Annotated in this window: 44 protein-coding genes and 2 pseudogenes (1 of these 46 only partly in view); 15 read left to right on the plus strand and 31 right to left on the minus strand. The window is 64.4% G+C overall.

The features are described from left to right. The first annotated feature begins 408 nt into the window (after positions 1–408). Positions 409–1,116, plus strand: coding sequence for an MgtC/SapB family protein (locus LOY22_RS13165; RefSeq protein ID WP_045200921.1), 708 nt, complete (start codon positions 409–411; stop codon positions 1,114–1,116). On the opposite strand, the gene LOY22_RS13170 is transcribed toward LOY22_RS13165, so the two are convergent. Continuing rightward, positions 1,113–1,325 carry a hypothetical protein gene (locus LOY22_RS13170; RefSeq protein ID WP_093382866.1) on the minus strand — a complete coding sequence of 71 codons (213 nt, stop codon included), beginning with the start codon at positions 1,323–1,325 and terminating at the stop codon, positions 1,113–1,115. The two genes, LOY22_RS13165 and LOY22_RS13170, sit on opposite strands and share 4 nt — an antisense overlap. 191 nt (positions 1,326–1,516) lie before the next feature. Between LOY22_RS13170 and LOY22_RS13175 the strand changes: the two genes are divergently transcribed. Next, positions 1,517–2,428 carry a LysR substrate-binding domain-containing protein gene (locus tag LOY22_RS13175; protein WP_258597756.1) on the plus strand — a complete coding sequence of 304 codons (912 nt, stop codon included), beginning with the start codon at positions 1,517–1,519 and terminating at the stop codon, positions 2,426–2,428. A 90-nt stretch (positions 2,429–2,518) separates the two neighbouring features. On the opposite strand, the gene LOY22_RS13180 is transcribed toward LOY22_RS13175, so the two are convergent. The 9 genes and pseudogenes from LOY22_RS13180 to LOY22_RS13220 form a co-directional block, all read right to left on the minus strand. Beyond that, positions 2,519–3,559: an ABC transporter substrate-binding protein gene (locus LOY22_RS13180; protein ID WP_045200927.1), complete on the minus strand. Its 1,041-nt coding sequence runs from the start codon at positions 3,557–3,559 to the stop codon at positions 2,519–2,521. Between the two features lie 54 nt (positions 3,560–3,613). After that, a complete protein-coding gene (locus tag LOY22_RS13185; RefSeq protein ID WP_093382857.1) occupies positions 3,614–4,996 on the minus strand; it encodes an aspartate aminotransferase family protein in 1,383 nt (460 codons plus the stop codon). Beyond that, complete coding sequence (locus LOY22_RS13190) at positions 4,993–6,432, minus strand: APC family permease (RefSeq protein WP_045200931.1); 1,440 nt, start codon at positions 6,430–6,432, stop codon at positions 4,993–4,995. The genes LOY22_RS13185 and LOY22_RS13190 overlap by 4 nt, the downstream gene beginning before the upstream one ends. Positions 6,433–6,508: 76 nt before the next feature. Further along, on the minus strand, positions 6,509–8,002 hold the full coding sequence (locus LOY22_RS13195) for an aldehyde dehydrogenase (protein ID WP_408980943.1): 1,494 nt from the start codon (positions 8,000–8,002) through the stop codon (positions 6,509–6,511). A 16-nt stretch (positions 8,003–8,018) separates the two neighbouring features. Then, positions 8,019–9,182, minus strand: a complete 1,164-nt coding sequence (gene argE, locus LOY22_RS13200) for an acetylornithine deacetylase (RefSeq protein ID WP_258597757.1) — start codon at positions 9,180–9,182, stop codon at positions 8,019–8,021. Then, on the minus strand, positions 9,175–9,849 hold the full coding sequence (locus LOY22_RS13205) for a DUF1028 domain-containing protein (protein ID WP_258597759.1): 675 nt from the start codon (positions 9,847–9,849) through the stop codon (positions 9,175–9,177). Before LOY22_RS13205 ends, argE begins: the two co-directional genes overlap by 8 nt. Before the next feature lie 10 nt (positions 9,850–9,859). Continuing rightward, complete coding sequence (locus LOY22_RS13210) at positions 9,860–10,270, minus strand: RidA family protein (RefSeq protein WP_003201555.1); 411 nt, start codon at positions 10,268–10,270, stop codon at positions 9,860–9,862. Continuing rightward, positions 10,270–11,586: an NAD(P)/FAD-dependent oxidoreductase gene (locus LOY22_RS13215; protein ID WP_258597760.1), complete on the minus strand. Its 1,317-nt coding sequence runs from the start codon at positions 11,584–11,586 to the stop codon at positions 10,270–10,272. Before LOY22_RS13215 ends, LOY22_RS13210 begins: the two co-directional genes overlap by 1 nt. Positions 11,587–11,920: 334 nt before the next feature. Beyond that, a pseudogene (locus tag LOY22_RS13220) lies at positions 11,921–12,127 on the minus strand (transposase); the annotation flags it as partial. Between the two features lie 301 nt (positions 12,128–12,428). Between LOY22_RS13220 and LOY22_RS13225 the strand changes: the two are divergent. Next, complete coding sequence (locus tag LOY22_RS13225; protein ID WP_258597762.1) at positions 12,429–12,989, plus strand: hypothetical protein; 561 nt, start codon at positions 12,429–12,431, stop codon at positions 12,987–12,989. Here LOY22_RS13225 and LOY22_RS13230 read toward each other — a convergent pair. From LOY22_RS13230 to LOY22_RS13250, 5 genes and pseudogenes are all read right to left on the minus strand, one after another. Then, positions 12,986–13,619 (minus strand): annotated as a pseudogene (locus LOY22_RS13230) (IS5 family transposase). The gene LOY22_RS13225 and the pseudogene LOY22_RS13230 sit on opposite strands and share 4 nt — an antisense overlap. 90 nt (positions 13,620–13,709) lie before the next feature. Then, positions 13,710–14,897, minus strand: coding sequence for an HlyD family efflux transporter periplasmic adaptor subunit (locus tag LOY22_RS13235; protein WP_093382819.1), 1,188 nt, complete (start codon positions 14,895–14,897; stop codon positions 13,710–13,712). Continuing rightward, complete coding sequence (locus tag LOY22_RS13240; protein WP_258597765.1) at positions 14,887–17,058, minus strand: type I secretion system permease/ATPase; 2,172 nt, start codon at positions 17,056–17,058, stop codon at positions 14,887–14,889. The genes LOY22_RS13235 and LOY22_RS13240 overlap by 11 nt, the downstream gene beginning before the upstream one ends. Further along, positions 17,048–18,322 (minus strand): TolC family protein, encoded by a 1,275-nt coding sequence (locus LOY22_RS13245; RefSeq protein ID WP_258597767.1) that lies wholly within the window; start codon positions 18,320–18,322, stop codon positions 17,048–17,050. Before LOY22_RS13245 ends, LOY22_RS13240 begins: the two co-directional genes overlap by 11 nt. Next, a complete protein-coding gene (locus LOY22_RS13250; protein WP_408980950.1) occupies positions 18,322–26,376 on the minus strand; it encodes an Ig-like domain-containing protein in 8,055 nt (2,684 codons plus the stop codon). Before LOY22_RS13250 ends, LOY22_RS13245 begins: the two co-directional genes overlap by 1 nt. A 332-nt stretch (positions 26,377–26,708) precedes the next feature. Between LOY22_RS13250 and LOY22_RS13255 the strand changes: the two genes are divergently transcribed. Continuing rightward, a complete protein-coding gene (locus LOY22_RS13255) occupies positions 26,709–27,230 on the plus strand; it encodes a GNAT family N-acetyltransferase (protein WP_258597771.1) in 522 nt (173 codons plus the stop codon). Here LOY22_RS13255 and LOY22_RS13260 read toward each other — a convergent pair. Continuing rightward, the gene (locus tag LOY22_RS13260; RefSeq protein ID WP_093382799.1) at positions 27,215–28,186 is read right to left on the minus strand and encodes a DNA-binding protein; all 972 of its coding nucleotides are present in this window, start codon (positions 28,184–28,186) and stop codon (positions 27,215–27,217) included. The two genes, LOY22_RS13255 and LOY22_RS13260, sit on opposite strands and share 16 nt — an antisense overlap. Positions 28,187–28,364: 178 nt before the next feature. On the opposite strand from LOY22_RS13260, the gene LOY22_RS13265 reads away from it, so the two are divergent. Further along, a complete protein-coding gene (locus LOY22_RS13265; RefSeq protein WP_045202008.1) occupies positions 28,365–29,321 on the plus strand; it encodes a site-specific integrase in 957 nt (318 codons plus the stop codon). Here the strand turns inward: LOY22_RS13265 and LOY22_RS13270 are convergent. Together LOY22_RS13270 and moaB are read right to left on the minus strand one after the other, a co-directional pair. After that, complete coding sequence (locus tag LOY22_RS13270) at positions 29,312–29,785, minus strand: GNAT family N-acetyltransferase (RefSeq protein ID WP_258597773.1); 474 nt, start codon at positions 29,783–29,785, stop codon at positions 29,312–29,314. The genes LOY22_RS13265 and LOY22_RS13270 overlap by 10 nt on opposite strands. A gap of 38 nt (positions 29,786–29,823) precedes the next feature. Further along, entirely contained in the window at positions 29,824–30,363 is a 540-nt protein-coding gene (moaB, locus tag LOY22_RS13275; protein ID WP_093387543.1) for a molybdenum cofactor biosynthesis protein B, read from the minus strand. 212 nt (positions 30,364–30,575) lie between these two features. On the opposite strand from moaB, the gene LOY22_RS13280 reads away from it, so the two are divergent. Continuing rightward, positions 30,576–31,475 (plus strand): LysR family transcriptional regulator, encoded by a 900-nt coding sequence (locus tag LOY22_RS13280; protein ID WP_093382790.1) that lies wholly within the window; start codon positions 30,576–30,578, stop codon positions 31,473–31,475. Between the two features lie 3 nt (positions 31,476–31,478). On the opposite strand, the gene LOY22_RS13285 is transcribed toward LOY22_RS13280, so the two are convergent. The 3 genes from LOY22_RS13285 to ptrR all read right to left on the minus strand — a co-directional run bounded on the left by LOY22_RS13285 (position 31,479) and on the right by ptrR (position 33,902). Beyond that, positions 31,479–32,432 carry a Dyp-type peroxidase gene (locus LOY22_RS13285; RefSeq protein WP_093382787.1) on the minus strand — a complete coding sequence of 318 codons (954 nt, stop codon included), beginning with the start codon at positions 32,430–32,432 and terminating at the stop codon, positions 31,479–31,481. Positions 32,433–32,481: 49 nt separating this feature from the next. Continuing rightward, positions 32,482–32,931: a YMGG-like glycine zipper-containing protein gene (locus LOY22_RS13290; protein WP_093382783.1), complete on the minus strand. Its 450-nt coding sequence runs from the start codon at positions 32,929–32,931 to the stop codon at positions 32,482–32,484. An 83-nt stretch (positions 32,932–33,014) separates the two neighbouring features. Continuing rightward, complete coding sequence (ptrR, locus tag LOY22_RS13295) at positions 33,015–33,902, minus strand: putrescine utilization regulator PtrR (RefSeq protein ID WP_093382780.1); 888 nt, start codon at positions 33,900–33,902, stop codon at positions 33,015–33,017. 103 nt (positions 33,903–34,005) lie between these two features. On the opposite strand from ptrR, the gene LOY22_RS13300 reads away from it, so the two are divergent. Further along, positions 34,006–35,397: an aldehyde dehydrogenase family protein gene (locus LOY22_RS13300; RefSeq protein ID WP_258593440.1), complete on the plus strand. Its 1,392-nt coding sequence runs from the start codon at positions 34,006–34,008 to the stop codon at positions 35,395–35,397. Between the two features lie 12 nt (positions 35,398–35,409). Here LOY22_RS13300 and LOY22_RS13305 read toward each other — a convergent pair whose 3' ends face one another. Next, positions 35,410–36,801: a PLP-dependent aminotransferase family protein gene (locus LOY22_RS13305; protein ID WP_258593442.1), complete on the minus strand. Its 1,392-nt coding sequence runs from the start codon at positions 36,799–36,801 to the stop codon at positions 35,410–35,412. 87 nt (positions 36,802–36,888) lie between these two features. Between LOY22_RS13305 and LOY22_RS13310 the strand changes: the two genes are divergently transcribed. Together LOY22_RS13310 and LOY22_RS13315 are read left to right on the plus strand one after the other, a co-directional pair. Continuing rightward, the gene (locus tag LOY22_RS13310; RefSeq protein WP_045202028.1) at positions 36,889–37,350 is read left to right on the plus strand and encodes a GNAT family N-acetyltransferase; all 462 of its coding nucleotides are present in this window, start codon (positions 36,889–36,891) and stop codon (positions 37,348–37,350) included. Beyond that, positions 37,343–37,966, plus strand: a complete 624-nt coding sequence (locus LOY22_RS13315; RefSeq protein ID WP_093382769.1) for an FMN-dependent NADH-azoreductase — start codon at positions 37,343–37,345, stop codon at positions 37,964–37,966. Before LOY22_RS13310 ends, LOY22_RS13315 begins: the two co-directional genes overlap by 8 nt. Before the next feature lie 34 nt (positions 37,967–38,000). Here LOY22_RS13315 and LOY22_RS13320 read toward each other — a convergent pair whose 3' ends face one another. Further along, positions 38,001–39,563 carry an arylsulfatase gene (locus LOY22_RS13320; RefSeq protein ID WP_093382765.1) on the minus strand — a complete coding sequence of 521 codons (1,563 nt, stop codon included), beginning with the start codon at positions 39,561–39,563 and terminating at the stop codon, positions 38,001–38,003. 289 nt (positions 39,564–39,852) lie between these two features. Here LOY22_RS13320 and LOY22_RS13325 point away from each other — a divergent pair, with 289 nt between their 5' ends. Beyond that, positions 39,853–40,731 (plus strand): alpha/beta hydrolase, encoded by an 879-nt coding sequence (locus LOY22_RS13325; RefSeq protein WP_093382757.1) that lies wholly within the window; start codon positions 39,853–39,855, stop codon positions 40,729–40,731. 166 nt (positions 40,732–40,897) lie between these two features. Here the strand turns inward: LOY22_RS13325 and LOY22_RS13330 are convergent, their stop codons facing one another. From LOY22_RS13330 to LOY22_RS13340, 3 genes are all read right to left on the minus strand, one after another. Beyond that, a complete protein-coding gene (locus LOY22_RS13330) occupies positions 40,898–41,215 on the minus strand; it encodes a DUF2388 domain-containing protein (protein WP_258593447.1) in 318 nt (105 codons plus the stop codon). A gap of 68 nt (positions 41,216–41,283) precedes the next feature. After that, positions 41,284–42,027, minus strand: a complete 744-nt coding sequence (locus LOY22_RS13335) for a hypothetical protein (RefSeq protein ID WP_045201988.1) — start codon at positions 42,025–42,027, stop codon at positions 41,284–41,286. Between the two features lie 121 nt (positions 42,028–42,148). Beyond that, positions 42,149–44,473, minus strand: coding sequence for an FdhF/YdeP family oxidoreductase (locus tag LOY22_RS13340; RefSeq protein ID WP_258593449.1), 2,325 nt, complete (start codon positions 44,471–44,473; stop codon positions 42,149–42,151). Between the two features lie 341 nt (positions 44,474–44,814). On the opposite strand from LOY22_RS13340, the gene moaA reads away from it, so the two are divergent. Continuing rightward, positions 44,815–45,819, plus strand: coding sequence for a GTP 3',8-cyclase MoaA (gene moaA / locus LOY22_RS13345; protein WP_258593451.1), 1,005 nt, complete (start codon positions 44,815–44,817; stop codon positions 45,817–45,819). A 19-nt stretch (positions 45,820–45,838) separates the two neighbouring features. On the opposite strand, the gene LOY22_RS13350 is transcribed toward moaA, so the two are convergent. Continuing rightward, positions 45,839–46,987, minus strand: a complete 1,149-nt coding sequence (locus LOY22_RS13350; protein ID WP_258593453.1) for a glycerate kinase — start codon at positions 46,985–46,987, stop codon at positions 45,839–45,841. A gap of 110 nt (positions 46,988–47,097) precedes the next feature. Then, on the minus strand, positions 47,098–48,198 hold the full coding sequence (locus tag LOY22_RS13355) for a sugar diacid recognition domain-containing protein (protein WP_045201980.1): 1,101 nt from the start codon (positions 48,196–48,198) through the stop codon (positions 47,098–47,100). 161 nt (positions 48,199–48,359) lie between these two features. On the opposite strand from LOY22_RS13355, the gene LOY22_RS13360 reads away from it, so the two are divergent. Continuing rightward, on the plus strand, positions 48,360–49,694 hold the full coding sequence (locus tag LOY22_RS13360) for an MFS transporter (protein WP_093382740.1): 1,335 nt from the start codon (positions 48,360–48,362) through the stop codon (positions 49,692–49,694). Between the two features lie 111 nt (positions 49,695–49,805). Next, a complete protein-coding gene (locus LOY22_RS13365; protein ID WP_258593456.1) occupies positions 49,806–50,813 on the plus strand; it encodes an aldo/keto reductase in 1,008 nt (335 codons plus the stop codon). On the opposite strand, the gene LOY22_RS13370 is transcribed toward LOY22_RS13365, so the two are convergent. From LOY22_RS13370 to LOY22_RS13380, 3 genes are all read right to left on the minus strand, one after another. Then, positions 50,791–53,370: a PAS domain-containing hybrid sensor histidine kinase/response regulator gene (locus LOY22_RS13370; protein WP_249744351.1), complete on the minus strand. Its 2,580-nt coding sequence runs from the start codon at positions 53,368–53,370 to the stop codon at positions 50,791–50,793. The genes LOY22_RS13365 and LOY22_RS13370 overlap by 23 nt on opposite strands. Next, on the minus strand, positions 53,300–54,463 hold the full coding sequence (gene nosP / locus LOY22_RS13375) for a nitric oxide-sensing protein NosP (RefSeq protein ID WP_093387540.1): 1,164 nt from the start codon (positions 54,461–54,463) through the stop codon (positions 53,300–53,302). Before nosP ends, LOY22_RS13370 begins: the two co-directional genes overlap by 71 nt. A 152-nt stretch (positions 54,464–54,615) precedes the next feature. Continuing rightward, positions 54,616–55,797: a porin gene (locus LOY22_RS13380; RefSeq protein WP_045201972.1), complete on the minus strand. Its 1,182-nt coding sequence runs from the start codon at positions 55,795–55,797 to the stop codon at positions 54,616–54,618. A 339-nt stretch (positions 55,798–56,136) separates the two neighbouring features. Here LOY22_RS13380 and LOY22_RS13385 point away from each other — a divergent pair, with 339 nt between their 5' ends. Then, positions 56,137–57,207, plus strand: coding sequence for an enoyl-CoA hydratase/isomerase family protein (locus LOY22_RS13385; RefSeq protein WP_093382730.1), 1,071 nt, complete (start codon positions 56,137–56,139; stop codon positions 57,205–57,207). A gap of 16 nt (positions 57,208–57,223) precedes the next feature. Next, on the plus strand, positions 57,224–57,416 hold the 5' end (the start) of the coding sequence (locus LOY22_RS13390) for an acyl-CoA dehydrogenase family protein (RefSeq protein ID WP_258593461.1). 959 nt of this gene lie beyond the right edge of the window; only the first 193 of its 1,152 coding nucleotides appear in the window; its start codon is at positions 57,224–57,226; the stop codon falls past the right edge of the window.

Raw genomic sequence — 57,416 nt, forward strand, 5'->3', positions numbered from 1 at the left:
GGGAAAGACAACACGATGACCCACAGCGTTGCATATCTGCAACGATCCGCTGCCAATGCAACAATTGTCATGTTTTTACCCTTGACCCTGCGCTGCCCGAGGGTTAGTTTCTCGCCCGCATTTTTGCATGCCTACACAGGAGTCCTGCATTGGACAGTAGCCCTAGTCGATTGCGACAGGTCCACACGGCGCGCTAGTTCAGCAGGTTCCCCCTGTCACTGGCACGCCGAACATGGCGGTCAGTGGCGATTCGCATCCCTTGTGGATGACAAATCCTCATTCTCCTTCCCGCACACCTTGCACCTTCACCGGTGTTGAAGGCCCGTGGCCCTGCGCATTCTCTTTGTTCACGTACATCGCCCACTGGCGATGACAACGCGGCGTATTGCCGTGGATTCGAGGTTTGCTATGGATTGGAAAGTATTTCTGCTGCGCGTCACCGTCGCGCTGGTACTCGGGGCGCTGATTGGCGCCGAACGTCAACTGCGTCAGCGCCTGACCGGCCTGCGCACCAATGCCCTGGTCAGCACCGGCGCCTGCCTGTTCGTGCTGATGACCCAGGCAGTGCCGGGCATGGCCGCCACCGACGCTTCACGGGTTGCCGCCTATGTGGTCTCGGGCATCGGCTTTCTGGGCGGTGGTGTGATCATGCGCGACGGCCTCAACGTACGCGGGCTGAACACCGCTGCGACGCTCTGGTGCACCGCCGCCATTGGCGTGCTGTGCAGCCTGGGGCTGTTGCTGGAGGCGGCGCTGGGCAGCTGCGTGGTGCTCTGCGCCAATATCCTGCTGCGCGACATCGCCCAGCGTCTGAATCATCAGGACGTGCTGCCGGCCAACGAAGCCGAGCAGCGCTTCGAGGTGCGCATCACCTGCCGCGCCGAAGATGAAATCCAGGTGCGCAGCCTGATGCTGCACAGCTTCGGCAACGGCGGCCTGCGCCTGCAGTCGCTGCACAGTGAAGACCTGGCCAACCCGGCCAAGCTGGAAGTACGCGCCGAGCTGATGGGCAGCCCCGATGCGCCCACCCAGCTGGAACGCCTGGTCAGCCGGGTGAGCCTGGAGAAAGGCGTCAGCTCGGTGCGCTGGCAAGTGCACGAGCTGAGCGCCGATTAGCGGCGTTCGTCCGACAGCGGGGTCGGCTGGTCGGGTTCGGGCAGGCGATCGTCCAGGGGCTGGTCGTCGGGCACCCGCTCGACGTCCTCCGGCTGGTCGCGCCGCTGCGGGTCAGAGACATTCGGGTCGCTGAGCGGATCGTGCTCGCGTTGCGGGTTGTTCAGCGGATCTTTCCACAGGGGTTCATCGTCGGGACGTGGCTGGCTCATGGCAGTTACCTCGCAAGAGCGGCGCAAGAAATGCGCGCCGTACAGGTTCGAGGCTGTGCGCGGGTCCGCAGTGCCACCCAGGCGATCAACGGCAGGCCCGGGTAAATATGCTCAATGGCCAGCAAAATCCGCTGCAGCACCGGGCCGTCCTGGGGGTATCGTGTAGCAAAATAATCAGCCAGAGGTGCACTGTGGCGTCCTATACCTTGCGTCAACTGAAGTATTTCGTCACCACCGTTGAAAGCGGCAGCGTCGCCGAGGCGTCGCGCAAGCTGTACATCGCCCAGCCGTCGATTTCCACGGCGGTCAAGGGCCTGGAAGACAGCTTCGGCGTGCAGCTGTTCATCCGCCATCACGCCCAGGGCGTGTCGCTGACCCCGGGTGGCGCACGCTTCTACCGCAAGGCCCAGGAACTGCTGCGCATGGCCCGCGAGTTCGAGCAGAACGCCCTGGCCGACAACGACGTGGTCTGTGGCCAGATCGACATCGGCTGCTTCGAGACCGTCGCCCCGCTCTACCTGCCGCGCTTGATCGCAGGCTTTCGCCAGCGTTTTCCGGGGGTGGAGATCCGCCTGCAGGACGGCGAGCAGCAGGAATTGGTGCAAGGCCTGACCGGCGGGCGCTTCGACCTGGCGATCTTCTACGAACATGACCTGGACAGCACCATTGAAACCGAAGCCCTGACCGCGCCCCAGCGCCCCTATGCGCTAGTGCCGGCGGGCCATCGCTTTGCCGGGCAGAAGCAGGTCTCGATCAGGGACCTGGCGCTGGAACCGATGATCCTCCTCGACGTGCAGCCCAGCCGCACTTACTTCGTGAGTATTTTCGAAGAACTGCAGCTGAGCCCGAACATCGTCTTCAGCTCGCCGTCGATCGAGATGGTCCGCGGCATGGTCGGCCAGGGCTTTGGCTTTGCCCTGCTGGTGACCAAGCCCCATGGCCACAGCACCTATGATGGACAGGAAGTGGTCTGTGTGGAGATTGCCGAAGATGTCACAGGCTCCGCGCTGGTGGCCGGCTGGCTCAAGCGTGCGCAGCTGACCAAGCCTGCGCAGTTGTTTGTCGATTACTGCAAGGAGCAGTTTGCTGCCTGGCTGGCCTAACGGTTCAACAGCATCGCGGGGCAAGTCGGGTCGCCGCACCGCCGCTCCCACAGATTGGACTGCCCCTGTGGGGCTTGACCCGCGATGAATTCAGCGCGCCGCCCAGGCGTTGAAGCGCTGCTCCAGCTCCTCGCCATGGTCCACCCAGAACCCGGCATCCACCGCCCGCGCCCCGGCCAGGTTGGCCTCGGCGGTCGGCAACTGTTGCTGGACATTAGCCGGCAGCAGCTTCAGCGCCTCGCGGTGCACCGGCCCGTAGGGAATCTCCTCGGAAAACACCTTCTGGGTTTGTGGCTGGCTGGCAAAGGCAATGAAGTCCTCGGCCAGGGCCTTGTTCGGCGTGCCCTTGACCACCGCCCAGTATTCCGGGTCGTACAGGCTTTGCGGCCAGACGATACTGAGCTTCATGCCCTCTTTCTGCGCCGAGGCGATCCGGCCGTTGTAGGCCGCGCTCATGACCACGTCACCGGCAATCAGCCACTGCGCCGGTTGCGCGCCGGCTTCCCACCACTGGATATTGCCCTTGATCTGGTCCAGTTTGGCAAAGGCGCGGCTCACCCCTTGCGGCGTACCGAGCACTTCATACAGCTGCTCGGGCTTGACCCCGTCGGCGAGCAAGGCGATCTCCAGGGTGTACTTGGCACCCTTGCGCAAGCCGCGCTTGCCGGGGAAGTCGGCAACGTTCCAGAAGTCGGCCCAGGAACTCGGCGCCTTGGCCAGCTTGCCGTTGTCGTAGGCCATGACCATCGACCAGACGTAGGTGGCCACCCCGCATTCGCTCAGGGTGCCCGGGACGAACTGCGCCGGGTCGCCGAAGCGCGCCGGATCGAGACGCTCGAACAGGCCTTCGTCACAGCCGCGCAACAGCTCCGGGCTCTCGACCTCGACCACGTCCCAGCTGGTATGGCCGACATCGACCATGGCCTTGATTTTCGACAGCTCACCGTTGTACTCGCCGGCAACCACGCGTCCTGCGCCGCTGGCGTTGAAAGGTTGGAAGTAGGCCTTGTCCTGGGCCTGCTTGGTGGCGCCGCCAAAGGAGATGACGGTGAGGTTCTGCGGCGCAGCCGACACCGCGCTGCACAGCACAACCAGGGCAAAGGGAACACAGCAACGCAAGGATCTGGACATGAAGCGGTTCCTCTAATAGGCCGGCACGCCCGCGCGCGCCGGCCACTTTTGGGTTTACAGGCGACCGAATTCGCGGGCGGTACGGTCTACAGCGGTACGGGTCTTGTCGACCAGTTCATCGATGTCGGCGTGGCTGGCCACCAGGGCCGGGGCCATGATCATCCGGCCCAGGGTCGAGCGAATGATCAGGCCCTCTTCAAAGCCGAGGGTGCGGCAACGCCAGGCCATGTCGTTTTCGTTGGCAAAGCGCTTGCGGCTGGCCTTGTCTTCGGCGAACTGCAAGGCCGCAACCAGGCCTGCGCCCTGCACCTCGCCAATCAGCGGGTGGTTGCCGAACACTTCGCGCAGGCAACGCTGCAGGTAGGGGCCGGTCTCGTGCTTGACGCGGCTGACGATGCCTTCGTCGCGCAGCGCCTTGAGGTTGGCAATTGCTACCGCTGCCGCCACCGGGTGACCGGAATAGGTCAGGCCGTGGGCGAATACCCCGCCCTGCTCCACCAGCACCTCGGCCATGCGCTTGGACAGAATCAGGCCGCCCATGGGGATGTAGCCGCTGGTCAGGCCCTTGGCGATCGACAGGGTGTCGGGCTCGAAACCAAAATGCTGGTGGGCGAACCACTCGCCGGTGCGGCCAAAGCCGCCGATGACTTCATCGGCGCACAGCAGCACGTCGTACTGCCGGCAGATGCGCTGAATTTCTGGCCAGTAGCTTTCTGGCGGGAAGATCATGCCGCCGGCGCCCTGGAAGGGTTCGGCAACAAACGCGGCGACGTTGTCGGCGCCAAGTTCGAGGATCTTCTCTTCCAGTTGGCGCGCCGCGCGCAGGCCGAATTCGGCCGGGGTCAGGTCGCCCTCGTGGGCAAACCAGTACGGCTCGTCAATGTGCGCAACATCGGGGATCACCCCGCCCATGTCGTGCATGAACTTCATCCCGCCCAGCGCCGTGGCGCCCAGGGTCGAGCCGTGGTAGCCGTTCCAGCGGCCGATCATGATCTTCTTCTGCGCCTTGCCGAGGATCTGCCAGTAGCGGCGCACGGTACGGATCAGCACCTCGTTGGCTTCAGAGCCGGAGTTGGTGTAGATCGCGTGGCTGTAGTGCGCCGGCAGCAGGCTGAACAGCAGCTCCGAGAGCTCGACCACCGCCGGGTGGGTGGTGTGGAAGAACATGTTGTAGTACGGCAGTTGCTCCAGCTGCTGGCTGGCGGCTGCGGCCAGGTCCTTGCGGCCATAGCCGAGGTTGGTGCACCACAGCCCCGACATGCCGTCCAGGTAGCGCTTGCCATCGTTGTCCCACAATGCCAGGCCTTCGCCACGGACGATCACCCGCGGGCCTTCGGCGTTCAGCGCCTTCTGGTCGAGAAAGGCATGAATGTGGTGCGCGGCATCCGCTGCCTGGTAATCGCCGGTGCTACGGGCAGGTTTGACGTGAGCGGTCATTGCGAATCTCCTTGCGGGTCTTTATCGGTTTGAGTGCCCAGCACGCTTGCCAGCGGCTCGGGCTTGAACAGTGGCTTGCCCATCACGCCCTTGATCCACAGCACGGCGATGATCGAGACGATCAGCAGCACCAGGCCTGCGTAGGCAAAAATCGAAAAGGTCATGTCCGGGCTGGGCGAGACGTTCCAGATCGCAAACAGCATGCCGGCGATGCCAAACAGCTGCGGCAGCGGGTAGAACGGCGTGCGGAACGGCCGCGCCACGTGCGGGTAGCGCCGGCGCAGGGCAATGACGTTGACGTGGGTGATGATGTAGGCCAGCAGCCAGGCCAGGGCGGCCGACAACAGCAGCTGATTGATGGCATCGGCATGGTCGTGCATCAGCAGCAATGGCAGGCCGGTGACCGCGGCAATGAACAGCACCGCCACCCAGGGCGCGCCGGTGCGCTTGCCCTGGCGCTTGAACACGCCGAAGGCCTGGCCGTTGCGGGCCATGCCATAAAGCATGCGCGGGATCGCCGCCAGCGAACTGTTGAGGGTGCTGCAGGTGGCGGTGATCGCGGCGGTAACCAAAAACACTTTGCCGGCCTCCCCGAACACCGTGGTGGCGAACAGGTAATGCGGCAGGCCGTTGCTGGCCAGCTCCGCCTGCGGCACGGTGAGCAAGGCGCCCAGGCCGTACAGGCAGATGATCACGAAGATGATGGTCAGGCCGAGCATCATCGAGCCCGGGATGTTGCGCTCCGGGCGGCGGGTTTCTTCTACCAGCGGGCAGACGAACTCGGCGCCGACAAAGCCCCACACCGCCATCGCGGTCAGGGCGATCACCCCCAGGCCCAACGGGTTCCAGTGGGCGCTGTCGAACAGCGCCGGGTTGGGCGCGACGATGTCGCTGTTCATCGCGCTCAGGCCCATCACCAGCAGCACCACGGTCATCACCATCGCCAGCACGGTTTGCAGGCGGGCGAAGATGTCGATGTTGAACAGGTTGAGCACAGTGAACAGCGCCAGTACACCCAGGGCCACGGTAAGCGGTGGCATCGAGTGTGGGTAGACCTTGTCGATGATGAACTCCATCAGCAACAGCTCGGCCGACAGCGCGAACATCGCCACCACGATATAGCCGGAAAAGGTCGCGAGGATCGCCGGGAACTGGCCGATGGCGACTTCGGTGTAGCTGCTCAGGCTGCCGGCGCGGGGGATCATCAGCGCCAGTTCCGAGAACGAACAGGCGTAACTCAGGGCCAGCAGGTAAGCCAGACCCAGCGGCACGATAAAGCCCAGGCCGGCGATGCCGACGCCTTGCAGCATCAGCACCATGACGCCCTGGGACACCACCAGGCCGATGGCCACCGCCAGCAGCGCGGTAAGGCCGAGTTTCTTGCGACTTGCAGGCGGCGCCAGGGCGCCGGTTTGCACGCTTGCATTGCTGTTCATCGGGTGCTCCGAATTGTTGTTATTAGGTGTTGCCTGTGCTGGCCTCATCGCGGGTCAAGCCCGCTCCCACAGGCCATCAGCCGCGTAGCTGAATCCAGGTCGTTTTCAACTGCGTGTACTTATCGAACGAATGCAACGACAGGTCGCGGCCAAAGCCCGACTGCTTGCCGCCGCCAAAGGGCACGCAGACGTCCAGGGCATCGACGGTATTGACCGACACCGTGCCGGCATTCAGCCGCCGTGCGACGCGGTGGGCGCGGTTGAGGTCGTCGGTCCACAGCGACGCCGCCAGGCCATAGATGTGATCGTTGGCCATGGCCACCGCCTGGTCTTCGTCATCGAACACGCTGACCGCCAGCACCGGGCCGAACACTTCTTCGCGGGCCAGGGTCATGTCGGCGGTGACGCCGGTAAAAATCGTCGGCTCGATGAAGTTGCTCGAACCGTCGAAACTCAGCTGTCGACCACCACACACCAGTTGCGCGCCTTCAGCCTGGGCCTGCTCGATGTAGTGCATGATCCGCTGCGCCTGGCGGCTGTCGACAATGGCCCCGGCGCGGCTTGCCGGGTTCAGCGGGTTGCCCGGCAGCCACTGGCGCGCCTTGACGATCAGCCGCTCGATGAACGCGTCGGCGATCGAACGTTGCAGCAGCAGGCGCGAGTTGGCCGAGCAGACTTCGCCCTGGTTGAAGAAGATGCCGAACGCGGCTTTCTCGGCCGCCAGGTCCAGGTCCTGGCAATCGGCGAACACCAGGTTCGGGCTCTTGCCGCCGCATTCCAGCCACACCTGCTTGAGGTTCGACTGCGCGGCGTATTGCATGAAGTACTTGCCGACTTCGGTGGAGCCGGTAAACACCAGGGCATCGACGTCCATGTGCAGGCCCAGGGCGCGACCGGCCTCCTCGCCCAGCCCCGGCACCACGTTGAGCACGCCCTTGGGCAGGCCCGCTTCAATCGCAAGCTCTGCCAGGCGCAGCGCCGAGAACGGCGACTGCTCGGCGGGCTTGAGCACCACGCTGTTACCGGCGGCCAACGCCGGGGCGAGTTTCCAGGCGGCCATGTCCAGCGGGAAATTCCACGGCACCACCGCCCCGATCACCCCCAGCGGCACGCGGGTGATGGTCGCCAGGGCATTGCTGGCGGTCGGCGCCACCTGGTCATAGAGCTTGTCGAGGCTTTCGCCGTACCAGGCGAACACATGCGCCGCGCCGGGCACGTCGATGTTCCAGGCATCCATCACCGGCTTGCCCATGCTCAGCGAGTCGAGCAAGGCCAGTTCGGCGCGGTGCTCGAGCATCAACTGCGCCAGGCGCAATAGCACGGCCTTGCGCTCGCCGGGCGCCATCTTTGCCCAGGGGCCTTGTTCGAAGGCCTGGCGGGCGCTGCGCACGGCCAGGTCAACCTCGGCCTGGCCGCAAGCGGCGACCTTGGCCAGCAATGTGCCGGTGGCCGGGTTGATCACCTCGAATCGCGCCCCACTTGCGGCCTGACAGGCCCCGCCTTGAATAAATGCGCTGTCGATCAGGCGCTGCTGTTGCGCCAGGCTGGTCCACTGGTTGAAATCGTTCACTGCAGACTCCTTGTTGTTATCCGTTGTTGGAGAGGTATTCGGCCAGGCGATCCATCAGGCGGTCACAGGCCGCCATCTGCTCGACGCTGACAAATTCATCCGGCTTGTGACCCTGCTCCATGCTGCCCGGCCCGCACACCACCGCCGGGATTCCAGCCTCATCGAACAGGCCGCCTTCAGTGCCAAAGGCCACGGTGCTGAAGGCATCGCTGCCGCACAGTTGCGCCACCAGTTGCGCTGCGGCGCTTTGCGGTGCGGTGGCCAGGCCCGGGTAGGCCGAGATCGCTTCGAAGCGGATCGCCGTGTCAGCCTTGACCGCCTGCATGGCCGGCAGCAGGGTGTGCTGCGCGTAGGTGTGCAGCTCGTCCACCACCGCCTGCGGTTCGAACGCCGGCAAGGCACGCACCTCAAAGTCGAAGCGGCAATCGGCCGGGACGATGTTCAGCGCCGTACCGCCCTGGATCAGCCCGACCTGCACGGTGGAAAACGCCGGGTCAAAGCGTTGATCGTGATGCTGCGGCGCGGCCAGGCGCTGGCCGATCTCGCCCAGGCGAGCGATCAGCCGCGCCGCCTGCTCGATGGCGTTGACGCCATACGGCGCATAGGCCGAATGGCACGGCGCGCCGTGTACATGGCAACGCATGGCCAGCTTGCCCTTGTGGCCAAGCACCGGTTTGAGCTCGGTCGGCTCGCCAATCAGGCACAAGGCCGGTTGCGCGATGCGCTGGGGCAGCACCTCGAGCAGGCTGCGTACGCCCAGGCAGCCGACCTCCTCGTCATACGAGAACGCCAGGTGCACCGGCCGGCGCAGCGGGCTTTTAAGAAACACCGGCACCGCCGCCAGTACCGAAGCCAGGTAGCCTTTCATGTCGGCGGCGCCGCGGCCGTACAGCTTGCCGTCGCGCTCGGTGAGGCTGAACGGCTCGACTGTCCACGCCTGGCCGTCCACCGGCACCACATCGGTATGGCCCGACAGCACCACACCGCCCGCCACTGCCGGGCCAATGCTGGCCAGCAGGTTGGCCTTGGTCCGCTGCGTGTTGTAGATCAGCTCGCAGCTCACACCCAGGCCGTGCAGGTAGTCGCGGACGAACTCGATCAAGGCCAGGTTCGAATCGCGGCTGACCGTGGCAAAGCCGATCAGCCTGGCCAACAATGCACGGCTGCGCAGCTCACTCATCGCCCGGCACTCCGTAGCTTGGCGCCAGGGTCGGGTTGAGGGCGCGGGTCAGGTAGTCCTGCAACTGCGGCTCATAGGCGTTCCAGAGCTTGCCCAATTCGCCGATGGGGTTGTCCTCAGCCCAGTCGACGCGCAGGTCAACGATCGGCCAGACCAGCTCGCCGACCACCGACAGCGCCGCCGAATGCACCGCCCCGGCTTCGCCGCCGGCGTCCTGGCCGGCCTGCAGAGCGGTCAGCAAACGCGCGGCCAGGCAGCCTTCGCTGCGCTCGAAGGCCTCAACCATGCGCTCGATCACCGCGCTGTTGGCCAGCAGGTTGCCGGCGGCCACGCATTGTTCGCCGGCCACGGCATGGTTAATGCCCAGCGCATGATTGCCGCTGAACACCGCGGTGCGGCCCTGGGCATCGACCACTGCCACCTGGCGGTACTGGCTGTAGCCGTTGCGGGTCAAGGCGCGGTCCAGGGCCTGGTGCGGCGCCAGGCCTTCGTCCAGGCCATCGAGGATCTGCGGGCCGAGGGCCGGCAAGGTGATGTTCTGGCTCGACACCGCACCGACGCCTGTGCGCAGCCACGGGCAGCGAGCACCGACGGCGATGCTTGAAGAGCTGATGGCAATGCCCAGCTGGCCGGTTTCGGCGCAGCGGCCAACGATGGAGAAGGTCATGGCACGCTCCTTATTCGGGGATGACCGCGATCACGTCGATTTCCATCAGCCACTGCGGCTGGCCGAGGGCGCTGACCACCAGGCCGGTGGAGATCGGGAACACACCCTTGAGCCATTTACCGACTTCCTGGTACACCGGCTCGCGATAGCGCGGGTCGATCAGGTAGGTGGTGGTCTTGACGATATGGCTGAGGTCGCTGCCGGCCTCCTCCAGCAGTTGCTTGACGTTGCGCATGGCCTGCTCGGCTTGCGCCCGCGGGTCACCCAGGCCGACCAGCTGGCCATTGAAGTCGGTACCCACCTGGCCGCGCACATACACGGTGTTGCCGGCACGCACGGCCTGGCACAGGTCGTTGTCCAGGGTCTGGTTGGGGTAGGTGTCTTTGGTGTTGAACATGCGAATACGGGTATGAGTAGGCATCAACGGGCTCCCATGAGGCTGGCTGGTTGGCTGGACGCTTGCTGTTCGGCCTGGCGCTGCGAAGCGTCGCGGTAATTGAGGTAGGTGCGCTGTTTGGCGATGTGATCGGCGATGTGCTTGGCGTCGTGCCACACCCCCCAGATAAACGCCGAGCCGCGCCGCGACAGCCAAGGCAGGCCGACGAAGTACACCCCCGGCTCGCTGGACACGCCGCGCTGGTGCCGGGGCTTGCCGTTGTCCTTGAAGGCGTCGACCTGCAGCCAGCTGTAGTCCACCGAATAGCCGGTGGCCCAGATGATGGTGCCGACCCCGGCCTTGGCCAGGTCGAGTTCGAGGATGGGCTGGGTCAGGCACTGCGGATCAGGGAGAATTTCCCGCGCTTGCGGCTCTTGCGGCAGGTCCAGGCCATTGCGGGCAATGTAGGCGTCGGCGGCATCGAGCAGCGCCAGGTAGTTCTCGTCGCCGCGGGCGATGTTTTCGGCCAGGTTGGCTTCAAAGCTGACCACGCCGTTATCAAAGCCCTTGGTCAGGCCGACCAGGGTCATGCCTTGTTGGGCCAGGCGGCGAAAATCCACGGTGTGGCCGCCACGGGCACCGCTGACGGCGATGGTCACGTGCTCCTTGCCCGGCTGCATGGTCTCGGCATCCCACTCGCCGAGCACCCCCAGCCACCAGCAGAAGTCACGGTTGCGGTAGGCCCGCGGCGGCCGGTCGTGGGCGCCGACCGAGAGGTACACCTGCTTGCCGGCACGCTGCAGTTCATCGGCGATCTGCACCCCCGATGAGCCGGCGCCAACCACCAGCACCGCGCCTTCAGGCAACTGCTGCGGGTTGCGGTAGGCGGCCGAGTGCATCTGCAATACGTTCGACTGCTTCGGCGCAATCGGCGGGATCACCGGGCGCTGGAACGGGCCGGTGGCAACCACCACCTGCTGGGCCTCGATCACGCCATCGCTGGTGTGCACGGTGAACCCCGGACGATCGCTGTTGCGCAGCACCTGGGTAACTTCGACGCCAGTGCGGATCGGTGCGTTGAATTTGCGCGCGTAGGCTTCGAAGTAATCGGCCACCTGGTCTTTACCAGCGAAGGCGTCCGGGTCGAGGCCGTCGAACTCCAGGCCCGGGAAGCGGTCGTGCCAGGCCGGCCCATTGGCCACCAGCGAATCCCAGCGACCGGTGCGCCAGGCTTCGGCGATACGGTTGCGCTCCAGCACCAGGTGCGGCACGCCCAGGCGGCTCAGGTGTTCACTCATGGCCACGCCGGCTTGCCCGGCGCCCACTACGAGCGTATCGATCTTGGTTTTATTGGTTGTCATGTCTGCGCCCTACTGAGTTGTCCCACGCGGGTGGCCGTGGGAGGGTGTAGGTCGCATTCTGGGAGAGCGCGAAGAAAGGCGAAATTATGATTTTTGTGGTTGTTGGAGAGTAAAAAACTAAGGGCTGCGTTGCAGCCCTTCGCCGGCAAGGCCGGTTCCCACAGGAACCAGCTAGCTAGGTTCTGTACGAACAGAGATGTCGCAAACACCGCATGGAACAAGCCAGCGAGACCATAGCGACGTAGTGCTTCGGCGTCGTAGCCCTTGTCGGCAAGCAACCATTTACAGCGCTTACGCGGGCGGCCACGTTGGTTCGATGGAATGCTGACCTCGTCCAATAGGGAAACCGTTGATACACCGTTGACCAAGGGCCAAAGCGCTCCGGCATATCTCGCCACGCAGCACCTGAGCAGAGCACCCAGAGCACGCCATCGAGCATCAGGCGGTCGCTCAGGCGGGGCCGCCCCCGGCCATGGGTTTCGGTGAAGAGATCAGCAACCACGGTCCAAGCCTCATCCGAGAGTTCGTAACGCTTTGCCATCACAGAATTTCTTTCCGTAGATGGCTGGAAACTCTACAAAATTTCAGCCTACGAGGGACGCCGATTGGGTTTCTCGGGATTTCGTACAGAGCCTAATGATGGGCGTTTTGACTTCAACTTGTGCCCGATGGCATGCCTGCAAAACAACTAAAAACGGTTTTTAAAAAAAACACACACGCAAGAAAACGTTATAAAAAACTAGTAGTTTTATCAGTAGCGCCACCCCCGAAAAAGCTTAATTATTTCTACGCCCAAGGAAGAAAAACTTGAGCAAGAGACGTCCCGTCCAAAGGAGCACACCATGGCCAAGTCATTTATTGCCCGCTTATACGGCAAGGTTGATAGCAACCACCATAGCCGCATCCCCGTTACACTTTCAAAGTTTGTACGAGAGGTGGATTTTTACAACAACGTGAAATACAAGGTGGTCAATGATGACTGGCTAAATCTAAACTATCGGGACACCACCCCTGTCGAACTTAGATTTGAACATCAATACACTAACAACAAGTACAGAATCATCATTGACTCAGGTGCCTTCGAAGGCTACACAATGGGCGTGGGTGAAAGCGGCCCCACTCTAGACATGGTCGGGGCCTGGAACAAAGTTTCATCCACTGACCCAACCACATTCTTTGAGATATCATACGATGGAAATATCGTAACCGGCGATCAACTCCCGGATACCGCTGGCTCCATTAAAATCCTGAACAACAACCGGAATGCATTGAAGTGGCGGCGACGCCCAGATGAAAATCCGAATGACTTTGAATATCCTAACTTCAATTATCAAATCGTGGATGGGGGTGACAATAACTTAGTACTTGAATTCTACCTTGAAATAACCAAGCGATTCGGCTAGGCACTGTACGAAAAGTAATGTCGTAGACATCGCTGCCAGCAGGCCAATGTGACCATCGCCGCATAGCTTTTCGCGAGCTTGCAGTAGCGTGTCGCCAGGCGGCGATGTTCCTTCAACCAGCCGAACAGCCGTTCGGTAAACTGGGTTTCGGATCGCTGGCTTGTCCGCCAGAAAGGATGAAGTGCAGTGGTACACCTCGAGCGTCGCAGACCATGTGAATTTTCGTTGTCAGCCCACCCCGGCTTCTCCCGAGTGCGTGGTCCGCTGGTTCTTCCGCTCCCCTTTTTGGCCTGCTCCAGATGAGGCCCGGGTCGCTTTGACTGCCGTCGAGTCAATGCACCAGGTGTCCAGATTGATCAGGCCTTGAGCGTTGAGTTTGACGTGCAGGCGCTTGAGCATCTTGTTGAAGGTGCCCTGGGTACGCCAGTCTCGAAAGCGGTGATAAACCGAGGACCAGGGGCCGAATCGCTCAGGCATGTCTCGCCATGCTGCGCCGGAGCAAAGTACCCACAACACACCATTGAGCATCAAGCGATCATTAGCTCTTGGGCGCCCAGTGCGCCGATGTGCAGTAAAAAGATCAGCGACTATTTCCCAATCAGCATCGGAAAGTTCGTATCGCTTGGGCATGGCAGAATCCTTCGCCTAAAAGGCGAGAACTCTACGGAAAATCAGGCCCCCAGAGGCCTCTACGACATTTCAAAGGTTTTCATACAGAGCCTAGTAAAGGCGCGCTTTGACCAGCGGCCTGATCAGATAATTGAGCACTGTGCGCTTGCCGCTGAGGATATCCACCTCGGCAACCATGCCGGGGATGATCGGCAGCACCTCATCGCCCTTCTTCAGCTGGCTGCCGTCGGTTTTGATCAGCACCTGGTAGTACGACTCTTTGCCGCGCGGGGTGTCTTCCTCGATGGTGTCGGCGCTGATCTGCTCCAGGGTGCCCTTGAGGTCGCCATAGATGGAGAAGTCGTAGGCGGTGATCTTGACCTTGGCCGGCATGCCCGGCACCAGGAAGGCCACGTCCCGCGGCTTGATTCGCGCCTCGACCAGCAGGCGCTCTTCTACCGGGATCACCTCCATGATCGCCTCGCCCGGCTGGATCACCCCGCCGCGGGTGTTGATCAGCACGGTGTTGACCCGCCCGCGCACCGGCGACAGGATCTCGGTGCGGCGCAACTGGTCCTGGCGTTGCTGGATGATCGGCTCCAGGGCGCTGAGGTCGGCCTTGCGCTGCGAGCGCTCGGTGTAGGCGTCCTGGAAGTAGGTGTTCTTCAGCTCGGTGAGCTTGCCGTTGAGGGTGGCGATGTCCTGGCTGAGTTTCAATGCCTCCATCTGGCTGACCGCGCGCTTGGCCACCAGCGGGCGCACCAGGTCGAGCTGGCTCTGGGCCAGGCGGATCTGCGCCTGGATCGAGCGGGTGTTTTCCAGCAACTTGCCGCGCCGCGACTTGAACAGCTCGCGCTCGGAGCGCGCCAACGGGCTGTCGGGGTCGACCCCGGGGCCGAACTCGATGCGTTCCTTGCCCAGCACCTCGGCATCCAGACGGGCGATCGCCGCGCGCAGGCCGTCGGCCTGGTTGGTCGACTCCTGGACGTTGGTCAGAAAGCGCGTTTCATCCAGGCGCACCAGCGGCTGGCCAACCTCCACCAGGTCGCCCTCCTTGACCAGCAGGCGGTCGAGGATGCCGCCTTCCAGGCTCTGGATCTTCTGGATGCGGCTGTACGGCACCACCCGACCATCGCCACGGGTGACCTCGTCGAGCTCGGCCCAGGCCGCCCAGGCGATAGCGATGAGGATGCAGGCCAGCAACAGCCACAACAGCGGCCGGTACACCGGGTGGGTCACCGCCAGCAGCGGGTCGGCCAGCTCGCGGCGCAGTTTCGCCGCCTTGCGCTCAGAGTCCATGTGCACCTCCTGCGGCCTGTGGGGCCTGTACCTGACTGCCCTGCACCACCTGGTCCAGCGGCCCATCCATGATCACCCGGCCCTGGCGCAGCACCACCGCACGCTCGACCAGGGCAAGCATGCTTTTTTTGTGCGTGGTGATGATCAGGGTGCGTTTGCCCAGCCATTGCTGCAGGTAGTCGATCACCTGTTTTTCGCTGCTCTGGTCGAAGGCTGCGGTGGGTTCGTCGAGCAGCAGTATTGGCGGGTCCTGCAGCAGTACCCGGGCCAGGCCCACGGCCTGGCGCTGGCCGCCAGACAAACTGGCGTTGCCCTGCAGCGGCATGTCCAGGCCCAGCGAATGGCTGCGCACGAAAGCGCCGAGGCCGACGCCGTCGAGGGTTTCCAGCAGTTCGTCATCGCTCAGGGCGGCGCTTTCGAGGTTGAGGTTGTCGCGCAGGCTGCCCTGGAACAACGCCACCTCCTGGGGCAGGTAGCCAATACCGCGCTGGCGGTCGGCCGGGTCGATCTGGCTGAGGGCGACGTCATCGAGCAGCAGGCGCCCGGCCTGGGCATCGAGCAAGCCGCTGAGCAGGCGCAGCAGGGTCGACTTGCCGGCGCCGTTGCCGCCCAGCAGCGCTACCCGCTCGCCGGCCTGGATGGTCAGTGCCTGAATGTCCACCACCGGTGGGCTGTCACCGTGGCTCAGGCGCACGCCTTCAAGGCGAAAGTGCCCGTGCAGGTGCGGCTTGTGCACGAAGCGCTTGCCCTGGGGCCGCTCCTGCTCGGCGGCCATCAACTGGTCGAGGCCTTCCATGGCCACCTTGGTGTGCTGCCAGCGCCCGAGAATGCCAGCCGCCTGGGACAGCGGCGCGATGGCTCGCGAGGCGAGGATCGAACAGGCCACCAGGGCACCGACGGTCATCGCCCCTTCGCTGATGCGGTAGACACCGAACACCACCACGCCGACATAGCACAATTGCTGGACGATGCTCGAGGCGTAGCTCAGGCTCGAGGCCAGGGCGTGGGTTTTCATTGCCGTGCTTGAAAGCTCGCCGGTCAGGGTTTCCCACTGCTGCAGGCAACGGCCTTCGGCGCGGGTGGCCTTGACCGTTTCCAGGTGCTCGAAGGCTTCCAGCAGCACGCCGTTTTTCATCGCCCCTTCGCGCAGGTTCTGCCGCGACAGATTACCCAGCAGGCGCTGGGTCAGCAGCCCCGGCAGTACCATCAGCACACAGGCGACGATCGGAACCCAGACCACCTGGCCGCCGATCAGGGCAATGATCAACAAAAAGATCAGCACGAACGGCAAGTCGCTGATCAGCGCGGCGCTGGATGAGGTAAAGAACTCGCGCACCGACTCGAACTCGCGCACCTGGGTGCTGAAGGCGCCCATGGACGCAGGCTTGGCGGCGATCCGCGTGCTCAGCACCCGCGAGAACAACAGGCTGGAGAGCTGCAGGTCGAGGCGCTTGCCCAGCACGTTGAGCAAATGCCCGCGCATGATCCGCAGCACGCCGTCGAGGACAATCGCCAGGGCCACGCCGCTGGCCAGAATCCACAGGGTGTCGAAGGCGGCGTTGGGCACCACGCGGTCATATACCTGCATGGCGAACAGCGCCGAGGCAATCGCCAGGACGTTGGCCACCAGGGCGGCGGCGGCCACTTCGGCGTAAGAACGCCAGAGCTTTTTCAGCGGGCCGAAAAACCAGTGCTCGGGCACCGCCCTGGCGTAATCCCCTACCCGCTCGTCGGCGCGAAACCGGCACTTGGCGAACACCGCCGTGCCGCTGTACAGCGCCCCCAGTTCAGCCAGGGGCAAACGCTCGCCGCCGCCATCGCTCTGCGGTACCAGCACCTGAGCGTGCTCAGCGTCGAGCTTGACCAGCACCAGGCTGCGCCCGTCGTTGAGCAGCAACAGCGCGGGCAGCAGGTAGTTGTCCATCTGCGCCAGCGGCAGTTGATCGACCCGCGCGGTGATATCGGCGCGGCGCAAAGCCCGGGCGACCATGCGCAGCGGCAGGCGGCCGTACTCCAACGGCAAGCCGTCGACCAGCTCGGCATCGCCCAGCGGCCGCCCCAATTGCCGGCACAGCAACAGCAAGCCCTCGCGCAGCGGATCGTTGAGAGGGTCGTGGTTGAGCACCACGACGTTGTCGGCAATCCTGTTGTCAGCTTCCATTCAAGCGATTCTCCACCAGTGGGCCCAACAAGCCGACCTGTGCGGCCGCCCGGTACTCGATGCGTTTGCGTTCGATGTGCAGGTTGATCAGTTGCCGCTCGGCCTCGAAGCGTTCACGCTGGACGTTGAGCAGGTCGATCACATCGCGCCGGCCCACCTCGAACTGCTCGCGGTACAGCTCGCTGACCTGCGCCGACTCGGTGACCTGCTGCTGCAGCGACTTCTCCCGCCAACCCAGGGTTTCGCTGTTGTCGAACAAGGTCTGCAATTGGCGGCGGATGTCGCGCTGCATGGCATCGGCGGTAAAGCGCGCCGACTCCAGGCGTTGCTGCGCGGCGGTCGGGCGGCGGAAGTTGGACAGGCCCTGGAAGGTGTCCATGCGCAAGCGCAGGGCCACCACCGAGTCGCTTTCCGGATGCCCGCCGACTTCCCGGCGCAAGGCTGTGGCTTCGATATTCAGTTGCGGCAGCAACGACGCCTTGGCCTCGCGAACCTGGGCTTCGGCAACGTTGGCGTCTTCCAGCGCCTTGCGTTGCAAGGGCGCGTCGTGGATCACCCGGGTCAGGTCGCTTGAGGCCAGGTAGCGCTTGAGCGACAGCGGCTCGGGGTCGCTGAGGGCATCGGGTTCCTGGCCAACCAGGAGGGCGTACTGGTTGCGGGCATCCTGCAGGTTGCCCTTCTCCAGCGCCAGTTGCTCCTGGGCCCGTGCCAGTTCAAGGTTGGCGCGGTCCAGCTCGCTGCGGTCGGCATAGCCGTCGCCGCCACGGTCTTCGGTCATCTGGCGGATGCCACCGAGGCGCTGCAGGTGCTCGCGCACCGCCTCGACCCGGCGCTCGGCCGCCAGTACATCCAGGTAGGTCTCGACGATATCCAGCGCGGCATCGTCGCGGGCCACCAGTAACGCCTCCGACAGTTTGCGCTGGGTGGCGCTGGCGCTGTCGACCTTGCTGTTGACCCGGCCCCAGTCATAGAGCATCTGCGAGGCGGTCAGGTCGTAGACCACGTCGCCAAAATCGAACTCCTGCGGCCCGCCAGACACCGACACCGACGGGTAGTAGCCGCCTTTGGCAATCTCCACTTCTGTTCCGGCGCGATCGGCTTCGGCCATCGCCGAGCGCACCTCAGGGTGAATCGCCAGCCCTGCCCGGACCGCCTGGTCCAGTGGCATGGCTGGCGCAACCATCGGCAGGCCCAGCGCCAGCAGCCACAGAGCCACTTGCGCTTGCCGCCGTCCCTTGCGCGCGTACTGCATGCGCGCTGCCATCACACGACAACCTGAACCGTATTGTCCTCGACCAGCAAGATGTTGGCGCCAAAGGTGTAGACGTCGTAGTTGACGCCGTTGATCGCCTGGCTGGTCCCGGTGTTCACCGCCCCGACCACGTTCAGGGTGTCGTTGCTTTCACCGGTGATCTGCAGGGTGTTGTTGGCATCGGTAATGGCGTTGACCTCCGCTGCGGTCAGGGTCAGCACGCTGCCCGAATCGCCCTTGCCCAGGTCGATACGCTCGATATTGCTCAGCGTGCCGACCCCCACCGAGTTGTAGTCCAGGTCGATGCCGTTGGCGAACAACAGGGTATCGAAGCCCGCCCCGCCGTCGATGCTGACAAAGTTGGTGGCGGTGATCTGGATGGTGTCGTTGCCGTCACCCGCCACCACATGATCGCCGGTGCCGACGTTGAAGATCAGGTCGCTGCCGGCCCCGCCATTGATATGCTCGGAGCTGCCGTTGGCCCCCGCCATCACGTCGTCGCCGGCGGTGCCGTTGACGTCGATCTGGCCAATGTTCAGCGACAGGCCGTTGGGCACCAGGGTGATGCCATAGGCGGCGCTGTCGTTGCCCTGACCATCGGTTGAGACAACGTTGAAGGAGATCTGCGAGCCAAGGTTGAGGATGTCGGTAATGTTCAGCCCCAACTGGGTGAGGACGCTCGGGCTCAGCAGATTCAGAGCAAAGTGCCCAGTGCCATCGGCGTTGATTGGCAGCAGTTCGACGTTCAGCACCGGGGTGATGACGCGAATCACCAGGCTGGAACCGGCCTCGGTGGTACCGCTGAAGCCAAACCTGGGGTTCAGCGGGTTGAGGCTGACATCAACCCCGAAGCCGCCGATGGTCACCGGCTGTTCGATGCTGGCGCCAATGCCGATGCTGGCGACGTTGCTCGGGTTGCCGGCCGGGTCGCGGCCGACCACCGAGACCTGGGCACTGAGCAGTTGGTCCCAGCTGAAGTCGATGTCAAGGTCAGTGAGCAGGTTCAGCGACGCCAGCCCGCTGTTGTCGGCGGTTACCGTTACCGTGGCGACTACCCCGCCGACGGTCAGGTTGACGGTCAGCTCAGTGCCAGGTTCGGCAGAGATGGTCAGCAGGTTGCCGACCAGCGACAGCACCGGGGTGGCCGGCGGCACGGTGTCGATGGTGAACGGTGCCGGCGTCGAGGCGGCGCCGCCGTTGATGTCGGCAGTGACGGTCGAGGCGCCCTGCGGGAACGGCCCCTGTCCGCCTGGCGGGGTCAGGGTCAGGGTCACGCTGCCAGCGCTGATATCACCGGCCGTCAGGGTATGGCTGACCTCGGCTTCATAGCCGTTCTGGCCGGCGAACTTGACGGTGACCACCTGGCCGGCCTGCATGGTCGGCCGCACGCTCACGTTGACCTGGATGCCATCGCTGATTTCGGCGGCGTTGATCCAGGTATCGGCGGCTTCCGGCACGCTGATGGTTGGCGGCGCCAGGTCCGGGGCAATGACGCTGCCCGGGCCGCTGACGTTGCCGGCCGCATCCACCGCCACCGCCGACAGCAGCTCGCCGGTAATCAGTGGTGGTGCGAACGGCAGGCTGAAGTTGCCGCTGCCATCGACGTTGACCGTGATCGGGTTGGCGCTGTCGCCGTTGACCACGATGCGCACCTGGCTGTTGGCCTCGGCGGTACCGGTGAGCAACGCGCCGTCGGCACTGATGCTCAGCACCGGCGCGCCCGGTGCCACGCTGTCGACCGTAGTGGTTGCCGGCCCGCTGTCATTGCCGGCGGCGTCCTCGGCCACGGCATTGACCACGGTGCCGTTGGCCAGCGGGCTGGCCGGGGTGAAGCTCCAGTTGCCGCTGCCATCGGCGGTGGTCTCACCAATCGGGTTGCCGCTGCCATCGGTAAGGATGACCTTGGCGCCGATTTCGGCAGTACCGCTGATGACCGCGCCGTTGCTCGGGTTGATCACCGGTGCGGCAGGCGCCACGGAATCCACTGTGGTGCTAGCCGGGCCGCTGTTGTTGCCGGCGGCGTCCTGGGCCACGGCATTGACCACCGCGCCGTTGGCAAGTGGCGCGCCGGGGGTGAAGCTCCAGTTGCCGCTGCCATCAGCAGTGGTTTGACCGATCGGGTTGCCGCTGCCGTCAGTAAGGATGACCTTGGTACCGATCTCGGCGGTACCGCTGATGATCGCGCCATTGCTCGGGTTGATCACCGGTGCGCCAGGCGCCACCGCGTCAATGGTAGTGCTGACCGGCCCGCTGCTGTTGCCAGCGGCATCCTGGGCCAGCGCATTGATCACGGTGCCGTTGGCAAGTGGCACGCCTGGGGTGAAGCTCCAGTTGCCGCTGCCATCAGCAGTGGTTTGACCGATCGGGTTGCCGCTGCCGTCGGTGAGAATGACCTTGGCGCCGGCTTCGGCGGTACCGACAATGATCGCGCCGTTGCTCGGCTCGATTACCGGTGCGGCCGGCGCCACGGCGTCAACCGTGGTACTGACCGGGCCGCTATTGTTGCCGGCAGCATCCTGGGCCACGGCATTGATTACCGTCCCATTGGCCAATGGCGAGCCCGGAACAAAGCTCCAGTTGCCGCTGCCATCAGCGGTGGTTTGACCAATCGGATTGCCGCTGCCATCGGTAAGAATGACCTTGGCGCCGATTTCCGCGGTGCCGGTGATCACCGCACCATTGCTCGGGTTGATCACCGGCGCGGCAGGCGCCACGGCATCCACCGTGGTGCTGGCCGGGCCGCTGCCGTTGCCGGCAGCGTCCTGGGCCACGGCATTGACCACGGTGCCATTGGGCAACGGGCTGGCCGGGGTGAAGCTCCAGTTACCACTGCCATCGGCAGTGGTTTGACCAATCGGGCTGCCGCTGCCGTCGGTAAGGATGACCTTGGCACCCGCTTCGGCGGTGCCGCTGATCGCTGTACCATTGCTCGGATTGACCACCGGCGCGCCGGGCGCCACGGCATCAACCACCGTACTGGCCGGGCCGCTGTTGTTGCCGGCGGCGTCCTGGGCGACGGCGTTGACCACCGTGCCATTGGCCAACGGCGGCAGTGGTGTGTAGCTCCAGTTGCCGCTGCCATCGGCGCTGGTCTGACCGATCGGGTTGCCGCTGCCATCGGTGAGGATCACCGTGGCATTGGCTTCGGCAGTACCGACAACAACTGCCCCGTTGCTGGCATTGATCACCGGTGTTGCCGGTGCCACGGCATCCACCGTGGTGCTGGCCGGGCCGCTGCTGTTGCCTGCGGCGTCCTCGGCCACGGCGTTGACCACGGTGCCATCGGGCAGCGGCGTGCCTGGCACGAAGCTCCAGTTACCGCTGCCATCGGCGGTGGTTTCACCAATCGGGTTGCCACTGCCATCGGTCAGAACGACCTTGGCGCCGATTTCGGCGCTGCCGCTGATGACCACGCCGTTACTGACGTTGACCACCGGCACCGCAGGCGCCACGGCATCCACCGTGGTACTGCCCGGGCCACTGCTGTTGCCGGCAGCATCCTGGGCCACGGCATTGACCACAGTGCCATTGGGCAGCGGGCTGGCCGGGGTGAAGCTCCAGCTACCACTGCCATCGGCTGTAACCTGGCCAATCGGGTTGCCGCCGCCGTCAGTAAGGATGACCGTGGCACCCGCCTCGGCGGTTCCGCTGATGACTGCACCATTGCTCGGGTTGACGACCGGTGCGCCGGGGGCCACGGCGTCGACCGTGGTGCTGCCTTGCAGACTGGTGTTGCCGGCAGCGTCCTGGGCTACGGCATTGACCACCGTGCCGTTGGCAAGTGGCGAGCCCGGGGTGTAGCTCCAGTTGCCGCTGCCATCGGCCGTCACCTGGCCAATCGGGTTGCCGCTGCCGTCGGTGAGGATAACCTTGGCACCGGCTTCAGCAGTGCCGACGATGACCGCGCCGTTACTCGGGTCGATCACCGGCGCAGCCGGGGCCACCGCGTCAATGGTAGTGCTGACCGGGCTGCTGGTGTTGCCGGCCGCGTCCTGGGCCACGGCATTGATTACCGTGCCATTGGGCAAGGGGCTGCCTGGGGTGAACGTCCAGTTGCCGCTGCCGTCGGCCGTTACCTGGCCAATCGGATTGCCGCTGCCATCGGTAAGGATGACCTTGGCGCCAATTTCGGCGGTACCGCTGATGACCGCGCCATTGCTCGGGTTGATCACCGGCGCGGCAGGCGCCCCGGCATCCACCGTGGTGCTGCCCGGGCCACTGCTGTTGCCGGCAGCATCCTGGGCCACGGCGTTGATCACCGTGCCGTTGGGCAACGGGCTGGCCGGGGTGAAGCTCCAGTTGCCACTGCCATCGGCGCTGGTCTGGCCAATCGGGTTGCCGCCGCCATCGGTGAGCAGGATGGTCGCGCCGGCTTCGGCAGTACCGCTGATCTCGGCGCCGTTGCTCGGCTCGACCAGCGGCGCCGCGGGCGCAACGCCATCAATCGTGGCAACCGCCGCCGCACTGTCGACCCCGCTGGGGTTGCGCGCCACGACATTGATCACGGTGCCGTCCGGCAGCGGCACACCGGGGGTGAAGCTCCAGTTGCCGCTGCCGTCGGCCGTCACCTGGCCGATCGGGTTGCCGTTGCCGTCGGTGATGATGAGGGTGTTGCCGGCATCGGCGCTGCCGCTGATGACCGAACCGTTGCTGGGGTCGATCTGCGGGATCGACGGCAACGAGGTATCCACGATAGTGCTAGCGGGCGCGCCGGTGTTGCCGGCCGCGTCGGTGGCGGTGACATTGACCACGGTGCCGTTGGGCAGTTGCGCACCGGGGGTGAACGTCCAGTTGCCGCTGCCATCGGCGGTGGTCTGGCCGATCGGGTTGCCGCTGCCGTCGGTCAGGGTAACGGTGCTGTTGGCCTCGGCGGTGCCGTTGAGGGTATTACCGTTGCTTGGGTTGACCGCCGGCGCTGGCGGCGGCACGGCATCCACCGTGGTGGTGCCCGGGCCGCTGGTATTGCCGGCCGGGTCCTGGGCCACGGCATTGATCACCACGCCGTTGACCAATGGCGCAGCAGGCGTGAACGTCCAGTTGCCGCTGCCGTCGGCGGTGGTCTGGCCGATCGGATTGCCACCACCATCGGTGATGATGATCCTGGCCCCCGCTTCGGCAGTGCCGCTGATGGTGCTGCCATTGCTCGGATTGATGACCGGTGCGTCCGGGGCAACGCTGTCCACGGTGGTGGCGGCCTGCAGGCCCGTGTTGCCAGTCGGATCGGTGGCGGTGGCAATCACCACGGTACCGTTGGCCAGCGGGCTGCCCGGGGTGAAGCTCCAGTTGCCGCTGCCATCGGCGGTCACCTGGCCAATCGGGTTGCCGCTGCCATCCTTGAGGACAACCGTGGCACCGGCTTCGGCGGTGCCGCTGATGGTGGCGCCATTGCTCGGGTTGATGACCGGGGCCGCAGGCGCCGAGCTGTCGACGGTGACGCTGGCCGGTGCGCTGAGGTTGCCGGCAGCATCCTGGGCGACAACGTTGACCACGGTGCCATCGGCCAGCGCCGAACCCGGGGTGTAGGTCCAGTTGCCGCTGCCGTCGGCAAAGACTTCGGCGATCGGGTTGCCGCTGCCGTCGGTGAGAATGACTTTGCTGTTGGCTTCGGCGGTGCCGCTCAGGCTGTTGCCGTTGCTCAGGTTGACCGTCGGGGCCGGCGGCGCGACGGCATCCACTACGGCAGAAGCCGGTGCGCCGGTGTTACCGGCCGGGTCGGTGGCCACCGCATTGACCACGGTGCCGTTGGGCAGCGGGCTGCCCGGGGTAAAGCTCCAGTTGCCGCTGCCGTCGGCGGTCACCTGGCCAATCGGGTTGCCGCTGCCATCGGTCAGGGTGACGGTGGCGCCGGCTTCGGCGGTACCACTGATGACGCTGCCATTGCTCGGGTTGAGTAGCGGCGCGCCCGGAGCGACGCTGTCTACCGTGGTCGCCGCTGGAGCACCGGTGTTGCCGGTCGGGTCGGTGGCCGTGGCCACCACTACCGTACCGTTGGGCAACGGGCTGCCCGGGGTGAAGCTCCAGTTGCCGCTGCCGTCGGCCGTGACCTGGCCGATCGGGTTGCCGCTGCCATCCTTGAGCAGCACCGTGGCGCCGGCTTCGGCGGTGCCGCTGATGACGCTACCATTGCTCGGGTTGAGTACCGGCGCCGCAGGTGCCGAGCTGTCGACGCTTACGCTCGCCGGCGGGCTACTGTTACCTGCCGCGTCCTGGGCGAGCACATTGATTACCGTGCCATCGGCGATTGGCGTGCCCGGGGTGTAACTCCAGTTACCGCTGCCATCGGCGGTCACCTCGGCAATCGGGTTGCCGTTGCCATCGCTGATGATCACCTTGCTGTTGGCTTCGGCGGTGCCACTGAGGCTGCTGCCATTGCTCGGATTGATGGTCGGCGCCAGTGGCGCGACTGCATCGACAGTGACGCTGGCCGGGCCGCTGCTGTTGCCGGCGGCGTCCTGGGCCACGGCATTGATCACGGTGCCATCGGGCAACGGCGTGGCCGGGGTAAAACTCCAGTTGCCGTTGGCATCGGCAGTGGCCTGGCCGATCGGGTTGCCGCTGCCGTCGGTCAGGGTGATGGTCGCCCCGGCTTCGGCGCTACCGCTGATCTCGCTACCGTTGCTCGGGTTGATCTGCGGCGCAGCCGGCGCCACGCCGTCGACGGTGATCGACGCCGGCGGGCTGCTGTGGCCGCTGGCATCCTGGGCCACCACAGTGACCACGGTGCCATCGGCCAGCGCCGTGCCTGGCGTAAAGCTCCAGTTGCCATTGCCGTCGGCGACCGTCTGGCCGATCGGGTTGCCATTACCGTCGGTGATCACCAGGGTTACGCCGGGCTCGGCAGTACCCGACAGCTCGCTGCCATTGCTGGCATTGACCTGGGGTGCATCCGGGTAATCGGGGGCCTGGACGTTGACGCCCGGGCTGCTGTTGCCGGCAGGGTCAGTGACCACCACGGTGACGGTCTGGCCATCGGTCAGCGGTGGATCAAGCGGCACCTGGAAGCTGCCATCGCTGCCGATCACCGCCGTGACATCCGGCTGGCCATCGCCATTGGTGTCGACACCAACGCTGGCACCGGGCTCGCCATTGCCGCTGACGCTGCTGCCGTCGGGCGCCACTTCGACATCCGTGGGCGCCGCCGGGGCGGTGGTGTCCGGTGCGCTGGCCTGGGCTGGCGGGCTGCTGTTGCCGGCCGGGTCGGTGATCACCACGGTCACCGTCTGGCCATTGCTCAGCGGTGGGTTAAGCGGCACCTGGAAGCTGCCGTCAGGGCCGATGATCACCGTGATGTCGGGATGGCCGTCGCCATCGGTGTCGATGCCCGCCGTGGCTCCCGGCTCACCCTTGCCACTGACCAGGGTACCATCGGGGGAGACTTGCAGATCGCTTGCCGGCGCCGGTGCGGTGGTGTCCGGTGCGGTGATCTGGGTCGGCGGGCTGCTGTTGCCGGACGGGTCGGTGACCACCACGGTCACCGTTTCACCGTTGGTCAGTGGCGGGTTCAACGGTACCTGGAAGCTGCCATCGGCGCCGACCACCACGGTTGCATCAGGCTTGCCGTCGCCGTTAGTGTCGATGCCGACGGTAGCGCCCGGCTCGGCCTTGCCGCTCACCGAACTGCCATCGGTGGCCACCTGCAACCCCGTCGCTGCACCCGGCGCGGTGGTATCCACCGGTGGGGTTTCACTGCCGCCGCCACCACCGCCGCCGCCACCGCCACTGTTCGACACCGCAACGCCCGCACCAATCACCGCCGCGCCCGCCAGCAGCATCCCCCCTACCCCCAGGCCGCCTGCGGTCGCACCGGCACCGGCGCCCCCGGCAGCGGTCAGCGAGTCAAAGCCTGCAGCGCTTTCCTGGGCGACATAGGTGGCCGCCAGGATGCCCTCTGCGGCAACCGGCGGCAGGCTAACCGCCACCAGCTTGCCTTCATGGACCAGGAACAGCTCACTGGGTGGCTGGCCTTCGGCATAGAAATTGGCAATACGGACGCTCTCGCCGTTCTTGAGCTGCACCACCAGGTCGGCATCGCTTTTCGAATAGCTGGCAACCGCCTCGGGATCGATGTCGAGGGCGATTTCGCTGCTTTCGGTAAGTTTGAGGATGCCGTTGGTAGGGATTTCAGTGACAGCGGCGGACGAGACATTTTGATTGAGGGGGAAACCTGCGCCTGGATCGACATGCTAGACAGTCCTTTTGCCCATAGATGACCGAAGGGGTCACACTGCTGCCTGAAGAAATAGCAGTTCTGGGAAAAAAAACGATTCTGGCTTTAGGCTTAATACCTAAGCGCACTTAAACGTTTTTGGCGTTAGTCCAAAAGGCTTGCAGCGCCCTTGCAGTTGCGAAAAAAACGGCGATTGACGACACTGCAAAGCCACCTTCAATAGCCTTCGCCATGTCAGTTACCCTGCGCCTTGCCCGCGTCGAAGACGCGCAACTGCTACCCGCCGTCGAACGTTCTGCCGCCCGGGTTTTTGCCGATCAGCCAGGTCTTGAGTGGATTGCCACGGGGCCGGTGATGAGCAGCGACGAGCACCGCCAGTTCATCGACCAGGGCCATGAGTGGGTGCTGGCCGACGCCGACGACGTGCCGCAGGGGTTCCTCTGCGCGCAACCCGCAGGCCGCGACCTGTTCATTCATGAACTCTCGGTTGCGCAATCTGCGCAAGGTCAGGGCCATGGCCGCCGGTTGATCGGCGCCGCCGGTGACTGGGCCCGCGAACACGGCTTCGAAGCCCTGAGCCTGACCACCTTTGCCTGCGTTCCCTGGAACGCGCCCTTCTATGCCCGCCTGGGCTTCGAGACACTCGCTGAACAGCAACTGAGCCAGGCTTTGCGCCAACAGTTGAACCGCGAACAACTGCAGGGACTGATCGGCCGCTGCGCCATGCGCATGAAACTTCAGCCGTTGTCCTGAGGCTGTTCGCGGGCACGCTCGGCCTGGCGCAACTGTGCTTCCTGCTTGCCGATCAGCTGCAGCTGGCGGCGCAATTCCGACACCCGTTCGGCCAGGCTCAAGGCCAGGTCCTGGTTCTGCTTCTCCAGCTCATCGCGTGAACCGCTGAGCTGCGCAAGCTTGACCTCCAGGCCGTGAATTTTCGCCTGCTGGCGATCGCCCTGGGTCTTGAGGCCGCGCTGGGCTTCCTTGAGGGTGCGAACCTGCACCAGCAGGCCTTCGTTGTCGCGGTTAAGGCGGGTCAGTTCGTCTTGCTTGACGATCAGGCTCTGCTGCAACTGGCGCACTTCCACCTGCAGCAACTGTACCTGCGCCTCGTGCCGGCGTTGATCCTGGTCGCGCTGTTCGCGGCTGGCGTTGCGGTAATGCTCAAGGGCATCGCGGGCGTGCTGGTGCTTGTCTTCCAGCGAGCGGACCTGCTCGTCCTTATCGGCCAGGCGCAGGTTCAGTTCGCCCACCGCCTGGTTGAGGGTGGCGTTGCGGGTCTGCTCGCTTTGCAAGCTGGTGCGGGCGGTGGCCAGGGCCTCTGACTCGCTGGCCAGCGCCGCCGCCTGGATTTCATATTGCTGTTGCAAGGCGGCCTGCGCCTGCTGGCTGATCTGCACCTGCGCCAGCAGGGTCTGGCGCTCTTGTTCAAAGGCACTACGGGCAAGGTCGATACGCGCCTCAGCCTCCTCCTGCAGCTGCGCGGCCAGTTGCTCGACCACTGCCGCCAGCGCATCGCTGAGGTTTGCCGTGCTGGCGGGTGCCGCCGGTTGCAGGCTTTCCAGCTCTTTGAGGTAACGATGAATGGTGGTTTTCGAGCCGGTATTACCCAGCTCGATACGTACGGCATCGATACTCGGATGCTCGCCCCGGGCCAGCAGCGCCTGCCGCGCCTTGTGCACTAACGCCTTGTTGATACCGCCACGGGCCATGTCAGCTCCTACTATTTCGTACTGTGATACGTACCATGTATTTACATACTATCCTATTGATCTTCTTCACGCTCAAACAATCAAGTCCTGAGATAAAATAATCACGGCTTATCGCATGTGAGGCGCTAGAATGGCAGGTAAATGTGCCCAGAGCGGTACGCCTGGCGGGAACGAGGCAATGAACACGATCGAGCGCTACCTGCAGGCCGCAGTGCGCGATAACACCCGGCGCAGTTACCAGGCTGCGGTCGAGCACTTCGAAGTGAGCTGGGGAGGCTTTCTGCCGGCCACCGCCGACAGCATCGCCCGCTACCTGGCCGAGCATGCGCACAGCCACTCGATCAGCACCCTCAAGCAGCGCCTGGCAGCGCTAGGGCAATGGCATGTCAGCCAGGGCTTTCCCGACCCGACCAAGGCACCGATGGTGCGCCAGTTGCTCAAGGGCATCCGCACCCTGCACCCGGCCGAACCAAAACAGGCGGCGCCGCTGTTGATCCAGCACCTGCAAACTGCCGTTGGCGTACTTGAGCAAGAAGCCGCTCAGGCCCGCGCCGGGCACGATTTGCCGGCACTGTTGCGCGCCAGCCGCGACAAGGCCTTGCTGTTGATCGGGTTCTGGCGCGGATTTCGCGGCGATGAACTGGCGCGCCTGCAGGTCGAGCATATCCAGGCCCAGGCGGGTATCGGCCTGTCGATCTACCTGCCGCGCAGCAAGGGCGACCGCCAGGCGCTGGGCGTGCGCCATCGGGCGCCGGCACTCAAAGTGTTGTGCCCGGTCCAGGCTTACCTGCAATGGCTTGAAGTGGCAGGCATTGCCCGCGGCCCGGTGTTTCGCAAACTCGACCGCTGGGGCAACCTCGGCGAACAGCCGCTCAACAGCAACAGCCTGATCGGCTTGTTGCGGCGCATCCTCGAACGCGCAGGCGTACCGGCAGCGTTATATACCGGGCACTCGCTGCGCCGCGGCTTTGCCACCTGGGCCACCAGCAATGGCTGGGAGCTCAAGGCGTTGATGAGCCATGTCGGCTGGAAAGACGCCAAGTCGGCGCTGCGCTATATCGATGCGTCGGTGTCGTTTGGCGAGCTGGCGCTGCTCGACGGCAGCGCCCCGGGGCAATTGACGGATCAGTCCTGAAGCGGGCGCTGCATCTTGACGATCTCGATCACCACGCGGCTGTTGCCGCGACTGAAGGTGCCGTTGCCGATCGGCACAAAGCCGTTGGCTTGATAAAAGCCCTGAGCGTTGCGCGTGGCTTCCAGGTAAACGCTGCTGGCCTTCGTCGCGCGGATGCGCTCGATCGCCAGGTTCAGCAGCCGCCCACCGATGCCCTGCCCGGCACCCGCACCGCAGACAAACAGCTTGCTGAGTTCAAAGCCGTCGATCTCGACGAAGCCGAGAATGCTCCCGGCTTGCGCGACCCACAGGTTGCCCTGCTCGATGGCCGGCAGATAAGTCGCCGGTGAGCGGCCATCGAGCCACATGTGAATCTGCTCGACGCTGTAATGCTCGCCACACTGAGAATCGACCGAGTCCTTGTGCACGTTGAAAATGGCCTGCGCATCGGCGGCCCTGGCCTGGCGAAGTACAATCGCGCTCATCTACCCGCTCCCTGCTTTTATGTGGACTGCCTGGCGTATCAGTTACGCGTCTTGCACAGTGTGCCAGGCTTGAGGTGGGCAACGAAGTTGCACGGGCGATGGCGAGCATCCAGTTGCTCGGCGAGGATACCTTCCCAGGCAGTGCGGCAGGCGCCGGTAGAGCCCGGCAGGCAGCAAACCAGGGTGCCATTGGCAAGGCCGGCCAGGGCACGGGTCTGCACGGTGGAAGTGCCGATATCGAGGATCGACAAGGCGCGGAACAACTCGCCAAAGCCATCGATGTGCTTGTCGAACAGGCAGGCCACCGCTTCGGGGGTGCTGTCGCGCCCGGTAAAGCCGGTGCCGCCGGTGATCAGCACCACCTGCACGTCGTCCTCGGCAATCCAGCCGGCGACCTGGGCGCGAATCTTGTACAGGTCATCCTTGAGCAGCACCCGCTCGACCAGGCGGTGGCCCATCTCCACCGCGCGGCTGGCCAGCAGCTCGCCGGAGGTGTCGGTGTCGAAGCTGCGGGTGTCGCTGACAGTCAGCACGGCGATGTTCAGCGGCACGAACACCGCGTCCAGTTTGATACTCATGCACAGCCCCTTGGCAGCAGTCAGGAAGTTGCGGCCAACGCTAGAGGCAAACACCATTAGCGTCCAATCGATAGATCCGACCGGCTTATCGAGGTGGTCTATCGTCTATTGATCAAGCGCCTCTATCAGCCGGTCACTAATGCCCATTGGACGGCCCGGGGGCATTGCTTTACCGTTTTGCCACCCGCCCTACTGACTTGCCAGGCTGCGCCATGGATATCAAACAACTGAAGTTTCTGCTCGCCCTGGACCAGACCCGCCACTTCGGCCAGGCCGCCGCGCTGTGCCATATCACCCAGCCGACCCTGTCGATGCGCCTGCGTAACCTTGAGGACGAACTGAACCTGGTGCTGGTAACCCGTGGCCAGCGTTTCGAAGGCTTTACCGAGGCCGGCGAGCGCATCCTGGCCTGGGCTCGCACCCTGCTGGCCGCCTATGACGGCCTGCAGGCTGAAGCCGCCAGTTGCCGCGGGCAGATCGTCGGCAGCCTGCGCCTGGGCATGGTGCCGCTGTCGAGCTTCAACCCCATGCAGTTTCTCCAGCCCCTGGCCCAGCGCTATCCGGAGCTGCAGTTCCAGCTGTCGTCCTTGAGCTCCGAACAGATCACCGATGGCCTGAGCCGTAACCAGCTGGACCTGGGTATCTGCTACCTGGACCAGATCAACAGCGCCTATTTCGAAGTGATCGAACTGGGCACCACGCGCATGGGCCTGCTGTATGACGTGCGCCATTTTCAGTTCGAACAGGCTGAACTGCCCTGGGAAGCGGTCAGCGCCGTGCCGCTGGGGCTGTTGAGCAAGGGCATGCACTATCGCCAGTCGGTCGATCTGAGCTTTCGCAGCCGCGGCCTGCAGCCCCATGCGGTGCTCGAAAGCGACTCCAGCTACCAGTTGATCCAGGCCGTTTGCGCCGGGATGTGCTGCGCGATCATGCCGCTCGATTACGGCCTCGAAGGCCTCAGCGAGCACCTGCGTATCGTGCCGATCAGTGCTGCCAGCGTGCATGCACCGATCGGCTTGCTGCTGCGGCGTACCGAGCCGCGTTCGGCCATCGCCGAGAAGTGTTTTGCCGAAGTTCGATCACTGCTCGACAGTGAATTGAAACCGGCATGAGCACTAGCCCGGGGTGCGCTCGGCCAGGTCTTCGAGCAGCTCGGCCGACGGCACGAAGAACAGGCCGCCGGTGACCGCGTTGCTGAAGTCCAGCAAGCGGTCGTAATTGCCTGCCGGGCGACCGACGAACATGTTCTCGAGCATCTGCTCGATCGGCGCCGGCGAGCGCGCATAACCAATGAAGTAAGTGCCGAACTCACCGGCGCCGGGGCGGCCGAACGGCATGTTGTCGCGCAGGATCTTCAGCTCTTCGCCGTTCGCGTCGGTGATGGTGGTCAGTGCGCTGTGGGAGTTGCTGGGTTTGGCTTCGTCACCCAGCTCGATGTCCGACAGCTTGGTGCGGCCGATCACCCGCTCCTGCGCCTCGACCGGCAGCGCGTTCCAGGCGCTCATGTTGTGCAGGTACTTTTGCACCAGCACGTAGCTGCCGCCGCTGAAGCCCGGGTCTTCGTCGCCGACCAGGGTGAATTTGGGCACCTGGCGGCCGACCGGGTTCTCGGTACCATCGACGAAGCCGATGATGCTGCGCATGTCGAAGTACCGAAAACCCTGCACTTCGTCCACCACCTTGACTGCATCGCCCAGGGCCGTGATCAGTTGGGTGGCCAGTTCGAAGCACAGGTCCATCTGCTCGGCGCGGATGTGCAAGAGGATATCGCCGGGGGTTGCCGGCGCGCGGCGCCCTTCGACGCCAAACTCGCGGAACGGGTGCAAGGCCTGTGGCCGTGGCCCGCCGAACAGCTGATCCCAGGCATTGGAGGCAAAGCCGCAGACGCACGACAGGTTGCCGGCCGGCACGCGCTTGCCGACCGAGCGGGTCAGGCCGGCGATATCGGCGCACCACTCACGCACGGTTTGCAGTGCCTCACTGCCTGGGGCCAGGGTGGCGACCATGAAAATCGCGCTGCTGGTGATCGGACTGCCCACCGCCTGGGGTTCGGGAATATCGTTGTTCATGGCTGCCTGCACACGGGTCAAAGCCTGCAGCCTAGCAGATCGGCAGCGGCTATGGCGTGACCTGGTAACCCTTGTTCTGCAGGCAACTGGTATAGGCCGAAGCGCTGGTCGCCTCATTGCTGCGTCGGTCCTGCCGACGCTCCTGGCGCTGGCGGGCACCACCGACAACCGCGCCGGCAGCGGCGGTTTCACCGGCACGGTTCTGCCGGTATTGCTGTTTGACGTCATCATCGACACGGTCGTAGACCTCATCATGCTGGCGTCCCCGTACCTCGGCGCCCGCGGCGCCGGCGGCCGCACCCACGGCAGCTCCGCGCACCCGGCCACCGACATGGGCATCGCTGCTGGCGGAACTCGCGGCGACGTTATGGCAATCGTTGATATCGACCTGCACCTGCTGGGCGCTCTGGCCCTTGAGCGGCACCACGGTTTCGGCCCAGCCCTGCGCACATACAGTCGATAACGCCAAGCACAGGCCAATGGAGGACAACCTGTTCATGATGGACTCCGGGATCGGACAGTAGCAACAGTGTAGCTGGCCAGTAGACGCTGGCTTGCCAGCGATGAGGCCAGCACATCAGGTCACACCGGTTCCTCGACCTTGAGTACCTCGCCGCGCTCTTCCAGCAGTTGCACGAAGGTCCTCAAGCTGCGCGATACCGTGCCGCGCCGCCACACCAGCCAGGTGCGCAGGTAGCGAAAGCGCTGGGACAGCGGCCAGACACTGACCGTGCTGCAGCCGGGCATGCTTTCGAGCATGCTGCGCGGCATCAGCGCCAGGCCGGCGCCGGCGCTGACGCAGGCAAGCATGCCGTGGTACGACTCCATCTCAATGATCTTGCCCGGCACCGCCTGGTCCTGGGCAAACCAGTTCTCGAAGTGATGACGGTATGAGCAGTTGGCGCGAAAGGCGTAGATGGTCATGCCGTTGACCTCGCCAGCGCGGGTGATCGGCGTGTGGTTGAGCGGTGCGATCAGCACCATCTCTTCGACGAACACCGGCACCCCCTCGAGCGCCGGGTGCAACACCGGGCCGTCGACGAAGGCGGCGCTCAGGCGCCCGGCCAGCACGCCGTCGATCATCGCCCCGGACGGCCCGGTGGTGAGGTCCAGTTCGACCTTGGCATAGGCCTGGTTGTAAGCCGCCAGCAGCGTCGGAATGCGCACCGCGGCGGTGCTTTCCAGCGAGCCGAGGGCGAAGGCGCCTTGCGGCTCGTCACCCGCCACGGTCAGCCGCGCCTCGGCCACCAGGTCGAGAATACGCCGGGCATAGTCGAGAAAATTCCAGCCCGCCGGCGACAGGCGCAAACGGCTTTTTTCGCGGATGAACAGCTCGGCACCCAGCTCCTGCTCCAGCTGCTTGATCCGCGTGGTCAGGTTCGACGGCACCCGATGGATGTGCTGGGCCGCGGCACTGATGCTGCCCTGCTCGGCCACCGCCTTGAACATCTCCAGTTGCACCAGATCCATAGTCATTCTCTCTGCGTGAATGTTTTGCTCAGTATTATTCAGTTTAAGGCAAAGACACAACGCAGTAGTCTGAAACCGTTCCCCTCCCCTCAGGACCGCCGTGATGACCGCGATCAACTTGCACACCCACGCCTTGTCGATCAACCCCGCCAATGGCGAGCAGATCGGCCACTATGCCTACGAAAGCGACGCTGTCCTCGACGCCGCCCTGAGTCGCGCCGCCCAGGGCTTTGCTGCCTGGCGCCGCACGCCGGTAGCGGCACGCACCGCATTGCTGCTGGCCCTGGCCGGCGCCCTGCGCAACAACGCCGAGGCCATGGCGCGGATGATCACCGACGAAATGGGCAAGCCGGTGGCCCAGGCCAGGGGTGAAATCGAGAAATGCGCGCAGCTCTGCGAATGGTACGCGGCCAACGGCCCGGCCATGCTCGAGGCTGAAGCGGCCCCGGTGCCCGTCGGCAAGGCGCGCATCGAATACCGTCCACTCGGCCCGCTGCTGGCAGTGATGCCGTGGAACTTCCCGATCTGGCAGGTGCTGCGCGGCGCGGTGCCGGCGTTGCTGGCCGGCAATACCTATGTACTCAAGCACGCGCCGAACGTGATGGGCAGCGCCTACCTGCTGCTCGAAGCGTTCCAGCGCGCAGGTTTCCCCGAGGGCGTGTTCGAGGTGATCAACGTCACCCCAGAGGGCGTGTCCAAGGCCATCGCCGACCCGCGCATTGCCGCCGTGACCCTGACTGGCAGCGTACGCGCCGGTACCGCCATCGGCGCCCAGGCCGGCGCCGCGCTGAAAAAGTGCGTGCTGGAGCTGGGCGGCTCGGACCCGTTCATTGTCCTCAACGATGCCGACCTTGATGAAGCGGTCAAGGCCGCCGTCATCGGCCGTTACCAGAACACCGGCCAGGTCTGCGCCGCAGCCAAGCGCCTGATCGTCGAGCAAGGCGTGGTCGAGGCCTTCACCCGCAAATTCGTCGAGGCCACCCAGGCGCTGGTCATGGGCGATCCGCATGCCAGCGAGACCTACATCGGCCCGATGGCCCGCTTCGACCTGCGCGATGAGCTCGACCAGCAAGTCCAGGCAACCCTGGCCGAGGGCGCGACCCTGCTGCTTGGCGGTGGCAAGGTGCAAGGCAACGGCAACTACTACCAGCCCACCGTGCTGGCCGACGTCACCGATCAGATGACTTCGTTCAAGCAGGAGTTGTTCGGCCCGGTGGCCTCGATCATCACCGCCCGCGATGCACGCCATGCCCTGCAACTGGCCAACGACAGCGAATTCGGCCTGGCCTCGACTATCTACACTGCCAATGCTGCGTTGGCCGAGCAACTGGCCGATGAGCTGGACACCGGCGGCGTGTTCATCAACGGCTACTGCGCCAGCGACCCGCGGGTGACCTTCGGCGGCGTGAAGAAGAGCGGCTTTGGCCGTGAGTTGTCGCACTTCGGCGTACGCGAGTTCTGCAATGCGCAGACTGTGTGGGTGGACCGCAACTGACAGCCGCCACGGCTAAAGGCCCATCGCCAGGCGTAACTGCCTGGCCAGCGCAACGGCTTGTTCGCGGCTGGTGACATTGGTAAAGCCGATCAACAACCCGCGCCGTTGCCCGGGTTGTCGGTACCAGCCTGAAAGCGGCTCGATCGCCAGGCCAAGCACCCGCGCGCGGCGGGCAATCGCACAATCGTCGAAGCCGCCGCGCACATCTGCCACCAGGTGCATGCCGCCTGCCTGATTGTCCAGTTGCAGATACTCACCGAGTTCGGCCTGCAAGGCCTCGACCAGTTGCTGGCGCCGCTGGGCATAGAGGCTGCGCATCTTGCGCAAGTGCCGGGCAAAATGGCCTTCTTCGATAAATGCGCTCACCGTCGCTTGCAACAACTGCGGGCAGTGGTTGTGCATGTCCCGGGCCACGCTGGCGAAGCGCTCTACCTGGGCCTGAGGAACCACCAGATAGGCCAGGCGTATGCCCGGCGCCAGTACTTTGCTGAAGGTCGCGCAGTACAGCACCCGCCCCTCGCTGTCGAGGCTCTTGAGTGCCGGCACCGGCCGGCCGCGGTAACGGTACTCGCTGTCGTAGTCGTCCTCGATGATCCAGCTGCCCTGGCTACTGGCCCAGTCCAGCAGGCGCTGGCGCCGCGGCAGCGACAGCGTGACGCCAAGAGGGCTCTGGTGATGGGGCGTGACCAGGGCAAAGCGCGCATCAGCAGCCCGAGCGATAGCGGCGTCGACATCAAGGCCGTCGCCATCCACCGGCACCGGCACCAACTGCACCCGGGCTTGCTCAAGAAAACGCCTGGCCTGGAAGTAACCCGGGTCTTCGAACCAGCAGCGGTCACCGTCCTCCAGCAGGCTGGAGCAGATCAGGTCGAGACAGGCACGGTAGCCTGCGCAGATGAAAACCTGTTGCGCAGTACAGCTGATGCCCCGCGACACCGCCAGGTAACCCGCCAATGCATGGCGCAGGGCAAGCTGCCCTTGAGGGTCCGGGTACGCCAGGCCCTCCACCCCGCTTTGGCGCAAGGTACGCCCCACCAGGCGCGTCCACAGCTTGCGCGGAAAGGCGTCCAGCGCCGGCAAGCCGATCTGCAAGGGCATTGGCAAATACGTTTGCGGCTCCGGGGCCAGCGCTGGCCCCGGCACATCGACATCTACTGCCCTGGTACTGAGCGACGGGGCGACCACCGTGCCTGCCGTGCCCCTGGATTGCACATAGCCTTCACCGCCGAGCATCTGGTAAGCCGCCTCGACCGTGCCGCGCGCCAGGTTGAGTTCCGCCGCCAGGGCCCGCACCGAAGGCAGGCGCTCACCCGGCTGCAAGCGCCCGGTACTGATGGCGTCGCGAAAACGCAAGTAGATCTGTCGATAGAGGGGCGTCATCGTCGGTGGGCTGGAGGCTGGCATGTCCTAGTCATTTGTGCATTTTTTGGACCTATAAGGTAGTCCGTTGCCGCCGTAAAGTAACGGCTCAAATTGATCTGGGAGAAACCCGTGGGCGAACAGGCAACCATCCGCTACCTGCAAGAAGGCACCGAGCAACGCGATGCCTTCGAGCTAATGCGCGAACTTCGGCCGCACCTGGTGGATGCCGACGCGTTCGCGCAGCAAGTCAGGCGCCAGGCGCTGCAGGGCTACCGCTTGCTCGGGGCTTTCTACGGCAAGCAACTGCTGGGGCTGGCAGGGGTAAGGAGCAGCGAAAACCTGCTCTATGGACGCTTTACCTACGTCGACGACCTGGTGGTGTCCCCGGCCATGCGCGGCCTGCGGGTCGGCGCCGCATTGCTCGATGCCGCACGCGCCGATGGCCTGCGCAACGGCCATGCCTACCTGGTGCTCGATACCGGGCTGCATATGCCATTGGCCCAGCGCTTCTATTACCGCGAAGGACTTTTGGCCAAAGGCATGCATTTTGTTCAGGCACTGCCCGCCGCCGAGGCACAGCGCCATGGATAACCTGCTCCTGGTCAATGCCAGCATGCGCGGCAGCGCCTCGATCGGCTTGCGCCTGGCCGACGAAATGGTCGCTTGCATCCGCCACCAGTACCCACACCTCAAGGTGACCCTGCGGGACCTGGCGGCCACGCCACTGGCGCCGTTGAGTGCCGGCTACGCGACAGCGCTGACCGGCTTTGTACCGCCGCACGACCCGGTATTTGCAAGCTCCGAGGCACTGATCAGCGAGCTCGAAGGCTGTGACCTGCTGCTGATTGCCACGCCCATGCACAACTTCACCGTGCCGGCAGCGCTCAAGCTCTGGATCGACCATGTGCTGCGCATCCACCGCACCTTCATTGCCGGCCCTGAAGGCAAGGTCGGCCTGCTCAAAGACCGGCCGGTGTACCTGATCGTCAGTTCAGGCGGCTACCACCGCGGGGCACGGGCCCGCCAGCCGGACTTTCTCAGCGCTTACCTGCGCCACGTGCTCGGCACGTTGGGCCTGCAGAATGTGCACTTCGTCTACCTCGAAGGCATGGCCGTCAGTGATCAGGCGCGGCTTGCCAGCGTCACTCAAGCCAGGCTCGAACTCGCCCGGCAGCGCTGGTTTGGCGAATTGACCCTGGCCGACTGAGTGCGACAGTACGCCCCGCTCACAAGGTGCGGCGTTACTTCATCTTCGCTTCGATTTCCTTGTCGACCTCTTCGCGAATCTGATCGATGCTGAAACTCGCCGGGCGCTGGCTGGGCGGGTACTCGACGAAGGTCTTGAGGAATGCCGCAGCCTTGCGCGTGCCCTGGAACACCAGGTAGTCGTTCTTGGTCAGCCAGTCGTAATACTGGTCAGAGACCACGTCGGCGCGCTCATAGGGGTCCATGCGCAGATTGAACAGCTTCGGCACCCGCAGGCAGGTGAAGGGCTCGCTCCACACCGTCAGCCCGCCCGGGGCGCGCTGCTCGCAAAACACCAGCTTCCAGTCGCCGAAGCGCATCGACACCAGTTCACCGTCGTCGTTGAAGTAGTAGAACTCGTCGCGCGCGCTTTTCGCCGCCTTGCCGGTCAGGTAGTCGAGCTGGTTGAAGCCATCCAGGTGCACCTTGAAGTTCTTGCCACCGACATCGGCGCCCTTGAGCAGGCGGTCCTTGATACCGCTGTCGCCGGCTGCCGCGAGCAAGGTCGGGAACCAGTCCAGGCCCGAGAACATCTGCCGCGAGACCTTGCCGGCCTCGACCTTGCCCGGCCAGCGGATCATCGCCGGCACCCGGTAGGCGCCTTCCCAGTTGGAGTTTTTCTCGTTACGGAACGGCGTGGTCGCCGCATCCGGCCAGGACCACTGGTTGGGGCCGTTGTCGGTGGTGTAGATGACGATGGTGTTATCGGTGATCTTCAGGTCATCCAGCGATTTGAGCAGCTTGCCGACATCGCCGTCGTGCTCGAGCATGCCGTCTGCGTAGTCATTGCCGGGCATGCCGCTCTGGCCCTTCATGGCGTCACGCACGTGGGTGAAGGCGTGCATGCGGGTGGTGTTCATCCAGACGAAAAATGGCTTGTCGGCCTTGGCCTGTTTCTCGATGAAGCTGATGGCCGCCTGGGTGGTTTCATCGTCGATGGTTTCCATACGCTTGCTGGTCAGCGCCCCAGTGTCCTCGATCTTGCCGTCGGCGCTGGCCTTGATCACCCCGCGAGGCGAAGCAGCCTTGAGGAACTCCTGGTCATCCTTGGGCCAGTACGGGCGCTCGGGCTCTTCTTCGGCGTTGAGATGATAAAGGTTGCCGAAGAACTCGTCGAAACCGTGGTTGGTCGGCAGGTATTCGTCGCGGTCGCCCAGGTGGTTCTTGCCGAACTGGCCGGTGGCGTAGCCCTGGGCCTTGAGCGCCTGAGCTATGGTTACATCGCGGGCCTGCAGGCCCACCGCCACCCCCGGCATGCCGACTTTGGACAAACCGGTGCGCAGCGGCGACTGGCCGGTAATGAATGATGAGCGGCCGGCGGTGCAGCTGTTTTCGGCATAGTAGTCGGTGAAGATCATGCCCTCCTTGGCGATGCGGTCGATGTTCGGCGTCTCATAGCCGACCACACCCATGGCGTAGGCGCTGATGTTGGTCTGGCCGATATCGTCGCCGAAGATTACCAGGATGTTCGGTTTGTCTGCGGCAGCGGCAGCCGCCGCGCCGAAGGTCGCCGACGCGGCAAGCGCCAGCGTCGATAGCCACTTGTTGTTGCGCTTCATAAGGCCTTGCTCCGTCTCACGTTACCGGCGTTTGCCACGCCACGTGCACGAGATGCCGACTGCCTTGCTGGAACCCGGTGCGCCTATGGTACGGGTGTGCAATGTGATCGATCGATCAACTCGGTCCGGCGCTGCGTCCAAGCCCTGCGGGCGCGCCATGAACGGGCTGCAGAGAGTCTAGTAATGCGTTGCATTTCGCGAGGTGCAGTTCGTCGCCTGGCAAGTTCCCCTACAGCTTGGGCGGCGCTTCTGTTAAAACGCGTCTTTGTATTCAGACGAACGATTTACCATGGCCTTTTTCTCGCTCAAACACCCTCGCCGCTGGCTCTACGGGCTGGCCCTGACCAGCGTAGTGGTCGGCCTGCCGGTGGGTTGCGCGGTGCTCGAGCACAAGGAGCGCGAGTTGCTGTTTCGCATCGAGCCGGGCAATGCCAGCTGGTACCGGGGCATGCCCGCAGGCGTCCAGGAGCTTGAGTTACGGCCCGAGACCTTCAAGGCCGGGCAGAACATCCACGCCTGGTGGTGGCCAGCAAAAAGGCCGGATGCACCGGCCATCCTCTACCTGCACGGGGTGCGCTGGAACCTCACCGGCCAGCTGTTTCGCATCCAGCAACTGCATAACCTTGGCTATTCGGTGCTGGCGATCGACTACCGCGGTTTTGGCCAGAGCCGTGGCGGCCTGCCCTCCGAGGCGAGCGTCTACGAGGACGCGCAGGTGGCCTGGGAACGCTTGCAGGCGTTGCAGCCCGACCCGCGCAAACGGCTGATCTACGGGCACTCGCTGGGCGGTGCGGTGGCGGTCGAGCTGGCCGCGCAGTTGGGCCAGCAAGCGCACAAGGACCAGCGTCCGGTGCCGGCGCGCGGCTTGATCATCGAATCGACCTTCACCTCCCTGGGCGATGCCGCCACGGCAGTGGCCAAGACCTCGCTGCCAGTGCGCTGGCTGCTGTCGCAGAAGTTCGATTCAATCGACAAGATTGCCGCCATCGGCATGCCGCTGCTGGTGGTTCACGGCCTGGACGACCGATTTGTGCCGCCGCGTTTCAGCGAGCAACTGTTCGCTGCGGCGCAGCCGCCGAAAAACCTGCTGCTGGTGCCGGGGGCTACCCATAACAACAGCATGAGCCTGGCGGGGCAGCGTTACCGGCAGGCGATCGAGGCGCTTTGAGGTGGACCTGTAGCGGCCTCATCGCGGGTCAAGCCCGCTCCCACAGTGGGCCTGTTTACACCGAACCGGTGGGAGCTGGCCTTGCCTGCGATCGAGCGCGCAGCGGTCGTAATCCAGGCGCCGCCTGCTGCATTGACTTCACCGGCCTCATCGCCAGCACTGGTGATTACTGCCCGGCGCCGAACTGCTCTTGCAGCAAGATCGCCCGGGCCAGCTCTTCGTCGCTGGCTTTGAGGTCGGGGTTCTGCGCGCGGATGCTCTGCAGCATCGACTCCAGGTACACGCCGCGGATCGCACCGTCACTGGCAATGAACGACGAGGCGTCGTCACGGGCGGGGATGATGCGTTTGTCGTCCTTGAAGGTCGAGTACAGCGAAGCGGATACCCCGGCCGAGGTGGCAACATCACCGGCGTCGACTTTGGCCAGGGCCAAGCCGAAGGGCAGACAGAGCACAAGCGAGGAAACGAGCAGTAAACGGCGCATGGTGATGCCTCCGGATAAAGAGTACCTACATCAACTAGGATTGCCGTAAGTACCTTGAGTTCCCCGGCCTATTGCACCGGCAGGAAGTTCATCAGCAGCAGGCTTTGCGCGTAGTTAAGGCCAATACGCCGATAGCGCTCGTCGAGCATCTGCGCCAGCAGGTCCAGGCGCGCGACGATCTTGCCGAATTCCACGGCAAAGCTCAGGTTGCTGCCCTCCTCCGATATTTCATTGGAAAACAGCAGCAGCACGCCATTGGCGTCCTGGCGCTGGCTGAGCAGCCAGGTGGCCTTTTCGATGTTGCGCGCGGCATTGCTGACGAACTGCGGGTCGATGGTGTCGGTCATGAAAAATTCGGTGCGCCCGCCATGGGCGGTGACCAGCATGCTGCCAATGGCATAGATGAAGGCGCCGACCCGATCGCCGCGAAACTCCGGGCTAAGCGCATAGCTGAGCGCAGCCAGGTCGCGGCGCTCGCCCAGTTGCGCCAACGGCTGGCGTTGCTCGATGGCCTGGCGGATCTGCCGCTCGGCGGTGCTGGCATCGACATAGCCGGACTGGCGCCACTGGTTGGGGTTGCGCTGGTACAGCTTGTTCATCAGCAGGTAAAGGCTGCGCAGGTTGTCGCGCATCGACAGCGTGGCCATGCGGTCGACGCTGGTCTGCAACAGCTCTTGAGGGCGGCCTTGGCTGAACTGGCTGACGATGTCGCGGCCTTGTTGCTGGCTGCAGGCGCTGAGGCTGGCAAGCAAGGCGCCCGCCATCACCGGCAGGCGCAGGTGTCGCAGGAAAACGAGAAACGGATCAACCATCGGCACCGGTCGGTAATCAGCGGCGACGCTGGGAGTCAGCGTCGCCTGGCCATGAATAGAGCCGACAAATCGGAAAAAGTGCGATGGTGGGCGCGATTGCCTCAGCGACTCGAGTACAGCGTCAGAGGTGCGCTGATGGAATCAGGTTGTCGGCGCTGGCTTTCTCGAGCTTGATGGCGATGAATTTCGAGGTCGGTGTGAAGGTGCGCTCACCGTAGCTTTCCAGCGGCACCAGCGGGTTGGTCTCCGGGTAGTAGGCCGCGGCCTGGCCTGGCGGAATGTCGTAGGCGACCAGGGTAAAGCCACTGACCCGTCGCTCGCGGCCGTCTTCCCACAGCGAGACCATATCGACCTTGTCGTTGGGCTTGAAGCCCAGGCGGCGGATGTCCTGCTCGTTGGCGAAGACCACCTCACGCAGGCCGAATACGCCGCGGTAGCGATCGTCGAGGCCGTACAGGGTGGTGTTGTACTGGTCGTGGGAGCGCAGGGTCTGCAGGATCAGGTCCGGGGTGTCGCCACGGGCCAGAACTTCTTCGTTGACCAGCTGCGCCGGCAGCACGCTGGCAGTGAACTGCGCCTTGCCGCTTTCGGTGTGCCAATCGCGCTGCGCCGCGGTGTTGCCCAGGTGGAAGCCACCTGGGTGCTGCAGGCGCGCATTGAAGTCCTCGAAACCCGGGATAACGTCGGCAATCAGGTCGCGAATGCGGCTGTAGTCGGCAACCGTCCACTGCCAGTCGATCGGCCGGTCACCGAGGGTGGCCTTGGCGATACCGGCGACGATCGCAGGCTCCGAGCGCAGCAGCGGCGAGCAGGGTTTGAGCTGGCCGTGGGAGATATGCACCATGCTGAAGGTGTCTTCGACGGTGATGCCTTGCGGCCCTTCGGCCTGCAGGTCGATTTCGGTACGGCCCAGGCACGGCAGGATCAGGGCGTCACGGCCGGTGACCAGGTGCGAGCGGTTGAGCTTGGTGGCGATGTGCGCGGTCAGCGCGCAGTTGCGCAAGGCGTCGTGGGTGCGCGGGGTATCGGGGGTGGCCTGGGCGAAGTTGCCGCCCAGGGCGATGAACACCTTGGCGCGCTGCTCTTCCATGGCCTGGATCGCCAGCACCGCGTTGTGCCCGTGCAGGCGCGGGGCCTTGAAGGCGAAGCGCGCTTCCAGGGCATCGAGCAGGCGCGCCGGTGGCTGCTCGTCGATGCCCATGGTGCGGTCGCCTTGCACGTTACTGTGGCCGCGTACCGGCGACAGCCCGGCGCCCGGCTTGCCGACGTTGCCGCGCAGCAGCTGCAGGTTGATGATTTCCTGCACGGTCGGCACTGAGTGACGGTGCTGGGTCACGCCCATGGCCCAGCACATGATCACCCGTTCGGCGCGCCGGTACATGCGGGCAGCCAGCTCAAGCTCAGCCAGGCTCAGGCCCGACTGCTCGACAATATGCGCCCAACGGGTGGCATCGACTTCGGCCAGATAAGCGTCGAGCCCCGAGGTGTGCTCGGCGATAAAGACGTGGTCGAACACTGCCGGCTCGCCCTTGGCCTGGGCCTCGCGTTCCCATTGCAGCAAAAACTTGGCAATGCCGCGCATCACCGCCATGTCGCCGCCCAGGGCCGGACGAAAGTACGCGGTGTTGGTCGGCTCGGAGCCGTTGCTGAGCATCTCGAACGGGTGCTGCGGATGCTGGAAACGCTCCAGGCCACGCTCCTTGAGCGGGTTCAGGCAGATCACCTGAGCCCCGCGCTTGACTGCCTCGCGCAGCGGTTCGAGCATGCGCGGGTGGTTGGTGCCGGGGTTCTGGCCGATAACGAAGATTGCGTCGGCGTGCTCCAGGTCGTCGAACACCACCGTGCCCTTGCCGACCCCGAGGGTTTCCGACATGCCGACACCGCTGGCCTCATGGCACATGTTCGAGCAATCAGGGAAGTTGTTGGTGCCGTAGGCGCGCACGAACAGCTGGTAAAGGAACGCCGCCTCGTTGCTGGCCCGGCCGGAGGTGTAGAACTCGGCCTGGTCAGGAGATTCGAGGCTGTTGAGGTGCTGGGCGATCAGCGCAAAGGCGTCCTCCCAGCTGGTTTCGACGTAGTGGTCGGTGGCGGCGTCATAGCGCATCGGATGGGTCAGGCGGCCCTGATATTCAAGCCAGTAGTCGCTCTGGCGGGCCAGCTCGGTGACGCTGTAGCGGGCGAAGAAATCCGCATCGACCAGGCGCCCGGTGGACTCCCAGTTGACCGCCTTGGCGCCGTTCTCGCAGAACTTGACCATGCCGCTTTCCGGCGACTCGCCCCAGGCGCAACCGGGACAGTCGAAACCGCCGCTCTGGTTGGTCTTGAGCATAACGCGCAGGTTCTTGAAGGCGTTTTCACTGCCCAGCCAGCTCTTGGTCACGCTTTTCAGCGCGCCCCAACCGGCGGCGGGGGCGTCATAGTTTTTTATATGTTCATCTTGGCTCATCGCGGCTTCCTCGCTTGGCTCGCAGGGCATCTTTAACGTTTCACCGATTAACAACTTGTTATTGACAGGTTGATTAATGGCGAACTTCGTTTTCTACCCTTTCAGGCTATTGAGCGTGGACTCAGGCGTCTAATCAAAACAAATGACGAACCGATCAAGACCCTCTATCACGACGCTGAAACCCTCGTAATACGGGGGCTGCAAGCTACCGATAGATGAGCCTTATCAGTTGGTCATTAATAGTAATTTGACCGACATGGACGATTTAAATAGCCTCGACCATCATCAAAGAACTAGTGCGCAAACGCATCCCAGACGCGCGATAAGAGGCCCTGTCCTGCATGAGTGCAAACGGCAAACAACTGGTCGACGGCTACAATCGTAAAATCGATTACCTGCGCATGTCGGTCACCGATCGCTGCGACTTTCGCTGCGTCTATTGCATGGCCGAAGACATGCAGTTCCTGCCGCGCCAGCGCATCCTCACCCTCGAGGAGCTGTACCAGCTGGCCGAGCGTTTCGTCGCCATGGGCACCCGCAAGATCCGCCTGACCGGTGGCGAGCCGCTGGTGCGCGCTGGCATCGTCGAGCTGTGCGCACGCATCGCCGCCCTGCCCGGCCTGCGCGAACTGTGCATGACCAGCAACGGCTCGCAACTCACCCGCCTGGCCCAGCCGCTGTTCGATGCCGGCCTTTCGCGCCTGAACATCAGCCTCGACAGCCTCGATGCCGAGCGTTTCAAGGCTTTGACCCGCACCGGCGATCTGGCCCAGGTGGTTGCCGGCATCGACGCCGCCCATGCCGCCGGCTTTCGCCGCACCAAGCTCAACTGCGTGGTGCTCAAGGGCCGCAACGATGATGAAGTGGTCGATCTGGTGCGCTTTGCCATCGATCGCCAGCTGGATATTTCCTTTATTGAAGAAATGCCCCTGGGGGTGATCAGCGAGCACCAGCGCAGCGAGTCCTATTGTTCAAGTGACGAAGTGCGCGCGCGTATCGCCGAGCACTTCAGCCTGATCGAGTCGGCCGAATCAACCCAGGGCCCCTCGCGTTACTGGCGTCTGGCTGAGGCGCCGGATATCCGCATCGGCTTCATCTCGCCGCACAGCCACAACTTTTGCGCCAGCTGCAACCGCGTGCGGCTGACCGTCGAAGGCCGTCTGCTGCTGTGCCTGGGCAATGAGCACGCCGCCGACCTCAAGCAGGTGCTGCGTGCCCACCCGGGTGACAGCGAACGCCTGGACAAGGCCATCCGCCAGGCCATGACCCTCAAGCCCTACAGCCATAACTTCGATATCAATGGCGAGGTGCAGATTTTGCGTTTCATGAACATGACGGGGGGCTAGCGGCGATGACGCCGGCCCGTCAGCCGGCGGGCAACGCTCGGGCGCGGCACCACAGGCGGGCGATGTCGCCGGCGCGGGCCTGGAGCAAGGCTGGCGCATTGGCACAGGCCGCCTCGAGGGTCATCGGCCCGCTGGTCAGGGCAAACGCGGCGTCGATGCCATGGGCATACAGCTGTTGGTAACCCTCGCCCAAGGTGCCAGCAATCACCACCACCGGCACCCCATGGCGCTGTGCTACCCGGGCCACGCCGAACGGCGTCTTGCCGCGCAGGGTCTGCGCATCAAAACGGCCCTCGCCGGTAATCACCAGGTCTGCCCCCTGCACCGCCGCTTCAAGCCCGGCAAGCTCGGCCACCACTTCGATCCCCGGGCGAAAGGCCGCCTGCATGAAGGCCTTGGCGGCAAAGCCCATGCCGCCAGCGGCGCCGCTGCCAGGGAAGTCACGCACATCAGTGCCCAGCAGTTGCCCGCAGTGGTCGGCAAAGTGTCCCAAGGCCTGGTCCAGGGCCCGGACCTGCTCGGGGCTTGCGCCCTTTTGCGGGCCAAAGATCGCTGAAGCGCCATTGCTGCCGCACAGCGGGTTGTCGACATCCGCGGCAACTTCCAGCTGCACCTCGCGCAAACGCCGGTCCAACGCGCTGGCATCGATGCGGGCAAGCTGGGCCAGGGCCAGGCCGCCTTCAGCGAGCGGCTGATTCTCGGCGTCGAACAATTGCAGGCCCAGCGCCCGCAACATGCCGCTGCCGGCATCATTGGTGGCACTGCCGCCGATGGCCAGGATAATCCGCCGGGCGCCGGCATCCAGCGCCGCAGCAATCAGTTGGCCGGTGCCAAAGGTGCTGCTGCGACAGGCATCGCGCTGCGCCAGGGTGAGCAGTTGCAGGCCACTGGCGGTGGCCATTTCGATGATCGCCGTGTGGCTGTCGGCCAGCCAGCCCCAACCGGCGTCGACCGGCTCACCCAGCGGTCCGCGCACGCGCAGGCTGCGCAGCTCGCCGGCACAGGCAGCGACGATGGCCGCCATGGTACCTTCGCCGCCGTCGGCCATCGGGCACTTGACCCGTTGCGCCTGCGGCAACACCAGGGCAATACCGGCAGCAATGGCGTCGGCGACGCCTTCGGCGCTGAGGCTGTCCTTGAACGAGTCGGGGGCGATGACGATTTTCATGGGGATTCTCCTGATCCAGATGCCTGCATGCTGACAGTTGGGCTGCAAGAGTGCGTCGGTCGGATGCACAAAAACCGCCCGCGCTTGTTTGGCACTTGGCCAAAACTGCCTCAGTTGCCGGCTGGCAGCAACTGCAAGCCCAGGTACAGGCTGAGCATCCCTTCCAGGCGCAACGGGTCGACTTCGCTCAGTTCGGCGATGCGCTCCAGGCGATAGCGCAGGCTGTTGCGGTGAATGCCCAGGGCATCGGCGCAGGCCTGGCTCTGGCCATCGTGGGCACACCAGGCGCGCAGGGTCGCCAGCAGCTGGCCGCTGTTGTCCTTGGCACGAATGCGCTGCAGCGGTTCGAGCAGCTCGTCGAGGGCGTCATCATTGCGATGGCGCCACAGCAACGCCGGCAGCCGGTAGCGGCTCAAGGTCAGCAGGCGCTCGGCCGGCAGCACTTCGCGGCCATAGGCCAGCAAGTCGCGCACCCGCCGATAACCCCGGCGCAGTTGCTCCAGGCTTTGCGCCGGCGAACCTGCGGCCAGGCGCTGCACCTGCCAGCCATGGCGTTGCAAACGCTCCAGCAGTTTCGGCTCATCCAGCACCACGGTGGCGGGCCGGCACCAGAGCAGCGACTGGCGCGCGGGGCTTACGCACCAGCTGTCCGGGTAGCGGCTCATCAACCAGCTGGCCAACGCCTCGGCCGCAGGCCCGGCGTCCAGCTCAAACAGGCAGGGAATGCGCGGCAGTTGCGGCTTGAGGCCCAGCTGGCGAGCCTCATCGACCAGCCGCGGCGAATCGCCAGAGCCGCCCAGCAGCAATGCCAGCAGGTCGTCGCAGCGCTGGCGCCGCCACTGCTGCTCGACCTGCAGGTGACGCTGGGCCAAAAGCATTTCGGCGGTCATCCGTACCAGCTCGCCATAGGTGCGCAACTGCTGCGGATCACCGGTCAGGCCCAGCACACCGATCAAGCGCCCGTCGAGCAGCAGCGGCAGGTTGACCCCGGGCTGCACACCCTTGAGGCACTTGGCCGCTTCGACGTCGAGCTCGACGATTCGACCGTTGGCCAGCACCAGCTGCGCACCTTCGTGACGGGTGTTGATGCGCTCGGGCTCGCCACTGCCGAGGATCAGGCCCTGGCTGTCCATGACGTTGACGTTGCACGGCAGAATCGCCATCGCCCGCTCGACGATGTCTTGCGCCAGGTCATGGTCCAGTTCGAACATGGGAGGATCCTTGTTGTCGCAATGATTGGTCCGGGGCACAGCAGGCCGCACGAATTGCTGTGCAAAAGCACAAAGACAGCCACGGTCCGCTCACCGAGACTCGTCGCAGCAGCCGCCTCGATGCAGGCTGCGGCGATAAACATAACAACAGAGAGAGAATCATGTCATACAGCCCTGCCCCTGACCAAGGCCAAGACGTCACCCGCAATGCGCTGTATCGGCGCATCACCTTGCGGCTGATTCCGTTCATCTTCATCTGCTACCTGTTCAACTACCTGGACCGGGTCAACGTCGGCTTTGCCAAGTTGCAGATGCTCGATGCGCTCAAGTTCAGCGAAACCATCTACGGCCTGGGTGCCGGGATTTTCTTCATCGGCTATGTGCTGTGCGGGCTGCCCAGCAACCTGGCGCTCAACCGCTTCGGCCCGCGACGCTGGATCGCGCTGATGATGATCGCCTGGGGCACGCTGTCGACCTGCCTGCTGTTCGTCACCACGCCCATGGAGTTCTACGTCCTGCGCCTGTTCACCGGCGCCGCCGAAGCGGGCTTCTTCCCCGGCATCGTGCTGTACCTTTCGCGCTGGTTCCCGGCCACCCGTCGCGGGCGGATCATGGCCCTGTTCATGTCGGCGATCCCGGTGTCGGGCTTGCTCGGCGGGCCATTCTCGGGCTGGATTCTCAATCATTTCGCCGCCGGCCAGCATGGCCTGGCCGGCTGGCAGTGGATGTTCCTGATCCAGGGCCTGCCGACCGTGCTGCTGGGCTTTCTGGCGATCTTCCTGCTCAGTGATGGTTACGCCAAGGCCAAATGGCTAAGCCCGGCCGAACGCCAGATCATCGAAACCGACCTCAAGGCCGATGCCGCCAGCAAGCCGGTGACCAGCAGCGACAGCCTGCTGTCGGTGTTTGCCAACCCGCTGATCTGGACCTTCGGTTTCGTCTACTTCTGCATCCAGAGCGGGGTCTATGCGATCAACTTCTGGCTGCCGTCGATCATCAAGAACCTGGGTTTCAGCGACGCCCTGCTGATCGGTTGGCTGAGCGCCATCCCCTACCTGCTGGCCGGGGTGTTCATGCTGCTGGTCGGGCGCTCGGCAGACCTGCGCAACGAGCGCCGCTGGCATCTTGTCGTGCCGATGCTGATGGGTGCCCTGGGCCTGCTGATCGCGGTGAACTTCGGCCACAGCCCGGTGATTGCGATTATCGGTTTGAGCATTGCCACCATGGGCGCCCTCACCGGCCTGCCGATGTTCTGGCCGATGCCCACCGCACTGCTCAGCGCCGGTACCGCAGTGGCGGGCCTGGCGATCATCAACTCGGTCGGGCAGATGGCCGGCTTTCTCAGCCCCTACCTGGTCGGTTTCATCAAGGACCAGACCGGCTCGACCGATGCCGCGCTGTATTCGCTGGCGGGCTTGATTGTGTTTGGTAGTTTGGTGGCGCTGCGGGTTTCGCGGGTGCGGGCTGCCGGGGCGGCGGCCGAACCGGCGAACTGAGGCAAGCCCGCTCCTACATAATGTAGGAGCGGGCGTGCCCCGCGATGCTTTAAATCAGAGGTGGAACTGTGTAAAACAGATCGAATTCCAATCGCCAAAGGCCTTTCGATCATGATTTACCGTCCACTGGGCCAAAGCGGCCTGCAGGTGTCGGCACTGACCCTGGGCAGCATGATGTTCGGCGAGCCGACCAGCACCGAAGACTCGCTGCGCATCATCGCCAAGGCCTGGGACCAGGGCATCAATTTCATCGACACCGCCGACGTCTACAACGCCGGGCGCAGCGAGGAAATCGTCGGCGAGGCCATTGCCCGCCACCGCCACGACTGGATCCTCGCCTCCAAGGTCGGCTTCGGCCCTGCCGAGGGCCGGCCCAACCGTAGCGGCTTAAGCCGCAAGCACATCTTCAATGCCATCGAAGCCAGCCTGACCCGCCTGGGCACCGATTACCTGGACATCTACTACCTGCACCGCGAAGACCACAACACCCCGCTTGAGGTCACCGTCAGCGCCATCGGCGACCTGCTGCGCCAGGGCAAGATTCGCCACTGGGGTGTGTCCAACTTCCGCGGCTGGCGCATCGCCGAGCTGTGCAACCTGGCCGAGCGCCTGGGCGTGCCCAAGCCGGTGGCCAGCCAGCCGCTGTACAACATCGTCAACCGCCAGGCCGAACCCGAGCAGTTCAGCGCCGCCGCCCATCACGGCCTGGGCATCGTGCCCTACAGCCCGCTGGCGCGCGGCGTGCTCAGCGGCAAGTACGCGCCCAATGCCAGCCCCGATGCCAACAGCCGCGCCGGACGCCAGGACAAGCGCATCCTGGAAACCGAATGGCGCCCAGAATCGCTGCAGATCGCCCAGCAGATCCACGCCTACCTGCAGCCCAGGGGCATCGGCATGGTCGAGTTCGCCATCGCCTGGGTGCTCAACAACCGCGCGGTCAGCTCGGCGATCGTCGGCCCGCGCACCGAAGCCCAGTGGGACACCTACAGCGGCGCGCTGGCGGTGCAGATCAGCGCTGAAGACGAAGCCTTCATCGATTCGCTGGTGACCCCGGGCCACGCCTCGACTCACGGCTACAACGACAGCGCGCACTACGTCAGTGGTCGCGTGGCGCGCTAAGTTCGGCGCCAAGCAGGTGGCTGATGGCGGCCTTGAGCTTCATCGGCCGCACCGGCTTGTGCATCAACGTATGGCCGCGCTCGCGCACCTGTTGTTTTAGCTCGTTGCTGTAGTTGGCGGTGATCATCAAGGCCGCCAGCGGTACAGGCCGCTGGGCATTGATCGCCGCCACCGCATCGACGCCGTTGCGGCCGTTGTCCAGGTGGTAATCGGCGATCAGCAGGTCGGCTTCGGCGCTGTTGCAGGCCACCTGGCGCGCCAGGTCCTGCTCACTCAAGGCCGTCACCACCTCGCAGCCCCACTGCTCGAGCAAGGTGCGCATGCCGGCGCAGATCGCCGCGTCGTTATCCAGCACCCAGATACGCGCGCCTTCCAGGCGTTCGCGCAGCGGCTCGCTGAGGTCGGGTTCGGCCAGCCGCCTGGGTGCCTGGAGGCTGCAGGGTACTTCGACGGTAAACACCGAGCCCTTGCCCGGCACTGAACGCAATTGCAGGCGGTGGCCGAGAATCCCGGCGATCTTGTCGACGATGGCCAAGCCCAGGCCCAGGCCGCGGTCCTGGTCCGGGCGCTGCGCATCACCACGACGAAACTCCTCAAACACCTCTTCGCGGCGCTCTTGGGCAATGCCGATGCCGGTGTCCCAGACCTCGATCGACAACGCCTTGGCGCGCCGCCGGCAGCCGAGCAGCACGCGGCCGCGCGGGGTGTAGCGGATGGCATTGCTGAGCAGGTTGCGCAGTATCCGCGCCAGCAACTGGATATCGCTGTGCACGCTCAGCCCACAGGGCACATAGGCCATGCGCAGGCCCGCGCTGGCGGCGGCATGAGCAAATTCGGCGGCGAGGTTGTCGAGCAGGTCGCTGACGGCGAAGCTGGCAAGGTCGGCCTTGATCACCCCGGCGTCGAGCTTGGAGATATCCACCAGGGTGCCGAGCAGGTTCTCGACGTCATCCAGCGAGTTGCTGACATTGCGCACCAGCGCAGGGTTAGCGCTGCTCTGTTCGAGCAAGGCACTGGTGAACAGCCGCGCCGCGTTCAAGGGTTGCAGCAAGTCATGGCTGACGGCGGCGAGGAACTTGGTCTTCGACAGGTTGGCCTGCTCGGCTTGCTGCTTGGCCTTGCTCAGTTCGGCGGTGCGTTCGCGTACCCGCACTTCGAGGTTCTGATAGGCCTGGTGCAGGGCCTCGGCACTGCGCCGGCGTTCGGTGATGTCGCGAATCAGCACGAAAATCCCAACCACCTCGCCACTGGCCAGGCGGTTGGGCACGTAGGAGCGCAGCATGTAGCGTTCCTGGCCGTTGACGTGGGTCTCGGCGCATTCGAACGTCACGCTCTCGCCGGCCAGCGCCCGCTCGATGTAACCCTCCAGGCGCTGGTAGTGCCCGGGGCTGTGCACCTCGCGCAGGTTCTGCCCGAGCATCACCCCCGGCGGCCAGCAGTACCACTGCTCGTAGACCTTGTTGGTGAACTCGTAGACCAGCTCGGCATTGAGGTAGGCAATCAGCGCCGGCACATGGTCGGTGATCAGCCGAATCCAGCGCTCGCTTTCGCTCAGGGCTTGCGCGTGCTGGTAGCGTTCGGTGATGTCGGTGAAAGTGTTGACGAAACCGCCGGTGGGCAACGGATGGGTACGGATTTCCAGCATGCGTCCGTCGAACAGGCGCTGTTCCAGTTCATGCACACAGCGGCCATTGCCGTCGCGGCTGGCCGGGGTCAGCAAGGCCAGTTCGCTGTCGGCGATCACTTCGGTAAAGGATCGGTGGGCGGCGATCGGCGCCAGGCCGCTGAGTTCGAGAAAACGCCGGTTCCACAGTTCCAGCACGCCGTCGGCATTGACCATGGCCACGCCCTGGGACAGGTTGTCGACCGCCCGTTGCAGCAAGTAGGACTTTTGCGCCACCGCCTGCTCGCGGCGCCGGGTTTCGCTGTGCTTGACCTCGGTGATGTCGGTGAACAGCATCACCCGCCCGCCGTCCTGGGTTGGCCGCTCGCTGACCTGCAGCCAGCGCCCGTTGTGCAGACGGTACAGCAGGTGTTCGTCGCTGACACCGCGCAGTTCTTCGCGCAACAGGCCGCTGCTGTGCATCAGGCGCTTGACCTCGGCCAGGCGCATGCCGCTGATGATGCGCAAGCGGCTGCCGGCCCAGAAGGCTTTGAAACGGCTGTTGAAGAGGACGATGCGCAAGTCCGGGTCGAACAGCACAAAGGCGTCGGAGATGCTTTCGATGGCATCGACCAGGTGCTGGTGGGCGGTTTCCGCGCGCAGCCGGGCCTCGCTGAGCAGGTGGTTGCTGGCCTTGAGCTCGACCAGGGTCTGGTTCAGGGCATCGGTGCGCTCGCGTACCTGTTCGGCCAGCACCACCGAATGCTGGAACGCCGCATAGGAATCGTCCGGGCGCGCCGCCCCCGACTCCAGGCGCTCGATCAGCGCGGCGTTGATGCGCAGCAGCTTGTGGTTGGCCCGTTGCAGCTCGGCCAGGCGCGGGTCACTGTTCACACTGGCCTCGGGGCCGGCCGATGGCAACGCCGGTGAAGGTCTGGTTGATGTGCATGCCATTGAACTGTTCCCCATAGGAGTTGAAACCCAGCACCCGCTGTCTGCGCAGAAAACGGCCGACCTCGGCCAGGCTGTCGCTGCCTTCGAGCTCCAGGCGGCGCAGGAAGCAATCGCAACCGATGGTCAGCAGCAAGGGCCCGAGGCGTTGTTGCAGGCCGCTAAACAGGTGCTGCAGATTCGGCAACAGCGGCCCCGGACGCATGGCGGTGAGGACGATGCCGTTCTCCACCGCGCAGTAGAAACTCAGGCTCAGGTCCTCGTGCACCTGCTGGATGGCGCGCACGTAATAACGCTCGTTGATGCGCACCGCCAGCGGGTGGGCGGCGAAGGTGCGGTGATTGATCTGGCTGACCGGCACGCCGATCAACTGCGCGTATTCAAGCGCTGCCGGTTCGGCGTTGAGCTCGTAGACCCGGCGCAACTGGCGATCGGCGCGGGTGATTACCAGTTTTTCACTGCGCGGCTCGATGTGATGGGTGGTGAACACCTCGAACTCAAGCCCGGTGTTGACCAGCAGCACCACCGCAGCGCCACTGCGAAAGGCGCCGTCGAAGTACACATGGGTGTGGTGCAGATGATTGTCGTCACCGGCCGAGCCACCGAAATGCGGGATATCGCCCAACGCCGCACTGAGTGCCGCCAGCACGGTTTCTTCACGGCTGGACAGGCCGTCGAGCAGGGTCAGGGCAAAGCTGTGGCCCTTGATCGGCGCCAGGGTATTGCTACGACACTCGCCCACCAGGCGCTCGACCGTGGCCTGGGCCTGGATCAGGCTGAACGCCGGCATGGCGTCGATCAGTTCGGCGGCGATGGAAAACTGCCGGTGATCAAAACCCAGGGCGGTGATGCAGCCACGGCCGTAACCGTCGGGGGTAAGTTCGCCGGCACTGGTGCAACCGGCCAGGCGAATGCCGCCGAAGCTCTGTTGCAGGGCCTGGGCCAGGGCCGGCAGGTCGTACTCGGCGGAGCAGAAGAACAACACGAAACCCAGGTGCGGGTGCAGCAGCTGGCTGGCCAGTTCCTGGGCGGCAAGCTCAGCGGCGCTGGCCCGCGACACGGCACTGATCACGCCCTCGGCCGGGAACTGCTGCATGGGTGCCTCCTGGGTGGGCATTGATCGATGCAGGCAGTTTAGGCAGGCGCGGTAGCGCGCCGAATGCTACTTGGGTACTGGGTATGGGTGGCATTGGTTGTAGAGCGGGTAGCCTCATCGCGGGGCGAGCCCGCTCCTACCGGTCAATGCGTTTACCAGGTCAGTACCGCGCCCACGGCGAAGGTATCGGTGTCTTCATTCTGCGCATCGCCTTCATGGCCGTCGATCTCGAACTGGTTGTACTCGGCGACCAGCTTGAGGTTGTCGTTGATGTCATGAAACAGCGCTATGCCACGGGTTTCATAGTCGGCGCCGGTGTTCACCGCGCCATTGCCGTCATCCCTGGTCTTGCCATACGACAGCGCCAGACGGTTCTTGCCGAGCTTGTACGAGCCCTGAAGCAGATAACCCTTGCTGTCGACCTCACGCAAGGTCGCCTCGCCGGCGTTGTTGGTGAAGAACGGGTTGATGCCCTTGGCGGTAAAACCTGAGCCGGTCAGCGACAACCCGCCGATCTTCGCCTGCACGCCATAGCCGAGGCCCTTGGAAGTCACCGAATCGACGCTGCTGTCGGTGTTGTCCGAGGTCTGGTAGGTGCCGTTGAGCCAGCTGTAAATCTGCGCGCCGCCGAGGTCGAACTGGTAGGTGATCTCGCTCTCGGTGCGCGGGTTTTCCTGGTAGGCCTTGCCCACCGCGCTGTCGTCGTTGGTGTCCACCGGGTCGAGGATCCCCACGGCAATGCGCAAGCCGTCCAACACCGGCGTGCGGTAGGTGATCTGCGAGGTCGGGAACGGGTACGGGTAGCCGCTGCCGATGTTGCCGAACGACACCCCGCCGCCATCGACCAGGCCCAAGGTGTCGCTGACCTGGCCGTAGCCGGCGAGCAACTCGTCGAGGAGGATGTTGGAGCGGGCGAACAGGCCAAAGTCCTTGCCGATCAACACCTCGCCCCATTCGGGGTTGGCCACGGTGCCGTAGAACTGGCGCACGTCGATGGCGGTGTCGGTGCCGTTGGTTTCGCTGTCGTTGATGGTCACCCAGAACGACGCCCGGCCGCCGAGCTTGAGGTCATCGACCTGGCGGGTCATGTTGAAGCCCAGGTAATTGGGCAGAAAGCCCATCTTCACCCGCGATTGGCGACGGTCGTATTGCTCCCCGGCGCGGTCGACGTCGCTGTTGACGTAGAAGGCGTTGATGTAGCCGTCGGTGGAAAAGGTCGTCTGCTCCTTGTCGTAGAGCATGATCTCGGCGCCGGCCAGCGGGCTCAGGCCCAGGGCGGCAAGGCTTGTCAGCAACGGCAGGAAACGGCGATTGGCATTGTTATTGTTGTGCATGGCGCTCTCCGCAAAACGGGGGGACAGATGTCGGAGGCGATTATCGAAAGGCCCGGCAAGCGGCCATACCCTGCCTTGGCGGCGCTCCCGTGCTGCTTTGGCGCAACCGGCCCGGCTGCCCGCAGGCGGAACTAATCCCTTGCCCGTCAGTGTCACAAGGCTAAAGTGGCAAGACCCGGTGCGTTAGGCGCGCCCACCCATGCAAAAATGCAGACTGAGCCTGCAGATTTACGGATTGTATTGGGCAAATTTGCACTGATACGATCCTTCGATCCTCTAGCGCCTATCCAGACCGTGTTAAAACACGTGGAAAATCAATAACAAAGCAGGGAGAAAGCGATGACCGCGCACGCTCAAGCGCCAACCGACGTCCATGTACTGGCCGAGGTTCGCAACCATATCGGTCACTTGACCCTCAACCGCCCCTCCGGCCTCAACGCCCTGACCCTGGACATGGTCCGCCGCCTGCAGCGCCAACTTGACGCCTGGGCCACGGACTCACAGGTGCATGCCGTGACCCTGCGCGGCGAAGGCCCGAAAGGTTTCTGCGCCGGCGGCGACATCCGTTCGCTGTACGACAGCTACAAGGCCGGTGACAGCCTGCACCGGGATTTTTTCGTCGAGGAATACGCCCTCGACCTGTGCATCCACCATTACCCCAAGCCGGTGCTGGCACTGATGGACGGCTTCACCCTCGGCGGCGGCATGGGCCTGGCCCAGGGCGCCGACCTGCGGGTGGTCACCGAGCGCAGCCGCCTGGCCATGCCGGAAACCGCCATCGGTTATTTCCCGGATGTTGGCGGCAGTTATTTCCTCTCGCGCATTCCCGGCGAACTGGGCATCTACCTGGGGGTCAGCGGCGTCCAGGTGCAGGCGGCCGATGCGCTGTACTGTGGCCTGGCCGACTGGTACCTGGACAGCAGCAAACTGGCCAGCCTCGATGAGCGCCTCGACACCCTGAGCTTTGGCGAACACCCGCTCAAGGACCTGCAAGGGGTGCTGGCCAAACTCGGCACTCAGGTGCTTGAAGACGCACCGCTGGCCAGGCTGCGCCCGGCCATCGATCACTTCTTCGCCCTGCCCGACGTTGCCAGTATCGTCGAGCAACTGCGCGCCGTGACCGTGGCCGACAGCCATGAATGGGCACTGAAAGCCGCCGATCTGCTCGACAGCCGCTCGCCGCTGGCCATGGCCGTGACCCTGGAGATGCTTCGTCGCGGCCGTCACCTGAGTCTTGAAGACTGCTTCAAGATGGAGCTGCACCTGGACCGCCAGTGGTTCGAGCATGGCGACCTGATCGAAGGCGTACGCGCACTGATCATCGACAAGGACAAGCAGCCACGCTGGAACCCCGCCACCCTCGCCGGCCTCGACCGCCAGCGCGTGGATCAATTCTTCGAAGGCCTCTGAGGCCTGGAGTACGCAGATGCAAGACCTGGAACTGACTGAAGAACAGATCATGATCCGCGACATGGCCCGGGACTTCGCCCGTGGCGAGATCGCCCCCCATGCCCAGGCCTGGGAAAAGGCCGGCTGGATCGACGATGGCGTGGTGCAGAAGATGGGCGAGCTGGGCCTGCTGGGCATGGTCGTGCCCGAGCAATGGGGCGGCAGTTACA

The sequence above is a fragment of the Pseudomonas sp. B21-035 genome (genome assembly GCF_024748945.1).
GTDB lineage: Bacteria > Pseudomonadota > Gammaproteobacteria > Pseudomonadales > Pseudomonadaceae > Aquipseudomonas.

Excerpts from the sequence above, each read along its gene's own strand:
- LOY22_RS13165 (WP_045200921.1), top strand. The coding sequence starts at position 409 with ATGGATTGGAAAGTATTTCTGCTGCGCGTCACCGTCGCGCTGGTACTC.
- LOY22_RS13170 (WP_093382866.1), bottom strand. The coding sequence starts at position 1,325 with ATGAGCCAGCCACGTCCCGACGATGAACCCCTGTGGAAAGATCCGCTG.
- LOY22_RS13180 (WP_045200927.1), bottom strand. The coding sequence starts at position 3,559 with ATGTCCAGATCCTTGCGTTGCTGTGTTCCCTTTGCCCTGGTTGTGCTG.
- LOY22_RS13185 (WP_093382857.1), bottom strand. The coding sequence starts at position 4,996 with ATGACCGCTCACGTCAAACCTGCCCGTAGCACCGGCGATTACCAGGCA.
- LOY22_RS13190 (WP_045200931.1), bottom strand. The coding sequence starts at position 6,432 with ATGAACAGCAATGCAAGCGTGCAAACCGGCGCCCTGGCGCCGCCTGCA.
- argE (WP_258597757.1), bottom strand. The coding sequence starts at position 9,182 with ATGAGTGAGCTGCGCAGCCGTGCATTGTTGGCCAGGCTGATCGGCTTT.
- LOY22_RS13205 (WP_258597759.1), bottom strand. The coding sequence starts at position 9,849 with ATGACCTTCTCCATCGTTGGCCGCTGCGCCGAAACCGGCCAGCTGGGC.
- LOY22_RS13210 (WP_003201555.1), bottom strand. The coding sequence starts at position 10,270 with ATGCCTACTCATACCCGTATTCGCATGTTCAACACCAAAGACACCTAC.
- LOY22_RS13215 (WP_258597760.1), bottom strand. The coding sequence starts at position 11,586 with ATGACAACCAATAAAACCAAGATCGATACGCTCGTAGTGGGCGCCGGG.
- LOY22_RS13225 (WP_258597762.1), top strand. The coding sequence starts at position 12,429 with ATGGCCAAGTCATTTATTGCCCGCTTATACGGCAAGGTTGATAGCAAC.
- LOY22_RS13235 (WP_093382819.1), bottom strand. The coding sequence starts at position 14,897 with ATGGACTCTGAGCGCAAGGCGGCGAAACTGCGCCGCGAGCTGGCCGAC.
- LOY22_RS13240 (WP_258597765.1), bottom strand. The coding sequence starts at position 17,058 with ATGGAAGCTGACAACAGGATTGCCGACAACGTCGTGGTGCTCAACCAC.
- LOY22_RS13245 (WP_258597767.1), bottom strand. The coding sequence starts at position 18,322 with ATGGCAGCGCGCATGCAGTACGCGCGCAAGGGACGGCGGCAAGCGCAA.
- LOY22_RS13255 (WP_258597771.1), top strand. The coding sequence starts at position 26,709 with ATGTCAGTTACCCTGCGCCTTGCCCGCGTCGAAGACGCGCAACTGCTA.
- LOY22_RS13260 (WP_093382799.1), bottom strand. The coding sequence starts at position 28,186 with ATGGCCCGTGGCGGTATCAACAAGGCGTTAGTGCACAAGGCGCGGCAG.
- LOY22_RS13265 (WP_045202008.1), top strand. The coding sequence starts at position 28,365 with ATGAACACGATCGAGCGCTACCTGCAGGCCGCAGTGCGCGATAACACC.
- LOY22_RS13270 (WP_258597773.1), bottom strand. The coding sequence starts at position 29,785 with ATGAGCGCGATTGTACTTCGCCAGGCCAGGGCCGCCGATGCGCAGGCC.
- moaB (WP_093387543.1), bottom strand. The coding sequence starts at position 30,363 with ATGAGTATCAAACTGGACGCGGTGTTCGTGCCGCTGAACATCGCCGTG.
- LOY22_RS13280 (WP_093382790.1), top strand. The coding sequence starts at position 30,576 with ATGGATATCAAACAACTGAAGTTTCTGCTCGCCCTGGACCAGACCCGC.
- LOY22_RS13285 (WP_093382787.1), bottom strand. The coding sequence starts at position 32,432 with ATGAACAACGATATTCCCGAACCCCAGGCGGTGGGCAGTCCGATCACC.
- LOY22_RS13290 (WP_093382783.1), bottom strand. The coding sequence starts at position 32,931 with ATGAACAGGTTGTCCTCCATTGGCCTGTGCTTGGCGTTATCGACTGTA.
- ptrR (WP_093382780.1), bottom strand. The coding sequence starts at position 33,902 with ATGGATCTGGTGCAACTGGAGATGTTCAAGGCGGTGGCCGAGCAGGGC.
- LOY22_RS13300 (WP_258593440.1), top strand. The coding sequence starts at position 34,006 with ATGACCGCGATCAACTTGCACACCCACGCCTTGTCGATCAACCCCGCC.
- LOY22_RS13305 (WP_258593442.1), bottom strand. The coding sequence starts at position 36,801 with ATGCCAGCCTCCAGCCCACCGACGATGACGCCCCTCTATCGACAGATC.
- LOY22_RS13315 (WP_093382769.1), top strand. The coding sequence starts at position 37,343 with ATGGATAACCTGCTCCTGGTCAATGCCAGCATGCGCGGCAGCGCCTCG.
- LOY22_RS13320 (WP_093382765.1), bottom strand. The coding sequence starts at position 39,563 with ATGAAGCGCAACAACAAGTGGCTATCGACGCTGGCGCTTGCCGCGTCG.
- LOY22_RS13325 (WP_093382757.1), top strand. The coding sequence starts at position 39,853 with ATGGCCTTTTTCTCGCTCAAACACCCTCGCCGCTGGCTCTACGGGCTG.
- LOY22_RS13330 (WP_258593447.1), bottom strand. The coding sequence starts at position 41,215 with ATGCGCCGTTTACTGCTCGTTTCCTCGCTTGTGCTCTGTCTGCCCTTC.
- LOY22_RS13335 (WP_045201988.1), bottom strand. The coding sequence starts at position 42,027 with ATGGTTGATCCGTTTCTCGTTTTCCTGCGACACCTGCGCCTGCCGGTG.
- LOY22_RS13340 (WP_258593449.1), bottom strand. The coding sequence starts at position 44,473 with ATGAGCCAAGATGAACATATAAAAAACTATGACGCCCCCGCCGCCGGT.
- moaA (WP_258593451.1), top strand. The coding sequence starts at position 44,815 with ATGAGTGCAAACGGCAAACAACTGGTCGACGGCTACAATCGTAAAATC.
- LOY22_RS13350 (WP_258593453.1), bottom strand. The coding sequence starts at position 46,987 with ATGAAAATCGTCATCGCCCCCGACTCGTTCAAGGACAGCCTCAGCGCC.
- LOY22_RS13355 (WP_045201980.1), bottom strand. The coding sequence starts at position 48,198 with ATGTTCGAACTGGACCATGACCTGGCGCAAGACATCGTCGAGCGGGCG.
- LOY22_RS13360 (WP_093382740.1), top strand. The coding sequence starts at position 48,360 with ATGTCATACAGCCCTGCCCCTGACCAAGGCCAAGACGTCACCCGCAAT.
- LOY22_RS13365 (WP_258593456.1), top strand. The coding sequence starts at position 49,806 with ATGATTTACCGTCCACTGGGCCAAAGCGGCCTGCAGGTGTCGGCACTG.
- LOY22_RS13370 (WP_249744351.1), bottom strand. The coding sequence starts at position 53,370 with ATGGCATGCACATCAACCAGACCTTCACCGGCGTTGCCATCGGCCGGC.
- nosP (WP_093387540.1), bottom strand. The coding sequence starts at position 54,463 with ATGCAGCAGTTCCCGGCCGAGGGCGTGATCAGTGCCGTGTCGCGGGCC.
- LOY22_RS13380 (WP_045201972.1), bottom strand. The coding sequence starts at position 55,797 with ATGCACAACAATAACAATGCCAATCGCCGTTTCCTGCCGTTGCTGACA.
- LOY22_RS13385 (WP_093382730.1), top strand. The coding sequence starts at position 56,137 with ATGACCGCGCACGCTCAAGCGCCAACCGACGTCCATGTACTGGCCGAG.